Origin of the sequence: Streptomyces sp. NBC_00210 (assembly GCF_045160975.1) — a bacterium.
Lineage (GTDB): Bacteria > Actinomycetota > Actinomycetes > Streptomycetales > Streptomycetaceae > Streptomyces.
This window is the reverse complement of sequence record NZ_CP108120.1, coordinates 6,200,842-6,258,101: the sequence shown is the minus strand read 5'-3', so window position 1 is coordinate 6,258,101 and position 57,260 is coordinate 6,200,842. Positions and strand designations below refer to the sequence as shown.

The following is a 57,260-nucleotide window of genomic DNA, read 5'->3' as shown; positions in this document are numbered from 1 at the left end:
CCGACTCGGCCGTGCGGTTCGGCAGATCGGCGAGCACCGGCCCCTGCCACAGACCCAGCGCATCGTCGAGCAGCGCCGCCGCCTTCACCGCGTCGCCCTCCTCCAGCGCCCGCGCCCCCTCCCCCGCAAGGCGCTCGAAACGGTGCAGGTCCACATCCTCGCCCTCGGCGCACAGCCGGTAGCCACCGTCCGCCGACGCCACCGCCGCATGTCCCAGCGCCCGCCGCAGCCGCCCGACCAGCGCCTGCACCGCGCCCACCGCGTCCGCGGGCGGATCGCCGTCCCACACCTCGTCGACGAGGACGCCGACCGGGACCGTACGCCCGGGCCGAAGCGCGAGTACGGCCAGCAGCGCGCGCAGCCGCGCACCGCCGAGCGCGACGGGCGTGCCGTCGTCGTTCAGAGCCTGAGTGGTGCCGAGTACCCGATAGCGCACCCGCCCATTGTCACCGCTGCCGCCCCGGCCTCGTGCAGCAGGAACCTCCGCGCCCCCGCGGGACGTTCCCTTCACGTCACCGGTACGGTCGGTCCCGCACGTCCCTCCCCCTAACGCCCTGGCGGGCGTGGGGGGACCCCCAAGCCTCAGGAGCCGCACCCATGACCACCGCCACCAAGCGCCACGGCGACCGGCGCATCAGTCCGGTGTTCCTCGGGATCGTCGCCGTCATGGCGGTGACCGGCTGGGCGGTGTGGACGGACTTCTCGGCCAGCCCCGGCATCGCCGTGTTCCTCTTCGTCACATCCGCCTGGATCGTCTCGCTCTGTCTGCATGAGTACGCACACGCCCGCACCGCACTCCACAGTGGCGACATCTCCATCGGCACAAAAGGGTACTTGACCCTCAATCCGCTCGTTTATACCCATGCGCTGCTGAGCATCGTGCTGCCCGTACTGTTCGTGATCATGGGCGGCATCGGTCTGCCCGGCGGCGCGGTCTTCATCGAGCGGGGCCGCATCCGCGGCCGCTGGAAGCACAGCCTGATCTCGGCGGCAGGGCCGCTGACGAACGCGCTGTTCGCCCTCGTATGCACCGCGCCGTTCTGGCTGAACGCGCTGGACGGGGTCCCGCTGGTCTTCCGCTTCGCGCTCGCGTTCCTCGCGCTGCTCCAGATCACCGCCGCGATCCTGAACTCCCTGCCGGTGCCCGGCCTTGACGGCTATGGCGTGATCGAGCCGTGGCTCTCGTACAAGGTCCGCCGCCAGGTCGAGCCGTACGCGCCCTTCGGGCTGCTCGCCGTCTTCGGCATCCTGTTCATCCCCGAGGTGAACCACGCCTTCTTCGACGCGATCGACGCCATCCTGCGGGGGCTCGGCATCAGCGAGGCCGAGACGTACTGCGGCCAGGACTTCTACCGCTTCTGGCAGACGAGCGACGCCTGCCAGGCGTTCGTCAACCGGTAGCCCCACGGGCCTGGCGCTCCGCCTTCGCCCGGCGCAGGTAGTACCACGCCATGTTGGAGGAGAGCCCGGCCAGCAGCACCCACACGATCCCCAGCCAGCTGCCCTGTACGAAGGACACCACCGCCGCCCCGACGGCGAGGAGGCAGAGGGCGAGGGAGGAGAGAGCGAGGCGGGGCATGGGGTACGGCTCCTGTCCGGGTACTGATGACGTACGCCGTCCAGTGTCCCCCATGGCCCCGGCTGCCCTGTCGTCGACTACACGTCGGTGACGCGCAGACCCGCGTGCGCCTTGTAGCGGCGGTTCACCGAGATCAGATTCGCCACCAGCGACTCGACCTGGTGGGCATTGCGCAGCCGGCCCGCGAAGACTCCGCGCATGCCAGGGATGCGGCCAGCCAGCGCCTGCACCAGGTCGGTGTCCGCGCGTACCTCACCCAGCACCATCACATCGGTGTCGATCTCCTCGATCGACTCGTCCTGGAGCAGCACGGCGGACAGATGGTGGAAGGCGGCGGTCACCCGGGAGTCGGGCAGCAGGGCGGCGGCCTGCTCGGCGGCGCTGCCCTCCTCCGGCTTCAGCGCGTACGCGCCCTTCTTGTCGAAGCCGAGCGGGTTGACGCAGTCGACGACGAGCTTGCCCACGAGCTCCTTCTGCAGCGTCTCAAGGGTCTTGGCGTGCCCGTCCCACGGCACGGCCACGATCACCACGTCGCTGCGCCGGGCGCACTCGGCGTTGTCAGCACCCTCGATGCCGAGGCCCAGCTCGGCGGCCGCGGTCTCGGCGCGCTCCGCGGCCCGGGAACCGATGATCACCTTCTGCCCGGCCCTGGCCAGCCGGTACGCGAGCCCGCGGCCCTGGTCGCCGGTGCCGCCGAGGACGCCGACGACCAGGCCGGACACGTCGGGGAGGTCCCAGGGGTCCTTGGCGGGAGCCTTCGGCGCGGTGCCTGCACTGTCAGTAGAAGTCATGGGCTCGACCTTACTTCGTGGTATTGGGCACCCGATCGGGTGAGCGGGCGGCAACCGGCCCCGCCCGGTCCGGCCGTGGTGCAGTATGCGGGGCCATGGATGCCGTACGCGTCGCGCTGCTGCGCGAAGTCCTGGCAGGTACCCAGTGGCCGGCGGCGACCCGGCGGTTCGCGGGGGTGCTGCGGTCGTCCGTGGTGCCGCAGGGCGGCGGGCTGCTGCTGGTGGGGACCGAGGAGTACGAGCCGTGGCATCTGGCCGCGCATCTCGTGGACGAGGCGGCCTGGTCCGGGCAGCCGGAGCTGACGCCGACGCTCGTACGGCACCGGGTGCGGCCGGCCGATCCCGCGCAGCTGGCGGTCGGGCTCGGCAGGCTGGAGGCGGCGCGGCGCGGCGAGACCCTGCTGGTGGTGGCGCCGACGCGGCCGGACGCTGGGCTGCTCGAGCGGGTGCACGACGCCCGGCGGGCCGGGGCGACGGTGCTGGCGCTGGACGGCGGCGACCCGGAGGTGCACGGCCTGGCGCACGAGGCGCTGACGGTGGCCGGGCAGGTGGACGACGTCGACATCGACACGGTGCAGCATCTGGTGAGCGCGGCGGCCGGGGAGAACAGCGTGCCGGTGGCGCGGGGGCGGCGGCGGCTCAGGGACCGGCTGTCGCGGCTGGCGGACCAGCTGACGTCACCGCCGCCCGCGCGCTGGTAGTTCGGGGGCGACCGGAAGGACGGCTCCAGAGCCCACGGGACCCTCGGTTACGCCACGTCGTCGCCGTCCGGCCTGGGCGCGTCATGCCACTTCGGGTCCGTCTCCCACTGAAGGTTCCGTTCCCGCGCAATCTCCATCGCGTGCTCCGCCTCCTCGCGCGAGGAGTACGGACCGAAGCGGTCCTTCGCCGGGCACTCCGGGCCCTCTTCGACCTTCTTGTGCTGCAGGCAGTAGTACCACTCGCCCGGCTTTCCGACCGTGCGCTTCTTGAACAGGGCCATCGTCGGCTCCTTCCTCTCCCGCCATGCTGCCCCATCGCCCCTGGTTAGACTCGCTGGCATGTCTGGCCAGTCGCTGCTCGTACCAGGGGAGCTCTCTCCCATCCGCTCCGTTCCCGGAAACATCCGGCGCCCCGAGTACGTCGGGAAGCCCGCGCCGACGCCGTACACCGGGCCGGAGGTCCAGGACTCCGAGACCATCGAACGGATGCGCATCGCGGGTCGTATCGCCGCGCAGGCGATGCAGGAGGCCGCCAAGCACATCTCGCCCGGCGTGACCACGGACGAACTGGACCGGGTCGCGCACGAGTTCATGTGCGACCACGGCGCCTATCCCTCCACGCTCGGCTACCGCGGCTTCCCCAAGTCCCTGTGCTCCTCGGTCAACGAGGTCATCTGTCACGGGATCCCGGACTCCACCGTGCTGCGCGACGGTGACATCGTGAACCTCGACGTCACCGCGTACATCAACGGCGTGCACGGCGACAACAACGCGACCTATCTCTGCGGCGACGTCGACGAGGAGTCGCGGCTGCTGGTGGAGCGGACCCGCGAGTCACTCAACCGTGCCATCAAGGCCGTCAAGCCGGGCCGCCAGGTCAATGTGATCGGCCGGGTCATCGAGTCGTACGCGAAGCGCTTCGGATACGGCGTGGTGCGCGACTTCACGGGGCACGGGATCAACTCGTCGTTCCACTCGGGGCTGATCATCCCGCACTACGACGCGGCGCATGCCACGACAGTCATCCAGCCCGGCATGACGTTCACGATCGAGCCGATGCTCACGCTCGGCACGCACGAGTACGACATGTGGGAAGACGGCTGGACCGTGGTGACCAAGGACCGGAAGCGGACGGCGCAGTTCGAGCACACGCTCGTGGTGACGGAGACGGGCACGGAGATCCTCACCCTGCCGTGATCGCTCTGCCGTGATCGTCTTGCGGCGATCGCCGAGAGGCGTAGGGTTTTACCGACAGGACGTCGGGAACATATTGACTTAGGTAAGCCTAAGTCGGAAGAGTGGCGCCGGCAACAGCCAGTGCCGCCACCGCTTCCTTTCCCGTCCCCACCGGTCCCCTGGAGGCCCGCCTTGGACGCCACCGCCACGACCACCGGTACGCCCTTCTCGACGGTCATCCGTGTCGCCTCGCACGCGCAGCACACCGAGGCGGAGACCTCGTCCTTCATGAGCGACCTGCTCGGCGACCGGCTGGGGGTGGAGGCGTATGCGCGCTACACCGAGCAGCTCTGGTTCGTGTACCGGGCGCTGGAGGAGCCGGCGCAGGCGCTGAGGGGCGACGCGGTGGCGGGGCCGTTCATCCGGCCGGAGCTGATGCGTACGGCGGAACTGGAGCGCGATCTGGCGCATCTGCGGGGAGTGGACTGGCGCAAGGGGCTCACGCCGCTGCCCGCGACCGCCGCGTACGCCGCGCGGATCGCACAGTGCGCGAGCGACTGGCCCGCGGGCTATGTCGCGCACCACTACACCCGATACCTCGGCGACCTGTCCGGCGGCCAGATCATCCGCGACAGGGCGGAGAGGATCTGGGGCTTCGGGCGCAAGGGCGACGGGGTACGGTTCTACGTCTTCGAGCAGATCCCGAACCCGGCGGCGTTCAAGCGGGACTACCGCGAACTGCTGGACGCGGTGAACGCGGACGACCTGGAGAAGCAGCGGATCGTGGACGAGTGCAAGCGGGCGTTCCACTGCAACGGAGCGATGTTCCGGGAGCTGGGCACGGCCACCGCGGCACACCGAAGGGGCCCGCTCAGCGCATAAGCGGCAGGTGGGCGCGGTGCTCAGCGCGAGACGGGAACGGGGGTCGCGAGGCGTACGCGGCCGCCGATCTCGATCGTGCCGTCGGGGCCGGGGGCGGTCAGGATCTGCGATCCCCGGCCCTGTGTGATGTTCAGGGCCCGCCCGAGCCGGTCGGTGAGCAGCAGCGCCGCTGCACCGGTCGCCTCGTCCTCGTCGATGCCGTCGCCCCGCCCGGGGAAGGCGCGCGCCCGGACGCGGCCCGCGGCCTCGTCCTCCCATCCCCACGCGTACACCCACTCACCGGGAGGCGGCACCTCGAGCGCGTCGACCTCGGCGGCCGAGCCGTACTGCCGCAGTGTGCGCGGCGGCGCCCACTCCGCGCGTGCGGTGATCCAGGTGAACTCCCCGTCCTGCCGGACCCACACCTCGCCGGCGGGCGGATTCACCGCCTCAAGATCGAGCAGCCAGGCGGCGCCGACGAGCGGATGCCCGGCGAAGGGAAGCCGGAGGCCGGGGGTGTAGATGTCGACGACGCCGCGCTCGGGGTCGTCGACGAACACGGTCTCGCTGAATCCGAGCTCGGCGGCGAGTGCCTGCCGGGACGCCCGGTCGGGATACGCGCGGGGGTCGCGTACGACACCGAGGGCGTTGCCGTACCGGCCGTCGCCACCGCAGAAGACGTGGAGCACGTCGAGCACGTCACGTTCATTCACTCCAGCATTCAAGCACCAGGCAGGCCGACTTGGTGTTTTCGGCCAACATGGCGGTCGGCACGGAAGCCGGCACGGTTGCGGCGCATCCCGTGGCAGTCGCACACCGCAGCGCTTCCGGCGCACTCGAAACGGGTCACTTGACCCTGCCTTTACCTGGACATGGGATTTCCACAGGCGTTCCGCGATTCGCCCGTGACCCTATGAACGGTATGAGAGCTGAATCACTGGACGGGCGGGTATCGGTCAGGTAAGCCTCGGTTAAGTTAGGTCCGCCTCACTTCCGAACCCTGGAGTCCGCATGCGAGCCGTCCGTCTGTCCGTCGTCACCGCCGCCGCAACCGCAGCGGCCCTGACCGCCGTCACAGGCTGCGCCGAGAAGAGCGATGCCAAGGGCAGCGACGGCGCGATCAAGGTCACCGCGAAGGACGACTCCTGCGAGCTGTCGAAGAAGGAGTTCCCGGCCGGGCACGTCCAGCTCGACATCGAGAACAAGGGCTCCAAGGTCACCGAGGTCTACGTCCTCTTCCCGGACGGCCGCATCGTCACCGAGCGCGAGAACATCGGCCCCGGCACCAAGGCGAACATCACCGCCGAAGTGAAGGCCGGTGACTACGAGGTCACCTGCAAGCCCGGCATGAAGGGCGACGGCATCAGCCAGAAGGTCAGCGCCACCGGCAACGGCAAGGCCGCCAAGCGCAGCCCGCAGATGGACGCCGCCGTCGCCGCGTACCGCAAGTACGTGCAGCAGCAGGCCGACGAGACGCTGCCCAAGGTGAAGGTCTTCACCGACGCCGTGAAGGCGGGCGACATCGAGGCCGCCAAGAAGGCCTACGCCGACTCCCGCATCGGCTGGGAGCGCACCGAGCCGGTCGCCGAGTCCTTCGGCGACATCGACCCGAAGGTCGACCTGCGTGAGGACGGCCTGGAGAAGGGCCAGAAGTGGACCGGCTGGCACACGCTGGAGAAGGCGCTGTGGCAGACCAAGAAGCTCGGCCCCGCGGAGAAGGCCCTCGCCGACACCCTCATCAAGGACCTGACCGACTGGCAGAAGAAGGTCGGCACCGCCGAGATCTCCCCGACCTCCATGGCCAACGGCGCCAAGGAGCTGCTGGACGAGGTCGCCACCGGCAAGGTCACCGGTGAGGAAGAGCGTTACAGCCACACCGACCTGGTGGACTTCAAGGCCAACGTCGAAGGTGCGCAGAAGTCCTTCGAGCTGCTGAAGCCGGTCGCCACCAAGAACGACCCGAAGCTCGTCGCCGAGCTGGACAAGCAGTTCGCGACGCTGAACGCGCTGCTCGACAAGTACCGCAAGGACACCACCTCGTACGAGTTCACCTCTTACGACAAGGTCGGCAAGGACCAGCGCAAGGAGCTCAGCGACGGCGTCAACGCGCTCGCCGAGCCGCTGTCCAAGCTCGGCGCCGCGGTTGCGAAGTAACGGGGGGATCGACATGTCCGAGAAGAACAACGACACCACCGAGACCGTCGAGACCGCGGAGACCACGGAGACCGGCGGCCAGTCCCAGGACCAGGCTCCGTCCCGTCGTTCGGTGCTCGGCTGGGGCGGTGCGGGCCTCGCGCTCGGCGCCGCCGCGGCCGGCGGCGCCGTTGCCCTGAGCCGCGGGGACACAACCGAGCCCGCCGCCTCGGCCGGCGCGGCCGTGCCCTTCCACGGCCCGAACCAGGCAGGTATAGCCACCCCCGTCCAGGACCGGCTGCACTTCGCGGCCTTCGACGTGAAGACGAAGGACCGCGCCGAGCTGGTGCAGCTGCTCAAGGACTGGACGCGCGCCGCGGAGCGGATGACGGCCGGCCAGGCGGTCGGCGAGGGCGCGTACGGCGGTCTCGCCGAGGCCCCGCCGGACGACACCGGCGAGGCTCTCGGCCTCAAGCCGTCCCGGCTCACGCTCACCATCGGCTTCGGCCCGTCCCTGTTCGCCAAGGGCCGCTTCGGCCTTGAGGGCAAGCGCCCGGCGGCCCTGGCGGAGCTGCCGAAGTTCCCCGGCGACAACCTCGACCCCGCGCGCAGCGACGGCGATCTGTGCGTGCAGGCCTGCGCGGACGACCCGCAGGTCGCGGTGCACGCGATCCGCAACCTCGCCCGCATCGGCTTCGGCAAGGTCGCGGTCCGCTGGTCGCAGCTGGGCTTCGGCAAGACCTCGTCGACGACGCCCGAGGCGCAGACCCCGCGCAACATGATGGGCTTCAAGGACGGCACCCGGAACATCGCCGGTACGGACACGGCCGCGCTCGACAAGCATGTCTGGGTCTCCGAGAAGGAGGGCTCGGGCTGGCTGGCCGGCGGCTCGTATCTCGTCGCGCGCCGGATCCGGATGAACATCGAGACCTGGGACCGCACTCCGCTCAGCGAGCAGGAGGACATCTTCGGCCGCGACAAGGGCGAGGGCGCGCCGGTCGGCAAGGCCAAGGAGCGCGACGAGCCGTTCCTGAAGGCGATGCTGCCGACCGCGCATGTACGGCTCGCGCACCCGGACACCAACGGCGGCGCGAGGATCCTGCGCCGCGGCTACTCGTTCACCGACGGCACGGACGGTCTGGGCCGGCTGGACGCGGGGCTGTTCTTCCTCGCGTACCAGCGCGACGTGCACAAGGGCTTCATTCCGGTTCAGCGCTCGCTGGCGGGCAGCGACGACCTCAACGAGTACATCCAGCACGTGGGTTCGGCGCTGTTCGCCGTCCCGCCGGGCGTCCGGGGCAAGGACGACTGGTGGGGCCGGGCGCTGTTCTCCTGACCGAAGGGACCCGACGTGTTCGGTAACTATCTGATCGGCCTGCGCGAGGGCCTCGAGGCCAGCCTGGTCGTCTGCATCCTGATCGCGTATCTGGTCAAGACCGGGCGGCGCGACGCGCTGCGCCCGGTCTGGATCGGCATCGGGGTCGCGGTCGCGCTCTCTCTCGGCTTCGGCTTCGCGCTCGAATTCGGCTCGCAGGAGCTGACGTTCGAGGCGCAGGAGCTGCTCGGCGGCTCGCTGTCGATCGTCGCGGTCGGCCTGGTCACCTGGATGGTCTTCTGGATGCGGCGCACGGCGCGGCATCTGAAGTCCGAACTGCACGGCAAGCTTGACGCCGCGCTACAGATGGGCACGGGCGCGCTGGTCGCCACCGCGTTCCTGGCGGTGGGGCGCGAGGGCCTGGAGACGGCGCTGTTCGTGTGGGCGTCGGTCCGGGCGGCCACCGACGAGGGCGGCACCCAGGGCCCGTTGGCCGGTGTGCTGCTCGGCATCGCCACCGCGGTCGTGCTGGGCTGGCTGTTCTACCGGGGCGCGCTGCGGATCAACCTGGCGAAGTTCTTCAAGTGGACCGGCCTCATGCTGGTGATCGTGGCGGCGGGCGTCCTTGCGTACGGCGTGCACGACCTCCAGGAGGCGCGCTTCCTCGGCGGTCTGGCGAACAAGGCTTTCGACATCAGCGCGACGATCCCGCCGGACAGCTGGTACGGCACGCTGCTGAAGGGCGTCTTCAACTTCCAGCCCAACCCCACCGTTCTTCAGGTCACGGTGTGGGCGCTGTATCTGATCCCGACGCTCGGGCTGTTCCTGGCCCCGGTAGGGTTCGGACGGTCAGTGGGGGTCAAGGAGCAGAAGGCAACCGATGAGAAGGCCGATGCGGGTGGGAAGGCTGCGCCGGGCGGCGACGGGACTCGCGGCGACGACAGTGCTGTCTCTGACAGCGAGCGCGTGCGTGACGGTGCACGGGGAGCTGGAAGTCGTTCCGTCCGCGACGAGGGGTGAGGCCGCGCAGGCTCTCAAGGACTTCACCGACGCGTACAACGAGGCCGACAAGGCGTACGACCCGGCGCTGGACGCGGAGCATGTCACCGGTGCGCTCGGCGCGATCAACCAGGCCGGTCTCAAGGCGCGCAACGTCAACTACCCGGACGGCAACCCGCAGCATGTGCCGCTGGAGCTGACCGACGCGAAGTTCACGATCCCGAAGAAGGCCGGCTGGCCGCGCTTCTTCCTCGCCGACGTGGACTCCAACCGCGATGTGGACAAGGGTGCCGGGGACAACCGCTGGGTGCTCGTCTTCGTACGGGGCGGTGCGGACCAGTTGTGGCAGGCGGCGTATCTCACGATCCTGTCCCCCAGCCGGATCCCGGCCCTGAAGACCGACAAGGACGGCTGGGCCGAGCCGGTCGCCCCGGACAGCACGGCGCTGGCGGTCGCTCCCCGCGATCTGAGCGAGGAGTACGCCTCGTACATGCAGAACGGGAAGCCGGAGCACTTCAAGGACGGACCGCACACCTCGGGCTGGCGCGCCTCCCGCAAGAAGGACGCGAATCTGCCGGGGATGACCACGCAGTACATCGACCAGCCGCTGGACTCGGACGACTTCGCGCCGCTGGGCCTTGTCACCGAGGACGGCAACGCGCTGGTCTTCTTCACCGTGCGCAACTACGAGCGGCAGACCGCGGCGAAGGGTGTACGGCTGAAGGTGCACCCGGACGTCAAGGCGCTGCTGACCGGGCAGGTGACCTCCACGATCACCAAGGAGCGGGTCTCCAGCCAGGCGGTGACGGTGCCGACGGGCGCGGCGGGCAGCGGGCAGGTCGAGGTGCTGGGCCGACTGACGGGTCTGACCTCGGCGAAGGGTTCGTAGCCGCGGCTGGGCCCCGGACCGGGGTCCTCGATCCGGGCAGCGTGCGCTTGGGTCCTGTCCGGCCGATCCTGCCGGACGGGACCTAGTACTCCAGCAGGATTTCGCTGTCTGACCTGCGGGTTTCGCTGGGCGGCTGGAGTGTAGCGGGCTGTGGAGTGGTCAGGGGCGGTCTCACGGAGGCCGCCCCTCGAACGTGCGACAACGCCGCAGGTAATGACAGCGGTTGGGAAAGCTCCCCACGTGATCTTCGAGAGTGCTGCCGAGCAGTGGGACCTTGAACTGGACGACCTCTTCGTGACCATCGGTCATCACTTCGGCCGTGTGGAGCTTCGCCGCCGCATGCGTGACTACGTACGCGGACTGCTCGCCCCGGTGGCCCGAAAGAACAGCTGGCAGCTGGCCGAACAGGCAGGCCATGCCACCCCCGACGGTCTGCAGCACCTGCTCGCCGGCGCAAAGTGGGAGCCCGACGACATCCGCGACGACCTGCAGCAATACGTCGCCGACAAGCTCGGTGAGGACGGCGGGGTCCTCATCATCGACGACACCGGCTTCATCAAGAAGGGCACCACCTCCGCCGGGGTTCAGCGCCAATACTCCGGAACCGCCGGCCGCACCGAGAACTGCCAGATCGGTGTCTTCGCCGCCTACGCCTCCGGCCGCGGGCGCGCCTTGGTGGACCGGGAGTTGTATCTGCCCAAGTCCTGGGCCGAGGACCGTGAACGCTGCCGCGCGGCCAAAGTCCCCGACGACCAGGCGTTTGCCACCAAGGGCGAACTGGCCCGGCGCATGGTGCTGCGGGCCCTCGCCTCACCGCTGCCCATCGCCTGGGTCACTGCGGATTCCGCCTACGGCCAGGAGAGTCGCTTCCGTCGGCTGCTGGAGCAGTCGGGCGTCGGCTATGTGCTGGCCGTGCCCAAGTCCCAGTTCACTGTGGGCTGTCCCCGCATCGAGGGCCTGTTCGCACAGGCCCCGGCCGAGGCGTGGGAGAAGATCTCATGCGGAGACGGCGCGAAGGGACCGCGGGTCTACCACTGGGCGGCGGTGCGGCTGCCGGCCGTCGCCGAGTTCGACTACCAGGGCGAGGTCCCCCATCGGATGCGGTGGGCGCTGGCCCGTCGCAGCATCCGCAAGCCCGACGAAGTCGCCTACTACCTCGCCTACGCCCCTTTGGAGACCACCGCCCGGGAACTGGTGCGGATCGCCGGGTCGCGCTGGGCGATCGAGGAGTGTTTCCAGGCCGCGAAGAACGAGTGCGGCTTGGACCAGTACGAAGTCCGCCGTTACGTGGGCTGGTACCGGCACATCACCCTCGCCATGCTCGCGCACGCCTTCCTGGCAGCCACGGCACACCAGGCCAGGGAAAAGGGGGCGGAACCGGTGAGGCAGCCGGGGCCATCGCGCTCACAGTGGCGGAGGTTCGGCGACTCCTGGCAGCTTGTCGTCCCCGGCCCCCGCACCTGCGCGGACGCCGAGGCCGACGCCACGCGATGAGCTGGTCGAACTGGCGCCGACGACGCCAGGCAGTCGCCCGTCGCTGTCATTACCTGCGGCGTTGTCGCACGTTCGAGGGGCGGCCTCCGTGAGACCGCCCCTGACCACTCCACAGCCCGCTACACTCCAGCCGCCCAGCGAAACCCGCAGGTCAGACAGCGAAATCCTGCTGGAGTACTAGGCGCTGTTTCTCGGATCATGTGCGGAGCCAGATCAGGAGTGCTGCGAGTGTGACGGTGCCGAGGTAGATGTAGGCGCGTTTCTCGTAGCGGGTGGCGACGGCTCGGAAGCCCTTCAACCGGTTGATGGCGCGTTCGACGGTGTTGCGCTTCTTGTAGCGCTCGCTGTCGAAACCGGTGGGCCGGCCGCCTCGGGAACCGCGGTTGCGGCGGTGTTCTTGCTGGTCGAGACGTTCGGGGATGGTGTGCCGGATTCCACGTCGTCGCAGGTAACGACGGTTAATTCGGGACGTGTAGGCCTTGTCCGCCAGGACATGGTCGGGGCGGGTGCGGGGCCGCCCGACTCCGGTGCGAGGCACGGATACCTGCTCCAGCACGCGCTCGAGCTGAGGGCCGTCGCCGTAGTGTCCGGGTGTCAGGACGAGGGCGAGGGGTCGGCATCGTCCCTCCGCGGCGAGGTGGATTTTGGTCGTGAAGCCTCCGCGGGAGCGTCCCAGGCATTCGCCGATCTGACCACCTCCGCCAATCGGGCGGCCAGCTTCCGAAGCACCGGATCGGCCTGGTTCGTCCCCCGGACGGCCCCCTTTGAACAACCGCGGCCGGCCGAGCCTTCCTTGCGCCGGCGGCGTGCTGGTGGGCCCGCACCGCTGTTGAGTCCACCGAGACGTCCCAGTCGATCCGGCCCGCGGCGTCCTCGGCGGCCTGGACCTTCGACAGCAGCATCTCCCACGTTCCATCCGCGGACCAGCGGCGATGCCGCTTATAGACCGTCTCCCACGGCCCGAACCGTTCCGGAAGATCCCGCCACTGAACACCCGTCCGCACCCGGTAGAGGACCCCGTTGATCACCCGACGGTGATCGCTCCACCGGCCCCCACGAGTACCACCACGAGGTAAGCACGAAGCCAGCCGATCCCATTCCGCATTTGTCAGATCCCCACGGCCCATACCCCGAGCCTGACCCCAACCCCCCGCTCACGTCCCGAGATCCGAGAAACAGTGCCTAGTACTCCAGCAGGATTTCGCTGTCTGACCTGCGGGTTTCGCTGGGCGGCTGGAGTGTAGCGGGCTGTGGAGTGGTCAGGGGCGGTCTCACGGAGGCCGCCCCTCGAACGTGCGACAACGCCGCAGGTAATGACAGCGGTTGGGAAAGCTCCCCACGTGATCTTCGAGAGTGCTGCCGAGCAGTGGGACCTTGAACTGGACGACCTCTTCGTGACCATCGGTCATCACTTCGGCCGTGTGGAGCTTCGCCGCCGCATGCGTGACTACGTACGCGGACTGCTCGCCCCGGTGGCCCGAAAGAACAGCTGGCAGCTGGCCGAACAGGCAGGCCATGCCACCCCCGACGGTCTGCAGCACCTGCTCGCCGGCGCAAAGTGGGAGCCCGACGACATCCGCGACGACCTGCAGCAATACGTCGCCGACAAGCTCGGTGAGGACGGCGGGGTCCTCATCATCGACGACACCGGCTTCATCAAGAAGGGCACCACCTCCGCCGGGGTTCAGCGCCAATACTCCGGAACCGCCGGCCGCACCGAGAACTGCCAGATCGGTGTCTTCGCCGCCTACGCCTCCGGCCGCGGGCGCGCCTTGGTGGACCGGGAGTTGTATCTGCCCAAGTCCTGGGCCGAGGACCGTGAACGCTGCCGCGCGGCCAAAGTCCCCGACGACCAGGCGTTTGCCACCAAGGGCGAACTGGCCCGGCGCATGGTGCTGCGGGCCCTCGCCTCACCGCTGCCCATCGCCTGGGTCACTGCGGATTCCGCCTACGGCCAGGAGAGTCGCTTCCGTCGGCTGCTGGAGCAGTCGGGCGTCGGCTATGTGCTGGCCGTGCCCAAGTCCCAGTTCACTGTGGGCTGTCCCCGCATCGAGGGCCTGTTCGCACAGGCCCCGGCCGAGGCGTGGGAGAAGATCTCATGCGGAGACGGCGCGAAGGGACCGCGGGTCTACCACTGGGCGGCGGTGCGGCTGCCGGCCGTCGCCGAGTTCGACTACCAGGGCGAGGTCCCCCATCGGATGCGGTGGGCGCTGGCCCGTCGCAGCATCCGCAAGCCCGACGAAGTCGCCTACTACCTCGCCTACGCCCCTTTGGAGACCACCGCCCGGGAACTGGTGCGGATCGCCGGGTCGCGCTGGGCGATCGAGGAGTGTTTCCAGGCCGCGAAGAACGAGTGCGGCTTGGACCAGTACGAAGTCCGCCGTTACGTGGGCTGGTACCGGCACATCACCCTCGCCATGCTCGCGCACGCCTTCCTGGCAGCCACGGCACACCAGGCCAGGGAAAAGGGGGCGGAACCGGTGAGGCAGCCGGGGCCATCGCGCTCACAGTGGCGGAGGTTCGGCGACTCCTGGCAGCTTGTCGTCCCCGGCCCCCGCACCTGCGCGGACGCCGAGGCCGACGCCACGCGATGAGCTGGTCGAACTGGCGCCGACGACGCCAGGCAGTCGCCCGTCGCTGTCATTACCTGCGGCGTTGTCGCACGTTCGAGGGGCGGCCTCCGTGAGACCGCCCCTGACCACTCCACAGCCCGCTACACTCCAGCCGCCCAGCGAAACCCGCAGGTCAGACAGCGAAATCCTGCTGGAGTACTAGGGCGTGTTTTAGAAGTAGCGCCGTCCGCCCGCAGGGCGGGCCCTGCGGCGTCTGGTGCGTGCAATCGCAAGGCGGAGGATCGCCCTCGTACTGGACGTACTTGGGCGACTCCGACAACATCGCGAGTGTGCGTGCCAGGCGTCGCGGGGCAGGCGGGACTTCTAAAACACGCCCTAGCGACCGAGGGGCCAGGCCACCTCGTGATGGTCCAGCCGCTCGTTCTCGCCCGCATACTTCGCGCACGCGTCCGTCAGCGTCTCGAGCAGCGTCAGCGGATCCGGCAGCGGATGCTCGGGGCCGCGCACCCAGCTCACGTCGAGATCGCCGGGCAGCTTCGCGGGCGGTACGAGGACATAGCTGCCGCGGCAGTGCCAGCGCAGCCCCGGGTGCTCGTCCATCGTCTCGGGGTGGCAGTCCAGCTCACAGGGCCACCACTCGTCCTCGTCCTCGGGGGTGCCGCGCGTGGCGGTGAAGAACAGCAGCCTCCCCTCGTTGCCCGCGCCGCCGGACTCGGCGACCGGGCCCACCTCGATGCCCTGCTCGAGCAGCCGGTCGAGGGCGCTGCGGCCGGCCTCCAGGGGAACGTCGAGGACGTCGTGCACCATGCCGGTCGCGGTGATGAAGTTGGCCTGCGGCTGGCCCTGGGCCCAGCGCTCGATCTGGGCGCTGTCGGTCGTGGACTGTGTCTGCCAGGCGAAGGAGACCGGGTGCCTGCCCGGGGTCGGACAGCCGATGCGTTCACAGGAACAGCGGTACGCGACGGGGTGGGCGGCGGGCGCGAGCGGCAGGCCCGCGGCGGCGCTGGCCAGCAGCAGGGTCTCGCGGCGGGAGTCCTCGGGCTCGGTGTTCTTGGGGCGCCGGCGCAGCCACTGGGGCAGCCGGCTCTCCCGGGAGAGCCTGTTCTCCGTGCCGCGGTAGCGGCCTTTACCGTCGCCCATCTATCCCCTCACACCTCACGCTTGCTCCAGGTGGACCCTGCCATCGTCCCACCATCCTGCTCCTCGGACGGCCACCGCCCCCAACCGGGGGGCTTGTCCGCGCATTCCGGGGGCTCAGCGCCTTGCCCTGGCGCCCTTCGTGGCAAACCACCCGATCGGATCACAGTGCGCGGGCCTCGCAGGCCTCACCATGGGCGGCAGTTGCCCCAGCCGTCCGTAAGGAGCCCTCATTGCCGACTCGGCGCTATCTGATGTGCCCGCCGGCCCACTTCCGGGTCACGTACTCCATCAATCCGTGGATGGACCCCACGAAGCCGGTTGATCTGCCGCTCGCCCTCGCCCAGCGGGAGGACCTGCGCGACCGCTACATCTCGCTCGGCCACACCGTCGAACTGCTCGATCCGCTGGACGGGCTGCCCGACATGGTCTTCGCCGCGAACGGGGCGACCGTCGTGGACGGGCGGGTGCTCGGCGCGCGCTTCGCGCATCCGGAGCGCACCGCCGAGGCCGAGGCGCATCTCGGCTGGTTCCGGGACCATGGCTTCACCGAGGTCCACGAGCCGGTACACATCAACGAGGGCGAGGGCGACTTCGCCGTCACTGCGTCCTATCTGCTGGCGGGGCGCGGCTTCCGCTCCAGCCCGCTCTCGCACGCCGAGGCGCAGGAGTTCTTCGGCCGGCCGGTGATCGGCCTGGATCTGGTGGACCCCCGCTACTACCACCTGGACACGGCGCTGTGCGTGCTGGACGACGCGGCGGACCAGATCATGTACTACCCGGACGCGTTCTCGGCGGGCAGCCGCTCGGTACTGACCCGGCTCTTCCCGGACGCCCTGATCGCCGACGAGCCGGCGGCATCGGCGCTGGGCATGAACGCGGTGAGCGACGGACGCCATGTGCTGCTGCCGCAGGCGGCGGTGGGGCTGTTCGAACCGTTGCGGGAGAGGGGGTTCGAGCCGATGGGCATGGATCTGAGCGAACTGCTCAAGGGCGGCGGCAGCGTCAAGTGCTGCACGCTGGAGCTCCGGCCCTGAATCTCCGCAGCGGCGGGTGTGTGGGTGCAACGGCGGCTCCGGCGGCGGCAGCTTCGCGCCGCACGGCCGGAGAGGTCAGTCCTCCACCGGCTCCGGCGGCCACGCGTCGCCCCACGCCGCGTCACGGGCGTCGCGGTACAGCGCGCCCCGGCGCTTGGTGACCGTGTCGCGGCGCAGGCCCTCGGACTGTGTGCACAGGTCGAGCAGGACCAGGCCCTTGCGGATCTGGGGCTTGCGGGTGACCCGGGACGGGGCCGGGTGGGGCGGGAAGCGGACCGCCGCGACATAGCTGAACTTCTCGTCCTCGTACGGCAGTGAGCCGCCCTTCACCTGGCGGTGCAGCGAGGAGCGGCTGACCCGGGTCGCGAAGTGGCACCAGTCCGTACCGGGCTCGATGGGGCAGGCGGCGCTGTGCGGGCAGGGCGCGGCCACCCGCAGGCCCGCCGCGATCAGGCGGTCGCGGGCCTCGATGACACGGGCGTAGCCGTCGGGGGTGCCGGGCTCGACGATCACGACCGCCTGGGCCGCGCGGGCCGACTCGGTGACGACGGCCGCGCGGTCCTCGGCGGTGAGCTCCTTGAGGACGTACGACACCGTGACGAGATCAGTGCTCTCGATACGGAGCGCCGCGCTGATCCGTGAGCGCTGCCACTGTGCGGCACGCAGGGCGGGCACTCCCGAGGCGGCGGCCAGTTCACGGCCCAGCGCCAGCGCCGGCTCGGCCCAGTCGAGCACGGTCGTGCGCGGGCCCCCGGCTTCCCCGGACCCCGACGCCTCTTCACCGGACCCCGACGCCCCTTCCGCCGACTCCCACGCCTCCGCGACCGCCCAGCTCGCCGCGCCCGTGCCGCCGCCGATGTCGGTGTGCGTGGCCGGGGTCCACCCGGGAGCTGCGGCCCGCAGACCGGCGAGCGCCGCCCGTACCGCCTCGAAGGTCGCGGGCATCCGGTACGCGGCATACGCGGCGACATCGGAACGGTCCCGCAGCACCGGCGCGTCGGTCGGGGTCGCCCCGCGGTAGTTCGCGATCAGCCGTTCGACGGCCCGCGCGGCCTGTGTGGGCGGCAGCCCGTCGAGCAGCCCGGCAAGGGCGCTGCGCAGGGCTTCCGCGGTGGGGAGTGTGGCGTTCACCGACAAATTCTAGCCATGTGCGGCTGCCGCGGGCGCAGGCCGCGGGCGTCGGGATCTTCAGAGCGCCTCGGCGGGCCGCCGCCAGGGGCGGCACAGACCCAGGAAGCAGCCCAACGAGCCCAGGGCGCAGGTCAGTTGGACCACCGCCATCGGGACGGCCGTCGCCTCGCCCGCGATCCCGACGAGCGGTGAGGCGACCGCGCCTATCAGGAACGCGGACGTGCCGATCAGCGCGGACGCGGAGCCCGCGGCGTGCGGGGTGCGCATCAGGGCCAGGGCGTTGGTGTTGGGCATGGCCAGACCCATCGCGGACATCAGCACAAAGAGACCTGCCGCAACGGGGAGCAGCCCCACCCTCCCGAAGACGCCCGCCGTCATCAGCAGCAGCGCGGTAGCGGCCAGCGTGATCACCGCGAGCCCGAAGCCCAGCGCCTTGTCCAGACTGACCCGCCCCACCAGCACCTTGCCGTTGATCTGGCCGACCGTGATCAGCCCGACGGAGTTGACGCCGAAGAGCAGGCTGAAGGTCTGCGGGGACGCGCCGTAGATCTCCTGCACCACGAAGGGCGAGGCGGAGATGTACGCGAAGAGCGCGGCGAAGGCGAGCCCGCCGGTGAGCGTGTAGCCGGTGAAGACCCGGTCGGCGAGCAGCCCGCGCATGGTGCGCAGTGCCTCGCCGACGCCGCCGCTGTGCCGCTTCTCGCGGGGCAGGGTCTCGTGCAGCCACTTCGCCACGACCAGCGTGAGCAGGATGCCGACGCCGGTCAGGACGACGAAGATGCCGCGCCACTGGGTGATCCGCAGCACCTGGCCGCCGATCAGCGGAGCGATGATCGGCGCGACGCCGGAGATCAGCATCAGCGTGGAGAAGAACCGGGCCATCTCCACGCCGTCGTAGAGGTCGCGGACCACGGCCCGCGCGATGACGATGCCGGCCGCGCCCGCGAGTCCCTGGAGCAGCCGGAAGCCGATCAGCAGCTCGGCGGTGGGTGCCAGGGCGCAGGTCGCGGTGGCGGCGACGTACACGATCATGCCGATGAGCAGCGGCCGGCGGCGTCCCCATCTGTCGCTCATCGGGCCGACGACCAGCTGACCGAGGGCCATGCCCGCCAGGCATGCGGTCAGCGTCAGCTGTACGGTCGCGGCCGGTGCGCCGAGCGATCTGGTGACCGCGGGCAGGGCCGGGAGGTACATGTCCATGGAAAGCGGCGGGAGTGCGGTGAGCCCGCCGAGCACGAGCGTGACCAGAAAGCCGACGCGGCGGGCTGCAGCGACGGGTGCGGGTGCGGACGCGGGTGCCTGGGCGGCGGGCGGCGCGGCTTCCGCAAGAGGTACCGCGGCGGCGGCCGGTATGTGTCCTTCTGTGCTTCCCTGGCCGCTGTCCGGCTTCGGCATTGCGTCTCCATGTCCTTGAATCCCGCCCCATGCTCTCAGAAGGCATTCGCGGATCGGTTCGGCGTCGCTGGGGCGGGGCGCACGCGGACGCCGACGCGGTACGGGACCACATCGGCGTCCGCTCCCGGACGAAGCTAGACCGGCTCGAGGCCGGGGTTACCCGCCTCCGTCACGAACGACGCGGCCGTGGTGATCGGCGCGCCCGGCTTGGTGACGGCGCCGACCGTCTTGAAGTCGGCGCGCGCCTGCTGCTCGCCGAGGGTGACGGTCACATAACCGCGCCGGCCGTTGTAGAACTTCAGGTGCGGGTTGGCCTTGGTGAGGTTGTCCCAGTTGGCGGGCTTGTCGGAGCCGTCCTTGCCGCTGCTGATGGAGGTGGCGACGATCTCGGTGCCGATGGTGCGGGACGCCGGGTCGTTGAAGTCCTTCTTCAGGTCGAAGCCGTAGCCGACGTGCACATCGCCGGTGAGGACCATCAGGTTCTCGATGCCGGCCGCCGCGGCGCCCGCGAGGACCCGCTCCCGCGAGGCGGCGTAACCGTCCCAGGCGTCCATGCTCAACTTGAAGGTGCCGGTGGGGACATCGCGCCGCTGGGCGAAGGTGACCTGCTGGGGCACCACGTTCCAGCGGGCGCGGGAGTTCTTCCACCCGTCGAGCAGCCAGCGCTCCTGCCCGGCACCGGTCAGCGTGCGCGCCGGGTCCTCGGACTCCGGGCCCGGGACCTGCCAGCCGTCGCCGTACGCCTGGTCGGAGCGGTACTGGCGGGTGTCGAGGATGTCGAACTGCGCGAGCCGACCGAAGTGCAGCCTGCGGTAGAGCTGCATGTCGGGGCCATCGGGCCGCTGGGGCCTGCGCAGCGGCTGGTTCTCCCAGTACGCGCGGTAGGCGGCGGCCCGGCGTAGCAGGAACTCCTCCGGCGGCACGTCGTTCTCGGGGATGTCACCCGCGTAGTTGTTCTCGGTCTCGTGGTCGTCCCAGGTGAGGACGAAGGGGTGCGCGGCGTGCGCGTCCTTGAGATCGGGGTCCGACTTGTAGAGGCCGTAGCGCAGCCGGTAGTCCTCGAGCGTGACGGTCTCCTGGTTGAAGTGGGCGGGCAGGCGCCGGTCGGTGTAGGCGCGCGCACCGCCGACGGCGTTCACGGCGTATTCGTACAGATAGTCGCCGAGGTGGAAGACGGCGTCGAGCTCTTCCTCGGCGAGGTGCTTGTACGCGGTGAAGTAACCGTCGTGGTACGCCTGGCAGGACACGGCCGCGAGCTTCAGCTCGCTGATGCGGGCCGAGCGGGCGGGAGCGGTGCGGGTGCGGCCGGTGGGACTGATCCACGTCCCCGCGCGGAAGCGGTAGTAGTACGGCCGGTCGTTGTCGAGCCCCGTCACCGTGACGTGCACGCTGTGGTGGAACTCCGGGTGGGCGGTGACGGATCCGCGCCTGGCGATGCGGGAGAAGCCGGAGTCATGGGCGATCTCCCAGCGCAGCGGAATCCTGGCTCGGGGCAGTCCGCTGTCGGGCTCGTACGGACGGGTCGCGAGGCGGGTCCACAGCAGAATGGATCCGGGCTGCGGGTCTCCGGATGCGACGCCGAGGGTGAAGGGGTCCTCGGTGATCTTCTTGGGGTCGAGCTCGGCGGCGTGGGCGGTTCCGGGCAGATTGACGGCGAAGGCGAGCGCGGCGGCGGCGCCGGTGACGGTGAGAAACCTGCGGCGGCCGATGTGCTGGGCGGCGGCGCGCAGCTCGGGTGCGTGCGATGCGGTTCTCATGTGCCCCTCCCCTGACGGGTGTTGTCCCTTCGCATTTGAGTAGGGGCCGACGACTCCGCGTTGTCGAGTACACAACATCCGTATGTCGGTCGGATGAGTTCCGCGTACAGGTACGGGGTTACGCTGCGCGTCCATGAACGCTGTTGCAAAGATTGCGGTGGTGACGGGCGCGGGTTCGGGCATCGGCCGCAGCGTCGCGCTGACGCTGGCGGGTGCGGGCTGGTCGGTGGTTCTGGCGGGGCGGCGCGCCGAGGCACTGGAGGAAACGGCGTCGCTGGCGGGTGGGGACGTGCTGTGCGTCCCCACTGATGTGACGTCACCGACGGATGTCACCACGCTGTTCGCCACCGCGCGTGAGCGCCACGGCCGAATTGGCCTACTGTTCAACAACGCTGGTACGTCCGGCCCCCGGGTTCCCTTCGAGGACATCTCCTACGAGGACTGGCGCGCGGTGGTGGACGTCAATCTGACGGGCGCGTTCCTGTGCGCGCAGGCGGCTTTTCGCACGATGAAGACCCAGTCCCCGCAGGGCGGTCGGATCATCAACAACGGCTCGATCTCGGCCCATGTGCCCCGCCCGCACTCGGCGCCGTACACCTCGACGAAGCACGCGATGACGGGCCTGACGAAGTCCCTGTCGCTGGACGGCAGGGCGTACGGGATCGCCTGCGGCCAGATCGACATCGGCAACGCGGCGACGGAGATGACACAGCGAATGCAGGCGGGGATCCTGCAGGCGAACGGGGAGGTCGTGGTGGAGCCGGTGATGGACGCGGCGGACGTGGCCCGGACGGTGCTCCATATGGCTGAGCTGCCACTGGAGGCGAATGTGCAGTTCGCAACGGTGATGGCAACGTCGATGCCGTACATCGGCCGCGGCTGAGCTGCTGCCCGGTCCACCCGGGGACGCGGACCGGCCCTGCATGGGCTCCGGCCGAGCCGCCCGGCCGGAGCCCGCGGGCCCGACCCCCCGCACTGACCGCCCGTCACCCCTTGGCGTCGGCCACCTGCGCGAACCACCCGGCGGTCTCCCCCGCCCCGAGCACCCGCTCCATGACCAGGTTGCCGGGCATATTGGGGAAGTACCGCCCGGCCGGCCAGCCGCGCTGATACGGCGGAGGGTCGAGCACCAGCAGCCGTACGCCGTCGACGACGGGGATGTCGGAGGGCGTGCCCTCGTTCCAGATCCAGCCTCCGTCGGGTGCGACCAGATTGAACGAGCCCGTGGTGGGGGCCTGCCCCTCGGCGTCCCGGCACACGGCGATCGCCTCCGCGGACGGGCTCTCGCCCGGGATGTGCAGCCCACCGATGAGGGCGCCGGCGAGCAGGGTGTGCAGCTGGAAGTTGTCACCGATGCCGGTCATCCGCAGGGCGTATCCCGTACGGCTCTCCCGGTGCAGGACCACCAGCGGCTCGTCGTCGAGCACGCGCAGCGCGTACGAGAGCCCCTTGTACCCGCCCTCCGTCGCCTCGTCTGCCCGCTCGACCAGCGCCAGCAACTCGCCCTTGCCGCCGAGCTGTTGCCGTACCGCCTTGTTGGTGAGCAGCGCGAGGGCCGCCATCTGGAACTGCTGGAGCGTCCACCAGCTGAGGGCGGTCGCGTAGCCGACCCGGTCGATGATGTCGTCGGTGAGCTCGGTCTGTTCGGGGTCCGGGAGGTCCCCGCCGCCGTTCTGGGCCCAGCGCTCGCAGAACTGGGCGGCGGCCTCGAAGGCGTCCCGTACGACCGCGAACAATCCGGGCGCACAGGGCACGGGATCGGCCCCACGCTCGACACAGGCGCCGACCACGACGGCGGCGACGGCCCGCGGCCCCGGGGGCACTTCGCCGAGGAGCGCGGCGAGCCGCGGCGCCGCCTGTGCCACCTCGTCCGCCCCCGCCTGCCCGAAGGTCTGCCGCATCTGGGTGAACGCCCGCTCCGAACGCTCCCCGTCCCGGGTCTGCACCGATGCCTCGAACTCCGCGACGGCACCGGCGAATGTGTCAGCTCCGAATATCATCCGGGAACCCTACACAGGACAGGCTTCCGTTATGGATCACCCCATGAACGCCAGCATGAACCCCACCCTGGACCGCACGATGGACCCAATGGACACCATGGACCCCATCTGGGACACGGTCGACCGCCTGCACGGATGGCTCGAGGCGGAGAGCGAACTGCCACCCCAACAGGAGGTGCTGCTACGGATGTTGAAGCTGACGGAGGAGGTCGGCGAGGTCGCGCAGGCCATCATCGGAGCGACGGGCCAGAACCCGCGCAAGGGCACGACGCACAGCTGGCAGGACGTCGAGTCGGAGCTGTGCGACGTGATCATCACGGCGATGGTGGCACTGCGCACGCTCACCCCCGACGCCCCACAGGTCTTCGCGTCGCATATGGGGGGCGTGGCGGAGCGCTCCCTGAACGGGACGTCGAACGCCACGTCATGAGGATCCTCGTGAGCTAAGGCCCGTCGGCCGCGGGAGGCTCCCAGGGCAGCGCCTCGACCGTGCCCAGCGGCCAGCGGTGATCCCGTTTTCTCGACGGATCGAACTCTTCCGCCTCACGCGCCTGTTCCTCTCGCCACCGTACTTGCTCATAGTGCAGCGCAGGCCGGGACAGCCTGCCGACCGACGCATGACACGCGCCGAGGACCTGCGCCAGCACAAGAGCGGCTTCCGCGTCGCTGCCGGGCTTTCCAGGGCGGTCGTGGGGTACTCCGTACCACTGGGCGACCGTCTCCAACGCACGGCCGCCTGATCGGAAACGATCAACATGCCGGTCCAGGATGAGCGGATCGCAGATCGGAAACAGCCCTGCGGGGCGACGCTCGGACAGCACTCGCAGCCCATGGCGCAGCAGTTCGGACTCGAGGAAGGTAAGTACGTACGGAGCGTGCCAGACAACCAGCGGGTCCTTCGTCGCCAGATATTCGGCGAGATGCGCGGCAAGCTCCTCCAGTGCCCCGGGCGCCGGAACGCCGTCAGCGCATGCCCGGTCCAGGGTGATGCCGTGGGTCTTCCCCGGATCGACGGCGAGTCCCGGCCCCGGGTCGATCAGCCAGTCACGGTTCTGGCCGTCGGTGGTGCGCACCGCCACGGCGAGAATCCGGTCGATGCCGGTGCGGTTGCCTGTTGTCGCGATGTCCACGGCCATGAGACGGCGGCGGTGCCAGCCCGGGTGTCTGCCGCGGGGCGGCGGAGCGGGTTCGCGCGCATGCTCGGGGTGGTAGACCTCCCAGCCCCCGTGTGTGCCGGGCAGCAGAATCCCCTGACCGGCAGGCACGATCCCGCCGCATACGAGGCAGGAGCCCTCGTACTGGTTGGTCCGGATGGTTGCGTTCACGGGGCGTCCTCGGGTCCGCTGTGACCTACCTCACCCAAGCCTGCCAGTCAGGCGCACGAACTGCCTGATCAGCGCCGCTCTCCAGCCGTCGGCGACCGCCCGTTGGCCGTATTCGTCAGCAAGCTGTCATTGCGGCCAGTTCGCCGTCGAATACAGGCTGTGACCGTGTTAGAGCGACGAGTTGTGGTGGTGGTGTACTCCGGTGCGCAGGCCCTGGACATCACCGGACCCATTGAAGTGTTCGATACCGTCAACCGGCTGCTCCAGGAGTCGGCCTACCGGATCGAGTTCGTCTCCGTCGATGCGCCACTGGTGCGGACCAGCTCGGGGGTGATGATCGAAGCCGCGCCGCTGGAGGCGGGGCAGGGCCCGATCGACACCTTCCTCGTCCCGGGGGGATGGGGCCTGAAGGACGCGCTGGCGGACCCTGCCCTGATCTCGTGGATCGGCCGGGCAGCCGCCCGGTCGCGGAGAGTCGCTTCCGTATGCGGCGGATCCTTTCTGCTGGCCGAGGCGGGCCTGCTCGACGGGCGGCGCGCCACCACGCACTGGGCGTACAGCGAGGAGATGGCCTGCCGCTACCCGGACGTGACGGTGGACCCCGAGCCGATCTTCGTCTGGGACGGCCGGTTCGTCACCTCGGCGGGAGTGTCGACCGGCATCGACATGGCGCTCGCTCTGGTGGAGGCCGACCACGGCGCGGCGCTCGCGCTGGAGGTGGCACGGTTTCTGGTGCTGTTCCTCAAGCGGCACGGCGGACAATCGCAGTTCAGCGCCGTCCTCGACGCGCAGTTGGCCGATCACGCGCCGATCCGGACCGCGCAGGAGTGGATCCTGGACAACCTTCAGGACCCGCTGCCCGTGGCCGAGATCGCCCAGCGGGCCAACATGAGCCTGCGCAATTTCGCCCGAGTGTTCCGGCGCGAGGTGGGCACGACCCCTGGCCAGTATGTCGAGCAGACGCGCATCGCCCGCGCCCGCGAGCTGCTGGAGACCACCGATCTGACGGCCAGCCAGGTAGCGCGCCGCTGTGGATTCGGAGCCCCCGAGACGTTCTTCAGATGCTTCGGACGAGCCCTCGGGCTCACCCCGAACGAGTACCGGCACCGCTTTCAGGTCGTGTCGCCGTCCGGCCTCATCGTCCAGCCCGACCAAGCGGACAGGAGCTCCGCATGACCGCCATTACGGACACAACGCTCGAGATTCCCGAGGAAGGCGCGGTACGCCTTGTCGACTACCTGGCCGCAGAGCTGACCAGGGCCGGCGTCACCCATATGTTCGGCGTCGGCGGTGCGAACATCGAGGACCTGTACGACGCCGTCCACCACGCCGGCACCATCCGCGGCGTCGTCGCCAAACACGAGTTCTCCGCCGTCACCATGGCCGACGGATACGCGCGTGCCACCAGGCGCATCGGCGTTGTCGCGGCCACGTCGGGCGGCGGTGCGATGAATCTTGTGCCGGGCCTGGCGGAGGCGTATGCCTCGCGGGTGCCGGTGCTGGCGCTCGTGGGACAGCCGCCCACCGGCCAGGAGGGCCATGGGGCGTTCCAGGACTCCAGCGGCAAGGCGGGCTCCTTCGACGCCCGGGATGTGTTCACGCCCGTCTCCCGGTTCTGCGCCCGGGTCGACGACGCGGACTCGCTCGCGGAGTTGCTGCCCCGGGCGATCGCGGCGGCACAGGCCGATCCAAAGGGGCCGGCGGTGCTGCTGCTGCCCAAGGACGTACAGCAGGCGCAGGTCGCGTTACCCGTCCGCGGCGGGCCGACGACGCGGACCGCGTCGACGCCGAGCGTGCCGACGCCGAACGTGCCGACGCCGAGCGCGTCGGCGCCAGGGCTCGAGGCCCTGGACGCCGCGTCGGCCGCGCTTCGCGGCGCGAGCCGTGTCCTCGTCATCGCCGGTGAAGGGGTGGCCGCCGCGGATGCCCGCCCGGAACTGGCGGAGCTCGCCCGGCGGCTCGGCGCCTGGGTCGCGGTCACCCCGGACGCCAAGGACGTGTTCGACAACCGGGCCATCCGGTTCGCAGGTGTGGCCGGGGTGATGGGGCATGCCAACGTCGAAGGCTGCCTGCGGCGGGCCGACTTGTGCCTGCTGGTCGGCACCCGCCTGCCGTTACTGGCACGCGGCGGTCTTGACCGGGCTCTGGCCGCCACGCCGGTCGTCTGCATCGATCCCGAACCACCCTTCGTGGCCGGCATCGCGCTGAGCGGGAACCTGCGGGACGCGCTGCGGGCAGTGGCCGACCGGCTCCCGTCGCGCCCCCTTCCCTGCCCGGAGCACGCCGGTCCGCTGCCGACGCCTGCACCGACTCCCGTTCCGCAGGCCGGTGCTGGAACCCTCTCCTACGCCGAGGCGGTCGCCGCGGTCGAGGCGGCACTCCCCCAGGACGCGCACGTCTTCGTGGACGCCGGCAACGCGGGCGCCAGCGCGGTCCATCTGCTTCCCGCACCGCGCCACGGCCGCTTTGTGGTGGCGGTCGGCATGGGCGGCATGGGCTACACCTTCGGAGCCGGCATCGGCGCCGCGCTCGCCACGGGCCGACGCACCTACGTACTCGCGGGCGACGGAGCGTTCTTCATGCACGGGATGGAAGTGCACACCGCCGTCGAGTACGCCGCACCAGTGACCTTCGTGATCTTCAACAACAACGCCCACGCCATGTGCGCCGTCCGCGAAGAGCTCATCCAGGGCGGCGTCCGCAGCGACGACCTGTTCGCCCGGACCGACATCGCCGCCGGGGTGGCCGCCGCCTTCCCGGCCCTCGACGCCACCTGGGCGGGGGACGGTGCGCAGTTGCGCCGGGCGTTGCTGCGCGGCAACGCGGGCAGCGGTCCGGCGTTCGTCGCGCTGGACTGCGACGCGCGGGAGATTCCGCCGTTCCTTCCCTTCCTGTCCTTCACCGCAAGCACCGAGCACACCAACGCAAGCACCACGAACGCCGAGAACGCCGAAAGCACCGAGAGCGAGGAGAGCTTTGATGAGCGCGGACCCGTCCACGTTGGCTGACATCCCCGGCTTGATGCGGATCGAGAACACCGGCAAGGAGGAGCTGGCCGCCCACTGCATGGACCTCACCCACGCGGTCTACCCGCACCACCAGGTCTACGGGCAGTACTGCACCATCCACGAGCACGTCGACTGCCCGCCGGAGCAGGCCTACGACTATTTGCGCCAGGGCCACCACCTGGAGGAGTGGACCTGCAGCCTGCGTGACTTCGCGCCTGCCGGCACCCCGGGGCTGTGGGTCGGCCACGACCGGCTGGAGGACGACACCACGATCTACTGCAAGGTGGTGGCCAACCCCGAGGCCATGACGGTGGATTACCACTGCTCCTGGGACCAGGGCGACAAGCTGTGGATGATCTACCTGATGCGCGTCGTCCCGGCCCGGCTGGTGCTCGACAGGCCGGGGTCGATGATCACCTGGACCAACTGCAAGCACCCGTACTACGACGACAACCCGCACCCCGAGCTGGCGCCCCGCCCGGACCGGCCGTGGGTGGGCGACTACTGGGATCTGTTCTACGCGGGCCACACCGTGGAGATGCAGAACCTCAAGGCGATCCTGGAGCACCGCCATCGTGGCGGCCTGCCCATAGGTGTGCCGCCCGCGACGGCGGTGGTGAGGTGAACACGGTCAGCCTCACCGATGTCGCAAGCTACCTCCCCGGTGAGCCGGTCCCCGCGGAGTTCTACACCGCGTACCCCGGAGCCGAGGACAAGCTCCGCGACCACCCCATGTTCAGGATCCCGCCGTTACGGCACCACGTGGCCGCGGACGAGACCAACGCGGACATGGTCGAGCGCGCCGTACAGCCCCTGATCGAGCGGCACGGCAGGGACGAGATCCGCAACGTGGATGTGCTGTTGGTGCACAGCCAGCTGCCGGACCTGCCGTTCGTGGGCGCGGGCACCGAAGTGGCACGCCGGCTCGGCCTGCGCCCGGAATGGCTGATCGACGTGGCCAACGCGGGCTGCGCGTCATTCGTGTACATGCTCAAACTGGCCCGCCGGCTGCTCACCACCACCGATGCGAAGACCGCCCTGATCTGCAACGCACAGAGCGCGGCCGGCCAGTGGTTCACCCAGTCCGAGGTGCGCAGGCTCGCCCAGGCCGCGATCCCCGGCGACGGCTGCGGCGTGGGATACGTGACGACGTCGGCCGAAACGCCGGTGCTGGACGTGGAGACCCGGCACATCGGCGAGTACGCCGGTGACATGACCGTGGCGGTCGACGACGGCCGCAAGTACTGGGAGCCAGGAGAGTCCCAGCTGCGGATCGGGTTCACCGACGCCAGCGTCGCCAAGGTGCTGGCACGCGGGAACCGTCTGGTGCCGGAGGTGGTCACGGACCTGTGCGGGCGGCTCGGAGTGGCGACCACCGAGATCGACGTACTCATCACCAACCAGCCCAACCGCACGTTCCTGCGGAACTGGCGAGAAGCGCTGCAATTGCCTGCCGAACGGCATCTGCACACATTCGATCAATGCGGGAATCTCTTCGGAGCAGCGATCCCGATCACCTTGGACCGCGCCATCAGTTCGCGGCAGGTCCAGGACGGCGACCTGGTGGTGCTGGGGGGATTCGCCCACGCCGGCGACTTCGCCGGTGCGGTCGCCATCCGCTGGCACGGCGAGCGGGGCTGACCGATGGACATCCCCGTACTGCACCGGCTGGCCCTGAACGAGAGCCCGTACCCGCCGCTGCCGTCGGTACGCAAGGCGATGCGGCGTGCCGTCGCGCAGGCCAACCGGTACCCGCAGTTCCACCCGGACCTGCTCACCGAGCGGATCGCCGACTGGTGCGGGGTGGCCCCTGACCGTGTTGCGGTCGGCAGCGGATCGGTGGGCGTGGCGCTGCAGTTGCTGCAGGCGGTGGTCCGGCGCGGCGACACGGTGGCCTACGCCTGGCGCACCTTCGACGCCTATCCCTTGCTCACTACCATGGTCGGCGCCCAGCCGGTTCCCGTACCGCTGCTGCCGGACGGCCGCCAGGACCTTGCCGCCCTGCTTGCGGTGCTCGACGGCCGCGCCCGCGTCGTGGTGCTGTGCAATCCGCACAACCCCACCGGAAGCCTGATCACCGCGGACGCGCTGTCCGCGTTCCTGCGGCAGGTTCCCGAACATGTCACCGTGCTGCTCGACGAGGCGTACATCGAGTTCGCCCGCGACACCGATCTGCCGGATTCCCCCGCGCTCCTGGGCGCGCAGCCGAACCTGCTGGTCCTGCGCACCTTCTCCAAGGCGTACGGTCTGGCGGCCCTGCGGGTCGGCTACGGGCTCGGCAGCCCCGACCTGGTGGCCCGGATCCGCCGGCAGCAGCTGCCGTTCGGCATCAACGCGGTGGCAACGGCGGCAGTGGAGGCCTCGCTGCGTGCCGACGACGAGTTGCGCCGACGCGTGGACACCGTCGTCGCCGAACGCGAACGACTGCGCTGCGAACTCCTCGGCCTCGGCCTGCACATACGCCCGAGCCACGCCAACTCCCTCTGGCTCACCGCCCCCGACCCGATCGAGGCCTGCGCGGCCGCGCTCACCGCCGACGGCGTGGCGGCCCGGTACTACCCCGGCGAGGGAATCCGGCTCACGGTCGGCAGCCGGGCGGCCAATGACGCCGTGCTCGCCGCGCTGGCGGGGGTGGGCCGTGGCGCCAACCCAGTACGGCGGCTCGCAGCACGCTCGTAGCCCGACTGTGTGACATGCCCAGCCGAATACGGCTGCGTGGCGCGCCGGTCTGTCCCGCCCGCGGCGCAGGGTGCTTGGGTCGGGGCGCCGGGCAGGCGACGGCTCCTGTGTCTGTCCTGGCGGCCGGCCGGCTCCCGGCCCTCCTCATGCGCGTCGCCCGTTCTCGGCGTGCGTGCCGTCCGAAACGCCGAAGGAGAGATCGTGGTGGCAGGAAGTGTCGACGAGAACCGCGGGACGACGTCTGCGCAGCTCCTCAGGGGCCAGAAGGCGCTGGTGACCGGTGCCAACTCGGGTATCGGCATGGCGACCGCCGTTGCCCTGGGCCGGGCCGGAGCGGACGTAGTGGTGAACTACGTCGTCGGTGGGGACGAGGCCGAGAAGGTCGTGGGGCAGATCAAGGACTTCGGGGTCCGCGCCTACGCCCATGAGGCCGACGTGTCCGACGAGGACCAGGTGGTCGCCATGGTGGCGCGGATGGTCGAGGAGTTCGGCACCATCGACATCATGGTGGCCAACGCGGGCCTTCAGCGGGACGCGGCCGTGCTGGACATGACGCTCGCCCAGTGGCAGAAGGTCATCGACGTCAACCTGACCGGCCAGTTCCTCTGCGCGCGCGAGGCCGCCAAGGAGTTCGTGCGGCGCGGTGTGGTGGCTGAGGTGTCCCGGTCGGCCGGGAAGATCATCTGCATGAGCTCGGTCCACCAGATCATCCCGTGGTCGGGGCACGTGAACTACGCCTCCTCCAAGGGTGGTGTGGGCATGCTGATGCAGACCCTCGCCCAGGAACTGGCCCCCCAGCGGATCAGGGTCAACGCGATCGCACCCGGCGCCATCCGCACACCGATCAACCGCGACGCCTGGTCCACCCCCGAGGCCGAGGCCGACCTGCTGCGCCTCATCCCGTACCGCCGCGTGGGCGACCCGGACGACATCGCCAACGCCGTCGTCGCCATCTCGTCCGACCTGCTCGACTACGTCGTCGGCAGCACGCTCTACGTCGACGGCGGAATGACGCTCTTCCCCGGCTTCGCCACCGGAGGCTGATCTCCGATGCAGGATCACGTCCAGCCCCGCCGGGTGGTGATCCTCGGCGGGGGGTTCGCCGGGCTGTTCGCCGCCCGCGCCCTACGCCGGTCTCCGGTCGCCGTGACCATGGTCGACCGCCGTGCCCACCACCTCTTCCAGCCGCTGCTCTACCAGTGCGCCTCCGGCATCCTGTCCGAGGGCCAGATCGCGCAACCGCTCCGCGCGGTCCTGCGACGCCACCACAACGTGAGCTGCCTGCTCGCTGAGGCCACCGACGTGGATGTCGAAGCCCGGCTGGTCCACGCCCGGCGACCCGACGGCGGGGCTGTCGAGCTGCCCTACGACGATCTGATCGTCGGAGTCGGCATGCGCCAGTCCTACTTCGGGCACGACGAGTTCGCCGCGCACGCCCCCGGCATGAAGACCCTGAACGACGCGCTGGACATCCGCCGACGGATCTACCAGGCGTTCGAGATGGCCGAAACGGCCGCAGACGCCCGGGAACGGCAGCAGTGGCTCACCTTCGCGCTCGTCGGCGGCGGGCCGACCGGTGTCGAACTCGCCGGACAGATCAGGGAGATCGCCGGCCACACGCTCGACCGGGAGTTCCAGACGATCGACTCCGCCCAGGCCCGGGTGCTGCTCTTCGAGGGCTCCGACGAGGTGCTGGGCGCGTTCGGCCGCCCACTGGCCCATCGCGCGGCCCGAACCCTGCAAAGCCTCGGCGTGGAGCTCCACCTGGGCACGAAGGTCACCGATGTCGACGCGCGGGGCCTGACGGTACAAGACCAGGACGGTGCGACCACCCGGTTCGAAGCACGCACCGTGCTGTGGACAGCCGGGGTCGAGGCGCCGCCCTTCGCCGCCGCGCTGGCCCGGGCAACCGGCGCCACCCAGGACCGGGCCGGACGCATCGTCGTCGCACCCGACCTCACCGTCCCCGGCCACCCGGAGATCCGCGTCACGGGCGACGTGATGAGCCTGAACAAGCTGCCGGGCCTGGCCGAGGTCGCCATGCAGTCGGGCGCATACGCCGGCCGGGTCGTGCGCCACGCGGTGGAGGGCAGGGCGAAGCAGCCGAAGCCCTTCAAGTACCTGGACCTCGGCAGCGCCGCCTACATCTCCCGCGGCCGGGCCGTCGTCAAGGCCGGCGCGCTGCACCTGTCGGGCGCGATCGGCTGGCTCGCCTGGCTCTTCATCCACCTGGCCTTTCTCACCGGATTCCGCAGCAGGCTGGGAGCGGTGCTCAGCTGGTCCGTCGCCTTCGCCACCAACTCGCGACGCGAGCGCGCCTTCACCTCGTCCGACGCCGAAGCGCCGGCCGGCCGGGCGCCCGGGCAGAAGGCGCCCGTGCCGCCTCCCTGACCACGGCGCCCGGCCAACACCTCCTGGCCGCCATCCCTTCGCACCCTGCCGTTCCTCACCCCCCGCCCCCCGCGGGGCAGACCATCGAGGCGCACATGCTCAGCACAGCGGCCCTTCTGGCGAACACCCCGCCCCAACTCCTGCCGGCTCGCGAGCTGATGGCCTTCACCCTGGCCTCGCACATCCTGCTGGTCCCGTTCGGCGTGGCGCTGCCGTTCATCACCTTGCTGATGCACCACCGGGCGCTGCGCCGCAACGACGCCGTCGCCCTTCAGCTCGCGCGGCGCTGGTCGGCGGTGATGGCTGTCCAGTTCGCCATCGGCGTCGTCACCGGCACCGTGCTGTCCTTCGAGCTCGGCCTGCTGTGGCCCGGCATGATGGGCCGCTGGGGCGACGTCTTCGGCCTCGGGTTCGGCGTCGAGGCCTGGGCGTTCTTCCTGGAGGCCGTCCTGATCGCGATCTACCTCTACGGCTGGCGCCGGCTCAAGCCCTGGACGCACTTCTGGCTGGCCGTACCGCTGCCGCTGGCCGCCCTGATGGGGGCGTTCGGCATCATCGCGGCCAACTCCTGGATGAACACCCCCCAGGGGTTCCGCCTCGACGCCCAGGGCAATCCCGTCGACGTCGACGTGCGGCAGGCGGTCTTCACACCGATCTTCGGCCCGGAGTACTGGCACTTCGTGGTCGCGATGTTCCTGACCGCCGGCTACGTGGTCGCCGGCGTGTACGCGGTCGGCTGGCTGCGCGGGCGCCGCGACCGCTACCACCGGCTCGGCTTCACGCTGCCGTTCACCGTTGCCGCAATCCTCACACCGGTCCAGTTCATGCTCGGCGACTCCGCTGCCCGGGCCGTCTTCCACAAGCAGCCGATCAAGTTCGCCGCCACGGAGATCGTCTGGAAGACCGACACCCACGTACCGGAGTACATGTTCGGGCGTCTGCATCCCGACGGGACGATCTCCGGCGGGCTCAAGATCCCCCAACTGGACTCGATCCTCGCCGGATTCAGCCCCGACACCAAGGTGACGGGCCTGTCGTCGGTCGCCGCGAGCGACCGCCCGACGGCGACTCAGGCCACCATCGCCCACTGGGCCTTCGACATCATGGTCACCATCGGCAGCGTGCTCATCCTGCTCGCGCTCTGGTACGCCTGGTCCTGGCTGCGACATCGGGACCTGCCTCGCAGCCGCTGGTTCTTCCGCTGCGCCGCAATCGCGGGAGTCGCGTGCCTGGTCACCGTGGAGTGCGGCTGGATCACCACGGAGGTCGGCCGCCAGCCCTGGATCGTCTACAACCACATGAGGGTCTCGGAGGCGGTGACCCCCACCCGGGCCGGATCGCTGTGGGCGATGCTCGGCATCGTCATGGTCGTGTACGTGGCCGTCTTCGGCTCGTTCCTCGCGATCGTCCTGAAGATGCGTACTCGCTGGCGCATCGCCGACGAGGGCGCAGCCACCGCGCGCGCCGCACTTCCCCCTGAGACCGACACCCCCTACGGGCCCAGAAGCGAGCCCGAGCCCACAACTGCCGGGGCCGCGCCCGGTGGCGGGTCCGACCGCACCTCTGGCGGTGCGTCATGATGGCCGATCTCATCGCCTGGGTCATGGTGCTCGCGATCGCCGCCTACGCCTGTGCCGGGGGCACCGACTACGGCGCGGGCTTCTGGGACCTCATGGCCGGAGGAGCGGAGCGGGGCCAGCGGCCCCGCTGGCTCATCGACCACGCCATGGCACCGGTCTGGGAGGTCAACAACGTCTGGTTGATCTTCGTGCTGATCATCATGTGGACAGGCTTCCCGACGATGTTCCAGGCCGTCTTCGCCGCGCTGTGGCTGCCGCTCGCCCTGGCGGCCGTGGGACTGGTGCTCCGCGGCGCCGGATTCGCCCTGCGCAAGCCGTCCCGACGGCTGGCCCAACGGCGGGTCTACGGTGCGATGTTTGCCATCTCATCGCTGCTCACCCCGTTCTTCCTCGGGGCGGTGCTCGGCGGCATCGCCTCCGGTCGGGTCAAGGTCGGCACGACCGCCTCCGCGGACGCCTGGGCCAATGGAACCTCCGTCCTCGTGGGTCTGCTGGCCATCGCCGCCACCGCGTTCCTCGGGGCGGTGTTCCTCTGCTCCGACGCCCTGCGGTTCGGCGCCGACGACCTCGTGGACTACTTCCGACGGCGGGCGCTGCTCGCCTTCTGCGCCGTCGTCGTCCTCGCACTCATCGGCCTGCCCGTCACCCACAACGACGCCCGGTACGTCTGGGAGGGCCTCACCGGGGGCTGGGGCCTGCTGCTGATCGTGCTGGCCGCAGTCTGCGGTCTGGCCACGGTGCTGCTTCTGCTGCGCCGGTCCTACGGCTGGTCCCGCTACACCTCGGTGGCGAGCGTCGCCCTGACCGTCGGCGCCTGGGGCTTTGCGCAGCGGCCCTACCTGCTGCCCACCTCGCTGACGGTGGCCGACGCGGCCGGCGCTGCTCACACCCTGCGCTGGCTGGGGATCGTCATGGTCATCTCGATCGTGCTGGTCGGCCCGGCGCTGGTGCTGCTCTACCGGCTCGACACCATGGGTGAGCTGGAGCCGCTCACCGACGCCGACACCCGGGCCGCCAGAACACCCGGGGACCACCTTTAGCGGCGCTCCGCCTGCTCCGTCGCTGCGTGCGACACCCCGTCAGCGCAGCCGGGCGGCGATGTGGTCGCCGACCCGCAAGGCGTTGGCGATGGCGGTCAGCGACGGGTTCACTGCGCCGATGCTCGGGAAGAAGCTTGTGTCCACGACGTAGAGGTTGTCGAGGTCGTGGGCCTTGCAGTTGACGTCCAGGGCGGAGCTGTTCGGGTCGTCGCCGAACCGGACGGTGCCGGCCTGGTGCGCGGTGGCCCCGATCGGCATGCCCTTGTGCAGATAGATGCTGTGTGACAGCAGATGGTGCTCGTGCATGCCCAGGTGGCTCAGCATTCCCTGCAGTTTGTGCTGGAGGCGCTTCAGCCCGGCGATGTTGTTCTTCTCGTCGAGGGCCAGGTGGATGTCGTCGTCCTTGTCGAGGGTGACGCGGTTCTCGGGCAGCGGGAGATCCTCCCCGCACAGCCAGAAGTCGACGGCATGGTGCGCCAGCATCTCGAACGGCATGTCGGGCGAGACCGCGCCGGCCCAGCGTGGCGCCTCGCCGTGGATCTGGTCGGCGTCCGACTTGCCGAGCATCTGGATCCCGCCGAGCGGGAAGTCCCAGTCGTCCGCTCCCAGATACCAGTCGTGCAGCGCAAGGGTCTTCTGGAACCTGGTGGGGTTCGGTTCCTTCGACACCGCCATCAGCGCCAGGTTGTTGTGCCGCATGTAGTGGCGTCCCACCACGTCCGAGCTGTTGGCCAGGCCGCCGGGGTGCTTGTCGTTGGCCGAACGGAGCAGCAGGGCGGCCGAGTTGACCGCGCCGCAGGCGACCACCACGATGTCGGCGCTGAATCCCTCGGTCGTTCCGTTCCCGAGCTCGGCGACGACCCTGGTGACGGTGCGTCCGGTCGGGTCGGTCTCCAGGCGTCGCACGTTGGCGCCCGTCACCATCGTGACATTGCCGTGCTTCAGTGCCGGATCGACACAGATCACCTGCGCGTCGGACTTGGCGCCCATCAGGCAGGGGAAGCCGTCGACCCGGTCGCAGCGGATGCAGACGCTGGAATGGGTGGCCCGGCCGTTCTCGTCCTGGGTGAGGTTCACGCCGATGGGCAGGTGGAAGGGGTGCAGTCCCTGCTTCTCCAGGTCGTCGCTGAGCTGCTGGATGCGCGGCTCGTGCTCCACCGGGGGGTGTGGATACGGGCCGCTGGCCGGACCTTCGGTGGGGTCCTCGCCATGCCGCCCGTGCACCAGGTAGAGCTGCTCGGCCTCCGTGTAGTACGGCTCCAGATCCTCGTAGCGGATCGGCCAGGCGGGTGAGATGCCGTCGTGGTGGCGCAGCTCGCCGAAGTCCTCGGGCCGGAGCCGGAAGAGCGCGGCGCCGTAGAACTTGGTGTTGCCCCCGACGTAGTAGTTCACCTCCGGCGGGAACTCGTTGCCGTGCTTGTCGTACCAGAACTCGGGGGCACGGTACTTGCCCTTGACGAAGACGGCGGTGGATTCCCAGTTGTCCCGCTCCCGCGGCAGGTAGTCGCCGCGCTCCAGGATCAGGACCCGCTTGCCGGTGGGGGCCAGCCGATGGGCGAGCGTACCGCCGCCCGCTCCCGTACCGATGACGATGACGTCGTAGTGGTGATCGTCGGCCATGCGAAGGTCCCGTTCTAGGAGTCGTTGGCTGTCCTGGCCGTAGCGACGGCCCGAAAGGGCCCCTGTACTGCACCGTGCCGGACGCGCATCCGCGCTGCCGGGACGTTCGGTGCCGGTTCCGAAGCTATCGGGCGGTCTCGGGAGCGGCGACCCGACGGGAGCCGAACAGGTGCGCATTCACCGGATCGCCCGCACGGCGTTCGCCGCCTGGTCGACGATGGCCTGCAGGTCGGCTTCCGCGTCGACGGTCAGCCCGGGCTCGTCCGGTCGCAGCGGTTCGAGGGTGGCGTACTGGGAGTCCACCAGCCGGGCCGGCATGAAATGGCCAATGCGTCCGGCGACCCGTCGGTCGGCGGTCGCCCGGTCGAGCGCCAGGTGCAGGAACCACACACGGGCGCCTGCCCTACGGAGCAGGTCTCGGTATTCGTGCTTGAGAGCCGAGCACGCCATCACCCCGCCCTGGCCGGAGTCGGTCACCTCCCGGATCCAGTCGGCGAGGGACAGCAGCCACGGCCGGCGATCCTCGTCGTCGAGTGGACGGCCCGCGGCCATCTTGGCGCGGTTCGCGGCCGGGTGAACGTCGTCCGCCTCCAGAAAGGGCACCATGAGCCGCTGCGCGAGCAGTCCACCCACGGTGGACTTCCCCGAACCGGATACACCCATGACCACAACGACCGTGGGCACCGGGGAAGTTGTTCGCACGACGTTCCTCCGAGGGGCGCCTGTACGACGCCGGCCGACAGCACGGGACCCTACGAGCCCCGGCAGGCTCCAGACCCGCTGTGTGACGGCAGGCCTGAACACCCTCTCGGCCGTACCTTAGGTGATGTCCGACGACGAGATCGAGGGAACCTGCTGGTCGGCCGGACAGGGCCTGGATTCGGCCCATGAGCCCCATGGACCGTCCCGCCGATCCGAGCGCCGCCCGGTTTCTGCTCCCGTACCCGGCTTCGCGGGTCGGCGGCCTGCCCGAGGGTCTGCCCGTCGCGGTGTGGGACGGTACCGGCGCTCCGCCCGGCCCCGCGCCGACATCGTGCTGCTCACCGTTCCGCTCACCCAGGACACCCGTCGACTGGTCGACGCGCGGTTCCTCGCCCGCTGATCAGCCCTCCTGCCGGAGGCAACAGCTCGGCCTTTCTGCCCCGGGCGCTGCGGCTGATCCGCACCCAGCTGCTGCGCTATCTGGCCGGGGAGCCGCTGGAGAACATCGTGCTGCCCCGCAAGCCCTGACCTGGATCCGGGCCGGAGACCTCAGAGGACGGCGATCGGGTTGACCGGTGAGCCGGTGGCGTCCGGGAGCCGCAGCGGGGCGATCACGCAGAGGAACGACCAGCGCCCCTCCGCCTCGCAGACCGGTACCAGATCCTCGAACTGCAGGTAGTCCAGCAGATGAAGGCCCATGGCGTGGACCGCCAGCACATGCACGGGGAAGTCGACACCCTCGGTGGAACTCGGGGCGGTGTCGTTGTTGCCGTCGCCGCCGAGCACAGCGACCCGCCGCTCCGCCAGGAACTCCAGCGCTGACGGATGGAGCCCCGCGCGCGCGTCCGCCGCGTGCCACGCGCCCAGCTCGCCACGGCGTCGGCGGTGGCCGACCCGGACGAACAGGAGGTCGCCCTCGGTCACGCGGACGTGCTGGGCGCTCTCCGCCGCCGTGAGGTCGTCGGCGGTCACGTGATCACCCGGTTCGAGCCACGGCACGCCGCGCAGCCGCGGGATGTCCAGCAGCACGCCGCGTCCGACGATCCCGTCGCGAGCCGTCTCGATGGAGAGCGCCGTGGCGCCGTCCGCCTTGACGCTGCTCGCGGCCACGCCGCCGTGCAGCGTGCCGTCGTAGATCACGTGGCACAGGGCGTCGATGTGGCTGTCGGCGTCACCGTGCACGTTCATTGCGAAGCTGTCCATCGCGAAGTGGAGCCCGCTCGAGGTGTCTTCCTCGGGCTGCCCGCTCATCCGATGCCTCGCGGGCTCCGGATTGTCCGGACCGGGCAGCGTCTCCACCGGCGCGGCCAGCGTGACCGTCCGCCCGGTCCGCACCTCGCGGGTGGCGGCCAGCACACGGGCGGGAGTGAGTGCGGCCAGAGCACCCCGGTCGCCCCTGGCCCAGGCGGCGCGCGAGACCAGGCGCCGGTACAGCACGTCGAACTCGGCCGCGGTCAGCCGCGGCGGTCCTGCCGGACGGGCGTGCGCGACCATGGGTCAGCGCCCGTTCTCCGCGTCGAGCGCCTCGTCGAGGGTGATGGCGGCCATGATCAGGGACAGGTGGGTGAACGCCTGGGGGAAGTTGCCCAGTTGCTCCCCGCTCGGACCGACCTCCTCGGCGAACAGCCCGACGTGGTTGGCGTAGGTCTGCATCTTCTCGAAGGTGTAACGGGCCTGGGACAGCCGCCCCGCCCGAGCCAGCGCGTCGACGTAGAGGAAGGTGCACAGACTGAAGGTGCCCTCCGAGCCGCGCAGCCCGTCCGGCGATGCCGCCGGGTCGTAGCGGTAGACGAGGCTGTCGGAGACGAGCTTGCGATCCATCGCGTCAAGCGTGGAGAGCCAGGCCGTGGCCCGTGGAGCGATGAACTCGACCCTGGGCATCAGCAGCAGCGAGGCGTCCAGGACGTCGCCGTCGTAGTGCTGGATGAAGGCACCCTCCTTCTCGCTCCAACCGCGTTCCATGACTTGCTCGAATACGGCGTCCCTCGCATTGCGCCACCGCTCCAGGTCTGCGGGCCTGCGGAAGTGCTCGGCCAGGCGCAGGCCGTGGTCGAAGGCAACCCACGACATCACCCGGCTGTAGGTGAAGTCCTGGCGGCCGCCGCGGGTCTCCCAGATGCCCTCGTCCGGCCGGTCCCAGTTGTCGGCGAACCAGTCCAGCGTCCTGGTAAGCGACTGCCATCCCTCGAAACTGGCCTGCTGCGCGATCCCGGCCCCCTGGGACACCGCGTAGAGGGCCTCACCGTAGATGTCCAGCTGGAGCTGGTCGGCGGCGCCGTTGCCGATGCGGACGGGGAAGGAGCCACGGTAGCCCTCGAAGTGATCGAGCGTCTCCTCCGGCAGGTCGGGATTGCCGTCGATCCGGTACATCGTCTGGAGCGGCTCTTCCTCCTTGCCCTCGCGGTCACGCAACCTGTCCACCAGCCAGTGGACGAAGGCGGTGGCTTCCTCGACGAAGCCGAGGTCCAGCATGACCCGCACGGACAGCGAGCCGTCGCGTACCCAGGTGAACCGGTAGTCCCAGTTCCGCTCTCCGCCGACCTGCTCGGGCAGGCCCATGGTGGCCGCCGCGATCAGGGCGCCGGTGGGGGCGTAGGTGAGGAGCTTGAGGGTGATGGCCGAGCGGTGCACCAGCTCGGGCCACCGTCCCCGGTAGCGGGACTGGCGCAGCCAGTTCTGCCAGAAGAGGCCGGTGTCCTCGACCTGTGCGGTGACCCCGTCGACCGTGAGGGGTGCGGGCGCCTCGCCGCCGGACGCGCAGACGGTGAACACGACGCCGCCGGACTCGCCGGCGCTCAGCGTCACCGTTCCGCGTACGTCCTGGCCGTCCCGCTCCAGCGGGAAGGTGGACTGCAGGTGCCCGTCCATCCCCGGGGCCCGGAACAGGGCGCCGTTCTCGCCGAGCTCGAGCTCGTGCTCGGCCCGGCCGTAGTCGAAGCGCGGCCGGCACTCGAGTGTGAAGTCGACCGTCCCCCGCACGGCACGGACCACGCGGACCAGGGTGTGCCGGTCAGTGGCAGTTCGGGTCCGGTCCGGGGGCATGAAGTCGACCACCTCGCCCACCCCGTCCGGTGACATGAACCGGGTTACCAGGATGGCGGTGTCGGGGTAGTAGAGCTGCTTGCAGGTCCCAGCGGGGTGCTCGGGGGCCAGCCGCATGTATCCGCCGCGGTCGTGGTCGAGCAGGGCGGCGAAGATGCTGGGCGAATCGAACCTGGGAGCGGCGAACCAGTCAACGACACCCTGCGACGAGACGAGCGCGGCGGTCTGCAGGTCGCCCACCAGGCCGTGCTCGGCGATGGGGGGGTAGCGGTCCATGGCTGCTCCGAAGTCTCGCGAAGAGGCCCCCTGCGTCCACTATCCGGCTACCCAGTCGGCCTTGCCACGTGGAAGCGGTCGACGACCGCACGCCGAGGGCCGCCGGCGACGACGGTCCGCGGGCCGGCACCCGGACGGCTCAACGGCGACCGGCCGCAGGCCCGCCGCAGCCGGGGCCTGGCCGTGCGGACGGAGCGACCGCGGCCGCAGGGCCGAGGTACCTCACTCGGTTTGCCGACGGCCCTCCCGGCGGGCGTTACTGGCTGGTGTCGGCCGGGTACAGGCAGGCCCCGACCTGGTGCACAGGCACCGCAGCGCCTCGGTGCGGCCGCCGGCCGAGCGACGGAGGTTGTGCATGGAGATGATCCACGTCCGTCTGGTGAGCCCCCCTGATCTCACTCCTCGGGCCGTCGCCCTGCTGGCCGGCGACCGCTATGTCTTCAACCTGATGGTCCTGCCCGAACTGGCGCGCAACCCCGACGGCGACGCGGTCGAGTGCGACATCCTGGCGGGTGCGGCCAACGCCGTGCTGCGCGGACTGCGCGAACTGGAACTCGACCGCCGCGGATCCATCATCATCGAGCCGGTCGAGATGGCCTTCTCCGGCACCGCGGCCGAGGCGGAGCAACAGCAGCTCGGGGCGCTCGCGCACGCGCCCGTCTGGGAGGAGGTCGAAGCACGCATTCGCGCCGAGGGCACCTATCTGCCGAGCTTCTACGTCTACCTGGTCATCGCAGGCGTTATCGGGGCGGTAGGAATCATCACCAACTCCCAGATCCTCATCGTCGCGGCGATGGTCGTCGGACCGGAGTACGGCGCCATCACCAGCGTCGCGCTGGGCATCGACCGTGGCAACCGCATCAGGATCCGGCAGGGCCTCTTCGCCCTGACAGCGGGATTCTCGCTGGCCGTCCTGGTGACGTTCTTGTTCTCGTGGGCGATCCGGGGCCTCGACCTTCAGCCCAAGGCGTTCGACCTCGGCATCAGGCCGGTCTCCACGCTGATCGACGCCCCCAACGTCTTCTCGGTCGTCGTCGCGGTCCTGGCCGGCATCGTCGGCATCGTGTCGCTGACCCAGGCCCGGACGAGTGCGCTGCTCGGCGTCTTCATCTCGGTCACCACCATCCCCGCCGCCGCCGACATCGGCGTCTCCTGCGCGTTCTCCAGCTGGAGCGATGCGCGCGGATCCCTGGGCCAACTCCTGCTCAACATCGTGCTGCTGATCGTGGTGGGCGTGCTGATGCTCAGATTCCAACGGGCTGTCTGGCGGTACATCAGCCGGCGCAGCGGGCGCTCCGCCGTCAGATGAAGCCGCCGTCCCGTCCGGGAGCGGCACATCACTCAAACAAGGAAGTCCCGCAGTCCACAGGCGGATGGCAGCGGAAGCCAGCCGCACCAGGGTAAGTTCGAGTACCACCGAAGCCGGGCTGGTGCAGATACCCGCGTCGGCCCTGACAGCCGGCGGTCGTGCATGATCGAGGATCTACTGCCCGCGCCGATCGTGACCATCGAGGTCTTCCAAGACCCGGTCGATCCGCCCGCGTTGTTTCCCGAGGAAGAGGCGCTCATAGCCGAATCGGTGGACGCAAGGCGCCGGGAATTCGGCACCGTACGAGCCTGCGCCCGCACCGCGCTGCAACGGATCGGCATCCCTCCCGCCCCGATACTCCCGGGACTGGGGGGCGCGCCGCAGTGGCCCGACGGGATCGTCGGCAGCATGACGCACTGTTCGGGCTATCGCGCGGCTGCCGTGGCGCACGCCGCCGACCTCGTGACGATCGGGCTGGACGCCGAGCCCAACCAGCCGTTGCCCAACGACGGAGTGGAGGAGTCGGTGACCCTGGCCGAGGAGCGGGGCCGGTTGCGCGCGCTGGCGGCCTACCGGCCCGAAGTGTGCTGGGACCGGCTCCTGTTCAGTGCCAAGGAAAGCGTCTACAAGGCGTGGTTTCCGCTCACCGGCCGCTGGCTGGACTTCGACGAAGCCGCGATCAGCATCGATCCGGTCGGCGGCGGCTTCACCGCGCGGCTGCTGGTCCCCGGCCCCGTGGTGAACGGCACGCGGCTGTCGGGGTTCAGCGGCAACTGGCTGGTCCGCAACGGGCTGATCGTGACGGCAATCGCCGTACCCGCGAAGGGGTGAGTCTCAGGCGCCGGCGGGCGAATTTCTCGCCAAGGCCCGCCTGAACCCGAACAAGCCAGAAACCGACGAGAGTCCTGCCCATCGAACTCACCGCACGGCCTCGAAACCGGATCACCGAGTGGCCGTCAATGCACCACTCCGGCGGACGTGGCCTCACGTTCGTCTCGGTGCTGCCCCATCCCTCTACGGCCCCGATCTTGGCGCGAACAACGTGGCCACCTGCGCCGCGCGGCAAGGGGTGGACGCGGCCGCCTTCACCAAGTGGACGGGGCCGGCACTCACCCCCGAGCAGGTCGGCAAGACGATCGTGAATCTGGGCGCCGACCCGGGCCACGACCATCCCGCCTACTCGTGTGTGAACCATCTGGCGGGGTGGAACGTAGGGCTCTGTGCGGCGGCGTGAAAGCTCGTCGCGTTCCTGGGCGGCCCGGCCGCGGAGCAAGAAGGAGCTAATGCAGGCGAGTCGGCATGGCTGAATCCTTGCCTTCCGGTCCGGGCGCACGGGCGTCGGCGCTTGCCACCGCAGGACGCAATAGCCTAGCCCTCGGCATTGTGATTTAGATCACGAGGACCCGAAGATCCGGGCCGCGCCGCCGTAAAATCTAGCCAAAAGGCGCGGGTCACGCTCCTTGCACGGCCGTGATGTGCGCCGATCATGCGCCGCCGCCGAAGATCCTCGGCGTTGACGTCACACGGCGACCGATACTTTAATTCTAAAGCACCCTGAAAGCGGTTGAAGCAACAACGTCGACGGACCCATAAGTCCTTCATTCGCGGCATTGTTTTAGGGGGAATTGCAATGACGGTGCAGGTGACAGTTGCGTGCCCACCCACGTTTGCGGCCTCGGCACGCGCGACGCTCCAAGAACGGAGCGCCCAGCTGGCAGCCCTCCAAGCCCTGTTCGACGACTGGCCGGCCGGAGAAGGCAGGATCGCGTTGATCAGCGGACCACTCGGCAGCGGCAAAACCGAGTTATTAAGAGCTTTCGTCGCACAGGCCATAGCTGCGGGAGCCAGGCACCTCGGTGCCACCGGGTCCCCTTCCGGACGGCATCTGCCCTTCGGCGTGCTTGATCAGCTCATGCGCAGCGGCATCCGTTCCGGACTGAGCGCCGACCGGCTGGACGATCTCCTCGACGGCGAGCGCCTGCTCCCCGGCGAGGCGCGGAAACGGAACCCGGCCCAGCTGCTGCACCGCATGTGCCTGTCCCTTCTCGATCTGGTCGAGGACTCCGCGAACCCCTTGATCGTCTCGGTGGACGACGTCGAGTTCGCGGACGCCGACACGGTCCGCTGCCTGTCCCTGCTGGCGCGTCGCCTGCGCACCGGCCGACTGCTGATCCTCCTTTCCGCGTCCTCCGAATCGCAGTACGCCGAAGCGCTCCTCAACGGGGACATGCCCGGCGTGCCACTGCTGCGCCGTATCCAGCTGCCGCTGCTGACGCCGGCGGGCGCGGAGTCCGTACTCGCACGACGCCTCGGACCGGACGCAGCACAGCGCCTCGCCCACGCCTGCCATGCACTCAGCGGCGGAAGCCCTCTCCTGCTGAGCGGCATCGCGGAGGACAACTGCGCCCCGGACGGATTGGTTCCGGCCGAGCCGGTCGTCGGCAAGGCCTACCAACAGGCAGTACTCAGCTGTGTCTACCGCGGCGGGCGGGCCGCCCTCGCGGTCGCCCGGGAGATCGCCGTCCTGGGCAGCGGCACGGCGGCCATGCAGCCCGGCGTGCTGTCCGGTCTGGGCACGCATGCCGCGCAGCGGGCCGTCGCCCTGCTCAACGCCTCCGGGGTGCTCAAGGACGGCCGGTTCCGGCATCCGCAGGCACGCGCCGCGGTACTGACCGGACTCAGCGGCGCGGAACGCGCCGAGCTGCACGGCCAGGCGGCCGATCTCCTGTTCCGCACGGGTGCCCCGATCCCGGCGGTGGCCCACCACCTGCTCGCCGCCGAGCGTCCCGCGCCGCGGTACGGCGTGCCCGTGCTGCAGCAGGCCGCCGAGATCGCCCTGGCCGAGCACAACGTCCAACTCGCCCTGGACTGCCTGCGGTTGGCGCTGCGCACCGAGTCCGACCCGAACCAGGAGGCGGTGACGACCGCCATGCTCGCCCGGGCCGAGTGGCGCATCGATCCGGCCGTGGCACTGCGCCGCGAACCGGTCCTGCGCTCCGCGATACCCACCGGTGCCCTCACCCACCAGAACGCCTACGCGCAGGTCAGGTCGCTGCTCTGGTTCGGCAACGCCCCGGCGGCCGTCGACACGCTGAACGCGCTGCAGGCCTTCGGCATACCGCGCGACCCCAATGGAGCAGCCCGGTTTGCCGCTGCCCGGATGTTCCTGTCCATCTGCTACCCGGAGACCCCGAGTTCACTTGCCGAGCAGCCGGACGGCGAGCCCGCGCCCGGCGCCGCATCCGCCGGCCTGGGCAACGACTCGGCCGCGTACGCCACTTCGGCGAGCTGCCATCTGCGCGCGCCGACGCTCCTGACGAACCTGCTGCGGGCCGGGCCCAGCCCGCGCTTGGCCGAACTGGCCGCCAGCCTGCTGCGCAGGTATCAGCTCTCGGAGGGCAACTTCAGCATCCTGACCGCTTCGCTGATGACCCTCGTACTGTGCGACCGGCTCTCCGACGCCGAGCAGTGGTCGGCGTCCCTGCTCGCCGAGGTCGAGTCGGCCAACTCGCCCACCTGGCTGGCGCAGTTGACGGCGGTGCGCGCGGAGATCTCGCTGCGCCGGCACAGTCTGCTCGCCGCGATGCAGCAGGCCCGTCAGGCGCTGACCATCATCCCGTACGACAGTTGGGGCGTGGCCGTCGGACTGCCACTGAGCACGCTCATCCAGGCGCACGCGGCACTCGGTACCCCTCAGGACGCGGTCGTCGCCGAATGCCTCAAGGGTCCGTGGCCGGACACCATTTGCCAGACGCCGGCCGGGCTGCTGGTCCTGCATGCGCGTGGCCGGATGCATCTCGCGCACGGACAGGCGCGCGCCGCGCTCGACGACTTCGAGATCGTGGGCGAGCTGGCCGTGCAGGGAAATATCGACATCCCCGCGCTGCTGCCGTGGCGCACCGATGCCGCCCGGGCCCATCTGCTCATGAACCGCACGGAGACCGCCCGTGAACTGGCCGCCGCGCAGTTCGCCCGCTGCTCCCCCGACCAGCCCCGCGCCCGGGCGCTGACCCTCCGTGTTCTCGCGGCGGCCTCGGCGCCCGCGGAGCGGCCACGCCTTCTCGAGCAGGCGCTCGAAGCGCTGCAGGGCTGCGAGGACCCCCGGCAGCTCCCCCACCCGCTGTACGACATGGGCCGCTCCCTGCAAGTACTGCACCGGCCGACGGATCCGCGGGACACGACGCAGGACCGAGGGGCGGGGCAGCGCGGCCGGTCGGCGGAGGCCCGGGCGGCAATGGAGTGGACCGCCGCCCCGCCGGGAGCAGTCGAGCGGGTCGACGCGGACCGGGCGCGGGTGCTCAGCGAGGCGGAGCAGCGTGTGGCCTCGCTGGCCGCACGCGGGTACAGCAACCGGCAGATCGCCGGGCGGCTCTTCGTCACGATCAGCACGGTGGAACAGCATCTGACCCGGGTCTACCGCAAGCTCAATGTCAAGCGCCGTTCAGAACTCGCGCTGGCCCTCCCGGCCGACGTCGCGCTGCAGCCGCGCAGGCGGCAGACGCCCGGCTCCTCGCTGTAGCGCCCGGAGGGGCACCCGCTGGCCGGCCCGAGCAGCGGGTGCCCCTCCCCCGGCTGGTGCGCAGCCATCGGCCCGCGACGCCGCCCGGACTTCCCCGGGGCCGCCCAGGTCCCCGCACGAACCCCTGGAACCCCAGAACGGACCCCTATCTTCGGGCGCTGCGGGCCAGTTGTTCTTGATCTCCCCGGACCGGCCGACTTAGGTGGAGGGCGCCTCACGACGCGTCCTCTACTGGAGGTCTTCCCGTGCCCCATGGCGTGTGTCCGCCCGCCCAGGAGCAGTTGACGGAGTCGGCTGCGGAACTGCATGTACGGAAGTCGGGCTTCCCTCCCGGTCCGCCCCGCCGGACGGGTGTGGAGCTCGAGTGGCTGCTCATCGACCCGAACGACCCCGCCCACCCACTCTCCCCGCCGCGGCTCGCCGCCGCCGCGGACGCCGTCCGCCTGCTGCCGCTGCGGTCCGCGCTCACCGTGGAACCGGGCGGTCAACTCGAACTGAGCTCACCGCCTGCGGCTTCGCTCATGCGCTGCGTGGACGCCGTCGACGCCGATCTGCGCCTGGTGCGCGGCCGGCTGCGCCCGCTCGGCCTCGCCCTGGCCGGATACGGCCTCAATCCCTGGCAGTCTCCGCGAAGGTGGTGCATTCACCGCGCTATGCGGCGATGGAGGCGCACTTCGACCGAGGCGGGTCGGCCGGGCGCTTCATGATGGCCGGCACCGCCTCGACGCAGATCTGCCTGGACAGCGGCGAGCGCGAACCCGGGCCACTGGGCCAGGGCAGGCGCTGGCAGCTGGCGCACCTGCTCGGTGCGGTGCTGACCGCGACGTTTGCCAACTCCCCACTGCAGATGGGCAGTCCCACCGGTCTGCGCTCCACGCGTCAGGCGGTGTGGGCCGCTCTCGACGCGGGCCTGGCCCCGGCGGGAGCCTTCGCCGATCCGGCCGCGGCCTGGGCCGCGCACGCGCTGGACGCTCCTGTGATGTTCATCCGTACCGAGCAGGCGCCGTGGATCACGCCGCGGGGGCTGACCTTCCGTGAGTGGCTGCGCGGCACGGTGCCAGGTCTGCATCCGGGCCTCGACGATCTGGACTGCCACCTCAGCACCCTGTTTCCCCCGGTGCGGCCACGGGGCTATCTGGAGCTGCGCATGATCGACGCCCAGCCGGGCGCCGACGGCTGGGTCGTGCCGCTCGCCGTCACGGCCACCCTGTTCGACGATCCGGCCGCGGCGGAAACGGCGTACCGGGCGGTGAAGCAGCTCGCCGAACGCGCGGGCACCGGCCCTGCCCCGCGCAACCCCCTGTGGCGTGCCGCCGTCCGGCACGGACTGGCCGACCCGGAACTGCGCGAGGTGGCCGAGGTCTGTTTCCGGGCCGCCCTGGAAGCCCTGCCGAGGCGCGGGGCGAGCCCGGCGGTCCGCGAAGCCGTTGCCCGGTTCGCCGACCGGTATGTGGCGCGGGGCCGCTGTCCCGCCGACGACCTGCTCGACACCTGGAAGGAGCAGCACCCGTGACGACCATGCCGGCCCGTCCGTTCGCCCTCAGCCGCATCCTGCCCGACGCGCCCGCCGACGACCTCGCCGCCGACGTGATCCGGGGTTTCTCGCTTGTCCCCAAGCAGCTCCCGCCGAGGTGGTTGTACGACACGCGCGGCAGCGAGCTTTACGAACGGATCACCCGGCTTCCCGAGTACTACCCGCCGCGCGCGGAGCTGGAGATCCTCCAGGATCGTGCACGGGAGATCGCCGCCGTCACCGCAGCCCGCACCCTGATCGAGCTCGGCTCCGGTTCCTCGGAGCGGACCCGGCTGCTCCTCGACGCGCTGGGCGGACCGCTGACATACGTACCGGTCGACGTCAGCGAGTCGGCGCTGGTGGGCGCCGCCGAGGCGCTGGTGCGCGAGCGGCCGGGGCTGACCGTGCACGCGCTGGTCGCCGACTTTCAGCGCGGGCTCGTACTGCCCACCGTGCCCTGGCCCCGGCTGATCGTCTTCCTCGGCAGCACCATCGGGAATCTGCTGCCCGCCGAGCGAATGGCGTTCCTGCTCGTGGTGCGGGCCGCGATGCTCCCCGGGGACGCCCTGCTGCTCGGCACGGACCTGGTCAAGGACGAGGCGACGCTGGTCGCCGCGTACGACGACGCACAGGGCGACACCGCCGCGTTCAACAAGAACGTCCTGTCAGTCCTCAACCGGGAACTCGGCGCGGACTTCGACCCCGACTCCTTCGAGCACATCGCGCTCTGGGACGCCGAGCACGAGTGGATCGAAATGCGGCTGCGCGCCCGTACGGCCCTCACCGTGCGCATCCCCGGGGCCGGACTCTCGGTGGAACTCGCGGCCGGTGAGGACATCCGCACCGAGGTGTCCGCGAAGTTCCGGCTGCCGCAGCTGCACACCGAACTCGGTGCCGCCTGGCTGGAACCCAGCCGTTCGTGGACCGACCGGGCCGGGCGCTACGCGCTCACCCTCGCGGTTCCCGTCCCGGTGTGACGAGAACCGTGCCACCGACGTCCGCCTCGCGGGCGCCTGCCCGGGAAGAAGTACGCCCCGCATTCCCCGCACACCTCGTATTCCGCCCGAGAAGCAGTGGAGAGCCATGGAGCCCAGGAAAACACAGACCGCGGATCAACTCCCGGAAATCCTCGGGGGTTTCGATCTGACCGACCAGCAAGCCTTCGCCCAGGGAATTCCGTACGACCTCTTCGCCCGGCTGCGCCGCGAGGCCCCGCTGTTCCGGCACCCGCCCGGGCAGACGGTGGACGGCGAGTCCTTCTGGGTGCTGACCCGGCACGCCGACATCACAGCCGCCGCGGCCGACAGCGCGTACTCCGCGCAGGGCGGCGGAGGCCGTTCGGGCGGTGGCACCCATCTCGACGACCTTCCGGCCGGGGCGCTGCCGGGGGTGCTCTTCGGCATGATGGACGATCCCCGGCACGCACTCGTCAAGGCCCTCCTCGCCCCCTGGGTGACCGGGCGGGCGGCCGCGGCGCTGGAGGGTGGGCTGCGGGCCCTGGCCGCCGAGCTGCTGGAGGCCGCGGTGGCCAAGGGCCAGGCCGACTTCGTCACCGAGGTGTCGGAGGAGTTCGCCGTCAAGTCGATGGCGCTGCTGCTGGGCGCCCCCCGGGAGGACTGGGACCGGCTCCTCGACTGGGGCCGCTCGTGCCTGGGCTTCCTCAACCGCCGTACCGGGCTGCCCGACGAGCAGTCGGCCGCCACGTTCGGCGCCATGCAGGAGTACTTCAAGGAACTGCTGCTCCGCAAGCGCGCTCAGCCGGGCGAGGACGTCGCGACCGTACTTGCCGTCGGGGAACTGTCCGAGGACCGGGGCGACGAGCCGCCGCTGTCACCGCAGGAACGCGCCGTGAATCTTACGGTCCTGATGGTGACCGGGCTCGAACAGCCGAGGAACACGATCGCCGGCGGGGTGCTGGCGTTCGCCGAGCACCCCGGCCAATGGCAGGCCCTGCGCGAGGACCGCTCCCTGATGCCCGGCGCCATCGAGGAGGTGCTGCGCTGGAACCCGCCGAACCCGTACAACCGCCGCACCGCCACCCGGGACATGGAACTGCACGGCCGGACCATCAACGCCGGGGACAAGGTCACCTTCTGGTGGCCGTCGGCCAACCGCGACGAGACGGTCTACACCGATCCGGACCGCTTCGACATCCGCCGCGACCCCAATCCCCATCTGTCCTTCGGGTACGGCGCCCACTTCTGCCTGGGTGACGAGACGGCACGGCTCCAGATCCGGCTGGTGCTGGAGGAACTGCTCGACCGGGCCGAGGAGATCAGGCCTGCCGGGAAGGTCGTGTGGGGCGCCAACAACAAGCACACGGTGCTGCTCGACGTCCCCCTTGAGTTCAGCGCCGCCCGCTGAGTGGACGACCAGCGGCCCAGCGCCTGACGCCCCCCGGCGCATTCAGCGCCGGGGGGCGGATGCCGTTCCGACTCGACATGCAGATGCCCGGGTACGGAGGACAGTTGCGTCATGCAGCGGTTCGGCGAGAGGTCAGGAAGCCAGGCGCACGCGCACCGGCAGCTCGCCCAGGGTGCGTAGGGTCATGCCCGGCCAGTGCTCGGGGTGCTCGGTGACCAACTCCAGGTCGTGCTTGACGAGTTCGACCAGGGCGACCTGCGCGGCCATCCGGGCGATGGGGGCTGCCACGCAGAAGTGGATGCCGTGTCCGAAGCCGAGGTTCCGGTTTGCCGGGCGCGTCAGGTCGAGGGTGTCGGGATTCTCGTACACCTCCGGGTCCCGGTTGGCCGCGCCGAGCAGCAGGACGGCGTGGTCGCCCTCCGCGAACGTGAATCCGCCCACCTCGGTGTCCGCCAGCGCGGTGCGGATCAGGAGCTGCAACGGCGGGTCCATGCGCAGCAGTTCCTCCACCACGGGCGCCGCCTGGTCGGAGTGGTCACGGAACCAGGCCAGCTGTCCGGGCTCGCGCAGCAGGCCGATGGTGCAGTTGCCCGTCAGGGCGGCGATCCCGCTGAACCCGGCGGCCAGCAGGTTCATGATGGTCACGGACAGTTCCAGATCCGTGAGCCGCTCACCGCCCTCCGCCATCACGGCGACGAGTTCGCTCACCAGGTCGTCGCCCGGCTTGATACGGCGCTCGGCCACCATTTCGGCGCCCGCGGCGATGAACCCGCCGCGTGCCGCGTCGCGCGCCGCGCGTTGTTCGGGGGTGAGTGTGAACGCGGGGTCGAGCCCCCGGCCGCTTTCCTTGGAGAAGGCGAAGAAGTCCTGGTGATAGCGCTGCGGCACATTCAGCAGATCACCGATGACCAGCCCGGACAGCGGGCGCAGCACGGAGTTCATCAGATCGACGGTGCCGTCCGTGCTCTCCTCGACCGAGGTGACCAGGAGTTCTCGTACGTACTGTTCGGCCTTGCCGCGCAGCCGCTCGACGGTCCGCGGGGTGAACGCCTTGTTGACCAGGGGCCGGATCCGTGTGTGGTCCGGCGGGTCCATGAACATCAGCGGCCGGACGGGCGCCCCGTCAGGGTTGGGGTAGAACTGGTCGGAGATCATGGGTCCGTCGCCGAAGCCGAAATGCGGGCTCTTGAATATGGCGGACGACAGCTCATGGCTCAGGACGATGGTCGTCCCCGCGGGCATCCGGAATATCTGGCCCGACTCTTCCCTGATACGCCGGTAGACCGGGTACGGGTCGAGCTGGAATGCCGGATCGAACGGATCGATGGGCAGGAGTTGCCTGACGATGTCGGCGTCGAAGGCCGGTATCTCTGTGGTCATGGCGGGGTGTTCCCCTCTCTCGTCATCTCTCTTGCCTCTTGGTGTGTGGGTCGCGCGGCTTGGGGGATTCAAGGCCCTGTGAGCTCCATGAGTGCCGCACCGGCCAGCCAACGGCCGCTCAGCGCGGCGAAGTCGGGAGCGGACCGGCCCTCCTGCGACACAGCGACGTAACGGCGCCACAGGCCGGCGATGCGGTGGTCGGCATCCGCGCAGTACAACTCGGCGAGCGTCTGGGCGGTGTCCGTGGACGTGCCGTCGGCCGCCGCGCTTCCGCTGCGCGCGAGCACCGTGAGAACGGCGAACAGTTCGCCGGCCAGTCGGCCCAGGAGCACCACCACCCGTTGCCGGGCGAACAGTTCGGCACGGTCGGGATGGGTGTGCACCAGCTCGCGGCAGGTTTCGTTGAACCGCTTCAGATGCCGTTCGGCGGCCCGCAGATGTGCTGCGTTGGCCGGGGAGAGGGCGGCGGTCCAGGCGGCCGGGTACCCGGCCGCTCGCAGGGGCTCGGCGGGCGGCCGGTCGGCGTCGTAGAGCCAGGACAGCAGTTGGCACATTCCGGTGAAGTCGAGCTGGAAGTCGACGTTGCCGGCGACGCGCAGCCCGCGCGCGTCGCGGAAAGCCCGCTCGACGGGGAGCGGGGCGGCTCCTCTGAGGGTCTTGCTGCGGACGGTCTCGATGCCCTCTCCGCCGAGCAGCGAGACGGTCCTGTCGACGACGCGCCACGCCGTGCGGACCGATATGTTCTTGATCAGGGTCCGCTCCAGCCAGCGGTCGGCGAGCTTCGAACCGATCAGGCTCCAGCGCACGACGCTCTCCAGGGCGTACACCTCGGAAAGGGACTGTGCGACCAGGCGCTGGATCTGCTCGTACGATCCGAGGGGCCGGCCGTTGACGGCGCGCCGCGCCACGAACTGCCGGGTCCACTCCACGCAGTTCTTGGCGAGTGCGACGGCGGGGCCGGAGTTGAAGTAGAGCTGGCCGAGCAGCGCGGTCGGCCCCATCAGCGGTGTCGCGGCGGGAAACCGGGGGTCGCCCTCCTCTCCGACCAGTACGAGCTCCGCCGGGACCCGCACCCCGTCCAGGCTGAGGGCGCCGTTGGGCAGTCCCTTGCTGCCGGTGAACTCGGAGCTCGCGGTGACCGCGTAGCCCTCGGAGTCCGCCGCCACGAAGCACACGCAGAACCTGCGCCGGGCGCCCTCGCCCAACGCGGCGGATACGGCGACGAGTTCGGCGACGGGGCCGCCACCGGTGAAGAGCTTCTGTCCGTGCAGCACGTAGTGGGTCCCGTCCGCCGACAGCGACGCCGTCGTCCCGGGCCAGACGTTGTTGCGTCCGGTGGGCTCGGTCACGGCGAACGCCGACGTCACCCCTTCGGCCACCCGTCGGCGCACATGGTCGCGCAGCGGCCCCGGAGGCAGCGTGGGCAGGAGGGCCGCGACCCCCACGCCCGCCTGTACGGAGAGGAACTGCCCGACCGGCACGGAGGTGCGGCAGGCCTGTTCGACGAGCCGGAAGGTGTTGTATACGGACAGCTCGAGGCCGCCGACGTCGCCTTCGTTCTGCAACCGCAGGAATCCGCGCGCTCGCAGCTCTTCCAGGAAGCCCTCGGGGAATACGCCCCGCCGGTCCACCTCTTCGGCGTCCAGCCGCTCGGTGAGCAGCCGCTCGAGTTCCTCGATCCGGGCACTACCCGCTTTCCGGTCGGACTCGTCCTGTTCCGGAAAGCGTTGGAACACACCGGGGTCGAGGACTCCGGTCGCAAAGGCAGTCAGAAGGCTCGGAACCACTGCTTCCTGAATTTCTGTGGAAGGCAGGGAAGCCACGGATTTCCACTCCTTAAGTCACGGGAATCTCTGGGAATTCCAGCGACCACGCTAAAGCGGTGGGACCCCTAAAAGGCAACCCCTGTCCCCGCCGTCCCACCCCTACGTCGGCTACGGGGGGGGCGGGAGGGGCGGCACGACAGGGGTTGCGGGCACAGGAGCGGGTCCGCGGAAGCGGAAAGCGCGACGCCCCTCGGTCCTCCGGCACGGCCTGGAGCCGCCGGGACCGGGGGGCGCCGGTCGGTCAGGAGGCGATGACGCTGCGTCCGCGGTCGTAAGCCGCGCGCGCCGCCGCGATGTTGTCCAGATTGCGGCGGGCCCATTCGGCCAGCCCTTCGAGCGGCTCGTGCAGTTCGCGCGACAGTTCGGTCGCCGTGTACTCGACCCGAGGCGGCACCGTGGCGTACACAGTGCGCACGATGAGGCCGTCACGCTCCAGATTCCGCAGAGTGAGCGTCAGCATCCGGCGGCTGATGCCGTCGATGCGGCGTTCGAGTTCGGTGAAGCGCACGGGGCCCCTGGCCACGGCCAGGATGATCTGCACGCTCCACTTGCCGCCGACGCGGTCTATCACCTCCCTGACCGGGCAGGCGACGGCGTGAATCTCAGGATCGGTCACACCGGTGTTCCCCTGGGACATAAAAGTGCCTCCTTCCGCGAACTCTCATCTTCACAGAGCATGTTGTCGGTAACAAGTCGTTCCCCAAGGGCACTGGTTTGACCTACAGGGTGGGCACTGCCCCCCTGCCGCTCTCCGGGGAACGTTGCCCCCGCCCCCCACGCATTTTCGCAATCCCACAACTTCCCCGCTGAGAAGGACGCAGGCAGTGGTTTCCTCTGATTCCGGTGTCAAGGCCAAGTCCGGGCTCGTGCTCGCGCTCCTGGCATTCGCCCAATTCATCATCACGATCGACTACAACATCGTCTACGTCGCGCTGCCCGACATCGGCAAGGAGTTGGACTTCTCCACCCAGTCCCTGCAGTGGGTCGTCAGCGCCTATCTCCTGGGCTTCGGCGGCTTCCTGCTGCTCGGCGGCCGGGCCGTCGACCGCTTCGGCCAACGCCGCATGTTCATCGCGGGGCTGAGCCTGTACGGGATCTCCTCGTTGGTCGGCGGACTCGCCACGGAGCCGTGGATGCTGGTGGCGTCCAGGGCCGTCCAGGGGCTGGGTGGCGCGCTGCTCACCCCCGCGATCCTCGCCCTGATCATGACGAGCTTCGCCGAGGGCACCGAGCGCAACAAGGCGCTGGCCGTCTGGGGCGCGGCCGGCAGCTCCGGTCTCGCGGCGGGCGCGCTGCTCGGCGGCGTGCTCACCGAATACCTGGGCTGGGAGGCGGTGTTCTTTGTCAACGTCCCGCTCGCGCTGATCGCCGTCCTCAGTGCGCCACGGCTACTTGCCCCCGACCGCACGGCCCCCGGTGAGGGCGCCTTCGACCTGCCCGGCGGACTCCTCGCCACCGCGGGCTCATCACTGCTGGTCTTCGGCCTGGTCAGCGGCCCCGAGAAGGGATGGGGTTCGCTGAGCGGCGCCGGGTCGATCGTCGGCGGTGTGGTTCTGCTCGGCGTGTTCCTACTGGTCGAGTCCCGTACCCGCGCCCCGCTGGTCCCGCTGCGGCTGCTGCGCCACCGCAGCCTGGCCACGGCCATGGCCGTGATGTTCATTTTCATGGGCTCGCTCAGCGGCTCCTATTACCTGTTCACCACGTATCTGCAGAACGTGCTCGGCTATGACGCCCTCCAGGCCGGTCTCGCCTTCCTGCCGCTGACCGTGATCTCCATGGTGGGCGCGGGCAAGCTCGCACCGATGGCACTCGCCAAGTGGGGGCTGCGCACCACCTTGGCCAGCGGCATGTTCTTCATCGGCGTCGGCCAGATGGTGCTCGCCCTGGGCTACACGTCCGACGGCTCGTTCTGGGCCCTGATGCCCGGCACGGTCATCTGGGGCCTCGCGGGCTACGGCTTCCCCGCGATGTACGCCGCCGCCGGCGCCGGTATCGCTCCGGAGGAGCAGGGAGTCGCGTCCGGCCTCGCCACCACGGCCCAGCAGGTCGGCGGCGCCGTGGGTCTCGCCGCGGTCGTCGCCATCGCCAACTCCGGGCTCGACCTGGTGGACGGCCTGCCGACGGCGGATTCGCTGACCGACGGACTGCGGATCGCGGGCGTGGCGGGCGGTGCCGCTCTGGTCGTGGCCGCCCTGATCGCCCTGGCCCTCAAGAAGCCCGACGCCGCTCCCGAGGCGCAGGCCGCGCCGACTGCCGGGCAGCGGGACACCGAAGTCACGGAGGTGTGACAAGTCGTGCTGATCTTCGACGAGTTGAAGTGGGAACCCAGCGAACGCTGGGTGCGGGCCACCCGGGGCGGGACCACCGTGGTGGACAGCAAGCACCCGGTCCTGGTCCGTGAACCGGGCCTGCCCTACCCGACGTACGCCTTTCGCGAGGGCGAGGTCCGCACGGACTTACTGCGACCGGCGCAGAGCCCGCCCGCCGACGGTCCGCACGCCGGCTCGACGGTCTTCTACGACCTGCACCTGGACGGCGCGGTGGTGTCCAACGCGGCGTGGCGCTACCCGGCGCAGGACCTTGCCGGGTACATCGCCTTCGAGTGGTTCCGGCATCCGGAGACGGTCCTCGAGCACTGGTACGAGGAGCAGGAGGAGATCTTCGTGCTGCCGCGCGATCCGTACCACCGCGTCGACGCGTTGCGCAGTTCCCGGCACGTACGGGTGGAGATCGACGGCAGGACGGTGGCGGAATCCTACCGCCCGGTCGCCGTGTTCGAGACGGGGCTGCCCGTGCGCTACTACCTGCCGCCGGAGGACGTCGACCTGTTGTCCTTCGAGGCCACCGAGACGCGCACGCACTGCCCGTACAAGGGCGAGGCGTCGCACTGGTCCTACCGTGGTGAGGACGGTCCGGCCAGGCCGGACGTCGTCTGGTCCTACCAGGACCCGCTGCCGGCCGTCCCCCAGATCGAGGGGTATCTCGCGTTCTACGAGCAATACGCCGCCGTCGTCGTCGACGGCGTGAAGGCGGGCGGGTAGCAATCCGCCGGACGCCCCTCACACCCAGTGGCCCCGCACAGTGCACGGTGCGGGGCCACTGGCGTACGCGGCTACGCGGGGCGGTTGCCGTGCTTGCGCACCGGGAGGTCGGCGTGCTTGCCACGGAGCATGTCCAGCGCGCGGACGAGCACGGCGCGCGTATCACCGGGCTCGATGACGTCGTCCACCAGGCCGCGTTCCGCGGCGTAGTAAGGGTGCATCAGCTCGGTGCGGTACTCCTCGATCTTCCGGGCACGGACCGCCTCCGGGTCGGCGGAGGCCGCTATCTCCCGCCGGAAGACGACGCTCGCGGCTCCCTCCGCGCCCATCACCGCGATCTCGTTGATGGGCCAGGCGTACGACAGGTCGGCGCCGATCGCCGAGGAGTCCATGACGATGTACGCGCCGCCGTACGCCTTGCGCAGGATCAGCTGCACACGCGGCACCGTCGCGTCGCAGTAGGCGTACAGCAGTTTGGCGCCGTGCCGGATGATGCCGCCGTGTTCCTGGTCGACGCCCGGCAGGAAGCCCGGTACGTCGACAAGAGTGATCAGCGGGATGTTGAAGGCATCGCAGAACTGCACGAAACGCGCCGCTTTCTCGCTCGCCGGAATGTCCAGCGCTCCGGCGAAGGCGGCCGGCTGGTTGGCGACGATGCCGACCGTGTGCCCGTCGAG

Annotated in this window: 49 protein-coding genes and 2 pseudogenes (2 of these 51 only partly in view); 31 read left to right on the top strand and 20 right to left on the bottom strand. The window is 70.1% G+C overall.

Features of this window, described 5'->3' with window-relative positions; all coding sequences use genetic code 11:
• Positions 1-436: the 5' portion of an AfsR/SARP family transcriptional regulator gene (locus OG729_RS28250; RefSeq protein ID WP_405808645.1), read on the bottom strand. The gene continues 3,203 nt to the left of window position 1, outside the view; 436 of the gene's 3,639 nt are visible here — the first part of the coding sequence; it begins with the start codon at positions 434-436; the stop codon falls past the left edge of the window.
• 161 nt (positions 437-597) lie between these two features.
• On the opposite strand from OG729_RS28250, the gene OG729_RS28245 reads away from it, so the two are divergent.
• The gene (locus OG729_RS28245) at positions 598-1,401 is read left to right on the top strand and encodes a site-2 protease family protein (protein WP_360877055.1); all 804 of its coding nucleotides are present in this window, start codon (positions 598-600) and stop codon (positions 1,399-1,401) included.
• Here OG729_RS28245 and OG729_RS28240 read toward each other — a convergent pair.
• Together OG729_RS28240 and npdG are read right to left on the bottom strand one after the other, a co-directional pair.
• Complete coding sequence (locus OG729_RS28240; RefSeq protein ID WP_360877052.1) at positions 1,391-1,633, bottom strand: hypothetical protein; 243 nt, start codon at positions 1,631-1,633, stop codon at positions 1,391-1,393. The two genes, OG729_RS28245 and OG729_RS28240, sit on opposite strands and share 11 nt — an antisense overlap.
• A 23-nt stretch (positions 1,634-1,656) precedes the next feature.
• Positions 1,657-2,370 (bottom strand): NADPH-dependent F420 reductase, encoded by a 714-nt coding sequence (npdG, locus tag OG729_RS28235; RefSeq protein WP_360877049.1) that lies wholly within the window; start codon positions 2,368-2,370, stop codon positions 1,657-1,659.
• A 95-nt stretch (positions 2,371-2,465) separates the two neighbouring features.
• Between npdG and OG729_RS28230 the strand changes: the two genes are divergently transcribed.
• Positions 2,466-3,071, top strand: coding sequence for a hypothetical protein (locus OG729_RS28230; protein ID WP_405808644.1), 606 nt, complete (start codon positions 2,466-2,468; stop codon positions 3,069-3,071).
• A 47-nt stretch (positions 3,072-3,118) separates the two neighbouring features.
• Here the strand turns inward: OG729_RS28230 and OG729_RS28225 are convergent, their stop codons facing one another.
• A complete protein-coding gene (locus OG729_RS28225) occupies positions 3,119-3,352 on the bottom strand; it encodes a hypothetical protein (RefSeq protein ID WP_360877043.1) in 234 nt (77 codons plus the stop codon).
• Between the two features lie 58 nt (positions 3,353-3,410).
• On the opposite strand from OG729_RS28225, the gene map reads away from it, so the two are divergent.
• Both map and OG729_RS28215 read left to right on the top strand, forming a co-directional pair.
• Positions 3,411-4,268 (top strand): type I methionyl aminopeptidase, encoded by an 858-nt coding sequence (gene map / locus OG729_RS28220; RefSeq protein ID WP_360877040.1) that lies wholly within the window; start codon positions 3,411-3,413, stop codon positions 4,266-4,268.
• Positions 4,269-4,439: 171 nt separating this feature from the next.
• Positions 4,440-5,129 (top strand): biliverdin-producing heme oxygenase, encoded by a 690-nt coding sequence (locus tag OG729_RS28215; RefSeq protein WP_360877037.1) that lies wholly within the window; start codon positions 4,440-4,442, stop codon positions 5,127-5,129.
• Between the two features lie 20 nt (positions 5,130-5,149).
• Here the strand turns inward: OG729_RS28215 and OG729_RS28210 are convergent, their stop codons facing one another.
• A complete protein-coding gene (locus tag OG729_RS28210) occupies positions 5,150-5,821 on the bottom strand; it encodes a PhzF family phenazine biosynthesis protein (protein WP_360877034.1) in 672 nt (223 codons plus the stop codon).
• A gap of 298 nt (positions 5,822-6,119) precedes the next feature.
• Here OG729_RS28210 and efeO point away from each other — a divergent pair, with 298 nt between their 5' ends.
• The 5 genes from efeO to OG729_RS28185 all read left to right on the top strand — a co-directional run bounded on the left by efeO (position 6,120) and on the right by OG729_RS28185 (position 11,938).
• Positions 6,120-7,262, top strand: coding sequence for an iron uptake system protein EfeO (gene efeO / locus OG729_RS28205; RefSeq protein WP_405808642.1), 1,143 nt, complete (start codon positions 6,120-6,122; stop codon positions 7,260-7,262).
• 13 nt (positions 7,263-7,275) lie between these two features.
• Positions 7,276-8,577, top strand: a complete 1,302-nt coding sequence (gene efeB, locus OG729_RS28200) for an iron uptake transporter deferrochelatase/peroxidase subunit (protein ID WP_405808641.1) — start codon at positions 7,276-7,278, stop codon at positions 8,575-8,577.
• Positions 8,578-8,592: 15 nt separating this feature from the next.
• The gene (gene efeU / locus OG729_RS28195) at positions 8,593-9,576 is read left to right on the top strand and encodes an iron uptake transporter permease EfeU (protein ID WP_360877024.1); all 984 of its coding nucleotides are present in this window, start codon (positions 8,593-8,595) and stop codon (positions 9,574-9,576) included.
• Positions 9,527-10,444, top strand: a complete 918-nt coding sequence (locus OG729_RS28190; RefSeq protein ID WP_360877021.1) for a hypothetical protein — start codon at positions 9,527-9,529, stop codon at positions 10,442-10,444. The genes efeU and OG729_RS28190 overlap by 50 nt, the downstream gene beginning before the upstream one ends.
• Positions 10,445-10,657: 213 nt before the next feature.
• The gene (locus tag OG729_RS28185; RefSeq protein WP_405803484.1) at positions 10,658-11,938 is read left to right on the top strand and encodes an IS701 family transposase; all 1,281 of its coding nucleotides are present in this window, start codon (positions 10,658-10,660) and stop codon (positions 11,936-11,938) included.
• Between the two features lie 196 nt (positions 11,939-12,134).
• On the opposite strand, the pseudogene OG729_RS28180 reads toward OG729_RS28185, so the two are convergent.
• Positions 12,135-13,065, bottom strand: a pseudogene (locus OG729_RS28180) (IS5 family transposase).
• Positions 13,066-13,251: 186 nt separating this feature from the next.
• On the opposite strand from OG729_RS28180, the gene OG729_RS28175 reads away from it, so the two are divergent.
• On the top strand, positions 13,252-14,532 hold the full coding sequence (locus tag OG729_RS28175; RefSeq protein ID WP_405803484.1) for an IS701 family transposase: 1,281 nt from the start codon (positions 13,252-13,254) through the stop codon (positions 14,530-14,532).
• A 354-nt stretch (positions 14,533-14,886) separates the two neighbouring features.
• Here OG729_RS28175 and OG729_RS28170 read toward each other — a convergent pair whose 3' ends face one another.
• Positions 14,887-15,651, bottom strand: coding sequence for a bifunctional DNA primase/polymerase (locus OG729_RS28170; protein ID WP_405808638.1), 765 nt, complete (start codon positions 15,649-15,651; stop codon positions 14,887-14,889).
• 122 nt (positions 15,652-15,773) lie between these two features.
• On the opposite strand from OG729_RS28170, the gene ddaH reads away from it, so the two are divergent.
• Positions 15,774-16,685, top strand: coding sequence for a dimethylargininase (ddaH, locus tag OG729_RS28165; protein ID WP_405808637.1), 912 nt, complete (start codon positions 15,774-15,776; stop codon positions 16,683-16,685).
• 75 nt (positions 16,686-16,760) lie between these two features.
• Here the strand turns inward: ddaH and OG729_RS28160 are convergent, their stop codons facing one another.
• From OG729_RS28160 to OG729_RS28150, 3 genes are all read right to left on the bottom strand, one after another.
• A complete protein-coding gene (locus OG729_RS28160; RefSeq protein WP_405808635.1) occupies positions 16,761-17,816 on the bottom strand; it encodes a small ribosomal subunit Rsm22 family protein in 1,056 nt (351 codons plus the stop codon).
• A 57-nt stretch (positions 17,817-17,873) separates the two neighbouring features.
• Positions 17,874-19,211, bottom strand: a complete 1,338-nt coding sequence (locus OG729_RS28155) for a multidrug effflux MFS transporter (protein ID WP_405808633.1) — start codon at positions 19,209-19,211, stop codon at positions 17,874-17,876.
• Between the two features lie 134 nt (positions 19,212-19,345).
• Complete coding sequence (locus OG729_RS28150; protein ID WP_405808631.1) at positions 19,346-20,968, bottom strand: alkaline phosphatase D family protein; 1,623 nt, start codon at positions 20,966-20,968, stop codon at positions 19,346-19,348.
• A gap of 133 nt (positions 20,969-21,101) precedes the next feature.
• Between OG729_RS28150 and OG729_RS28145 the strand changes: the two genes are divergently transcribed.
• The gene (locus OG729_RS28145) at positions 21,102-21,851 is read left to right on the top strand and encodes an SDR family oxidoreductase (protein ID WP_360877002.1); all 750 of its coding nucleotides are present in this window, start codon (positions 21,102-21,104) and stop codon (positions 21,849-21,851) included.
• Between the two features lie 103 nt (positions 21,852-21,954).
• On the opposite strand, the gene OG729_RS28140 is transcribed toward OG729_RS28145, so the two are convergent.
• On the bottom strand, positions 21,955-22,968 hold the full coding sequence (locus OG729_RS28140) for a hypothetical protein (protein WP_360876999.1): 1,014 nt from the start codon (positions 22,966-22,968) through the stop codon (positions 21,955-21,957).
• A 43-nt stretch (positions 22,969-23,011) separates the two neighbouring features.
• On the opposite strand from OG729_RS28140, the gene OG729_RS28135 reads away from it, so the two are divergent.
• On the top strand, positions 23,012-23,398 hold the full coding sequence (locus OG729_RS28135) for a MazG-like family protein (RefSeq protein WP_405808629.1): 387 nt from the start codon (positions 23,012-23,014) through the stop codon (positions 23,396-23,398).
• Positions 23,399-23,411: 13 nt separating this feature from the next.
• Here the strand turns inward: OG729_RS28135 and OG729_RS28130 are convergent, their stop codons facing one another.
• On the bottom strand, positions 23,412-24,293 hold the full coding sequence (locus OG729_RS28130; RefSeq protein WP_405808627.1) for a 3'-5' exonuclease: 882 nt from the start codon (positions 24,291-24,293) through the stop codon (positions 23,412-23,414).
• 165 nt (positions 24,294-24,458) lie between these two features.
• Between OG729_RS28130 and OG729_RS28125 the strand changes: the two genes are divergently transcribed.
• The 9 genes from OG729_RS28125 to OG729_RS28085 all read left to right on the top strand — a co-directional run bounded on the left by OG729_RS28125 (position 24,459) and on the right by OG729_RS28085 (position 34,991).
• Positions 24,459-25,469, top strand: coding sequence for a GlxA family transcriptional regulator (locus tag OG729_RS28125; RefSeq protein WP_360876993.1), 1,011 nt, complete (start codon positions 24,459-24,461; stop codon positions 25,467-25,469).
• A complete protein-coding gene (locus tag OG729_RS28120; protein WP_405808625.1) occupies positions 25,466-27,301 on the top strand; it encodes a thiamine pyrophosphate-binding protein in 1,836 nt (611 codons plus the stop codon). The genes OG729_RS28125 and OG729_RS28120 overlap by 4 nt, the downstream gene beginning before the upstream one ends.
• Positions 27,273-27,926 (top strand): SRPBCC family protein, encoded by a 654-nt coding sequence (locus OG729_RS28115; RefSeq protein ID WP_360876987.1) that lies wholly within the window; start codon positions 27,273-27,275, stop codon positions 27,924-27,926. The genes OG729_RS28120 and OG729_RS28115 overlap by 29 nt, the downstream gene beginning before the upstream one ends.
• A complete protein-coding gene (locus OG729_RS28110; RefSeq protein WP_405808623.1) occupies positions 27,923-28,942 on the top strand; it encodes a 3-oxoacyl-ACP synthase III family protein in 1,020 nt (339 codons plus the stop codon). Before OG729_RS28115 ends, OG729_RS28110 begins: the two co-directional genes overlap by 4 nt.
• Positions 28,943-28,945: 3 nt before the next feature.
• A complete protein-coding gene (locus tag OG729_RS28105) occupies positions 28,946-29,980 on the top strand; it encodes a histidinol-phosphate transaminase (protein WP_405808621.1) in 1,035 nt (344 codons plus the stop codon).
• 204 nt (positions 29,981-30,184) lie between these two features.
• Complete coding sequence (locus OG729_RS28100) at positions 30,185-31,024, top strand: SDR family oxidoreductase (RefSeq protein ID WP_405811324.1); 840 nt, start codon at positions 30,185-30,187, stop codon at positions 31,022-31,024.
• Between the two features lie 6 nt (positions 31,025-31,030).
• Complete coding sequence (locus tag OG729_RS28095; RefSeq protein ID WP_405808619.1) at positions 31,031-32,371, top strand: NAD(P)/FAD-dependent oxidoreductase; 1,341 nt, start codon at positions 31,031-31,033, stop codon at positions 32,369-32,371.
• A gap of 95 nt (positions 32,372-32,466) precedes the next feature.
• Complete coding sequence (locus tag OG729_RS28090; RefSeq protein WP_405808617.1) at positions 32,467-33,951, top strand: cytochrome ubiquinol oxidase subunit I; 1,485 nt, start codon at positions 32,467-32,469, stop codon at positions 33,949-33,951.
• On the top strand, positions 33,948-34,991 hold the full coding sequence (locus tag OG729_RS28085; RefSeq protein ID WP_405808616.1) for a cytochrome d ubiquinol oxidase subunit II: 1,044 nt from the start codon (positions 33,948-33,950) through the stop codon (positions 34,989-34,991). The genes OG729_RS28090 and OG729_RS28085 overlap by 4 nt, the downstream gene beginning before the upstream one ends.
• Positions 34,992-35,030: 39 nt before the next feature.
• Here the strand turns inward: OG729_RS28085 and OG729_RS28080 are convergent, their stop codons facing one another.
• The 4 genes from OG729_RS28080 to OG729_RS28065 all read right to left on the bottom strand — a co-directional run bounded on the left by OG729_RS28080 (position 35,031) and on the right by OG729_RS28065 (position 40,631).
• Positions 35,031-36,611 (bottom strand): GMC oxidoreductase, encoded by a 1,581-nt coding sequence (locus OG729_RS28080; protein ID WP_405808614.1) that lies wholly within the window; start codon positions 36,609-36,611, stop codon positions 35,031-35,033.
• A 177-nt stretch (positions 36,612-36,788) separates the two neighbouring features.
• Complete coding sequence (locus OG729_RS28075; protein WP_360877201.1) at positions 36,789-37,274, bottom strand: gluconokinase; 486 nt, start codon at positions 37,272-37,274, stop codon at positions 36,789-36,791.
• A 588-nt stretch (positions 37,275-37,862) separates the two neighbouring features.
• Positions 37,863-38,807: a cyclase family protein gene (locus OG729_RS28070; RefSeq protein ID WP_360876963.1), complete on the bottom strand. Its 945-nt coding sequence runs from the start codon at positions 38,805-38,807 to the stop codon at positions 37,863-37,865.
• 3 nt (positions 38,808-38,810) lie between these two features.
• Positions 38,811-40,631 carry a glycoside hydrolase family 15 protein gene (locus OG729_RS28065; protein WP_405808613.1) on the bottom strand — a complete coding sequence of 607 codons (1,821 nt, stop codon included), beginning with the start codon at positions 40,629-40,631 and terminating at the stop codon, positions 38,811-38,813.
• A 355-nt stretch (positions 40,632-40,986) separates the two neighbouring features.
• Here OG729_RS28065 and OG729_RS28060 point away from each other — a divergent pair, with 355 nt between their 5' ends.
• From OG729_RS28060 to OG729_RS28030, 7 genes and pseudogenes are all read left to right on the top strand, one after another.
• The gene (locus OG729_RS28060) at positions 40,987-41,940 is read left to right on the top strand and encodes a DUF389 domain-containing protein (protein WP_405808612.1); all 954 of its coding nucleotides are present in this window, start codon (positions 40,987-40,989) and stop codon (positions 41,938-41,940) included.
• 162 nt (positions 41,941-42,102) lie between these two features.
• Positions 42,103-42,771 (top strand): 4'-phosphopantetheinyl transferase, encoded by a 669-nt coding sequence (locus tag OG729_RS28055; protein WP_405808610.1) that lies wholly within the window; start codon positions 42,103-42,105, stop codon positions 42,769-42,771.
• Between the two features lie 211 nt (positions 42,772-42,982).
• On the top strand, positions 42,983-43,174 hold the full coding sequence (locus OG729_RS28050; RefSeq protein WP_405808609.1) for a hypothetical protein: 192 nt from the start codon (positions 42,983-42,985) through the stop codon (positions 43,172-43,174).
• A gap of 396 nt (positions 43,175-43,570) precedes the next feature.
• Entirely contained in the window at positions 43,571-46,459 is a 2,889-nt protein-coding gene (locus tag OG729_RS28045; RefSeq protein ID WP_405808607.1) for an AAA family ATPase, read from the top strand.
• A 281-nt stretch (positions 46,460-46,740) separates the two neighbouring features.
• A pseudogene (gene egtA / locus OG729_RS28040) lies at positions 46,741-47,972 on the top strand (ergothioneine biosynthesis glutamate--cysteine ligase EgtA).
• A gap of 5 nt (positions 47,973-47,977) precedes the next feature.
• A complete protein-coding gene (gene egtD / locus OG729_RS28035) occupies positions 47,978-48,949 on the top strand; it encodes an L-histidine N(alpha)-methyltransferase (protein ID WP_360877194.1) in 972 nt (323 codons plus the stop codon).
• Between the two features lie 106 nt (positions 48,950-49,055).
• On the top strand, positions 49,056-50,336 hold the full coding sequence (locus OG729_RS28030; RefSeq protein ID WP_405808605.1) for a cytochrome P450: 1,281 nt from the start codon (positions 49,056-49,058) through the stop codon (positions 50,334-50,336).
• 132 nt (positions 50,337-50,468) lie between these two features.
• Here the strand turns inward: OG729_RS28030 and OG729_RS28025 are convergent, their stop codons facing one another.
• The 3 genes from OG729_RS28025 to OG729_RS28015 form a co-directional block, all read right to left on the bottom strand.
• Positions 50,469-51,716 (bottom strand): cytochrome P450, encoded by a 1,248-nt coding sequence (locus OG729_RS28025; protein ID WP_405808604.1) that lies wholly within the window; start codon positions 51,714-51,716, stop codon positions 50,469-50,471.
• 68 nt (positions 51,717-51,784) lie between these two features.
• Positions 51,785-53,539, bottom strand: a complete 1,755-nt coding sequence (locus tag OG729_RS28020) for an acyl-CoA dehydrogenase family protein (protein WP_405808603.1) — start codon at positions 53,537-53,539, stop codon at positions 51,785-51,787.
• 244 nt (positions 53,540-53,783) lie between these two features.
• Complete coding sequence (locus OG729_RS28015; RefSeq protein WP_360876939.1) at positions 53,784-54,179, bottom strand: helix-turn-helix domain-containing protein; 396 nt, start codon at positions 54,177-54,179, stop codon at positions 53,784-53,786.
• A gap of 187 nt (positions 54,180-54,366) precedes the next feature.
• Here OG729_RS28015 and OG729_RS28010 point away from each other — a divergent pair, with 187 nt between their 5' ends.
• The gene (locus tag OG729_RS28010) at positions 54,367-55,830 is read left to right on the top strand and encodes an MFS transporter (RefSeq protein ID WP_405808601.1); all 1,464 of its coding nucleotides are present in this window, start codon (positions 54,367-54,369) and stop codon (positions 55,828-55,830) included.
• A gap of 6 nt (positions 55,831-55,836) precedes the next feature.
• On the top strand, positions 55,837-56,583 hold the full coding sequence (locus tag OG729_RS28005; RefSeq protein WP_360876934.1) for a DUF427 domain-containing protein: 747 nt from the start codon (positions 55,837-55,839) through the stop codon (positions 56,581-56,583).
• A 71-nt stretch (positions 56,584-56,654) separates the two neighbouring features.
• On the opposite strand, the gene OG729_RS28000 is transcribed toward OG729_RS28005, so the two are convergent.
• Positions 56,655-57,260, bottom strand: partial view of an acyl-CoA carboxylase subunit beta gene (locus tag OG729_RS28000; protein ID WP_405808599.1) — the 3' end only. The gene runs 942 nt beyond the window's last position; 606 of the gene's 1,548 nt are visible here — the last part of the coding sequence; its start codon lies off the right edge, out of view; it ends in the stop codon at positions 56,655-56,657.

What these genes read in the sequence shown, in the direction of transcription:
- OG729_RS28025 (WP_405808604.1), bottom strand. Translation starts at nt 51,716, where the DNA reads ATGACCACAGAGATACCGGCCTTCGACGCCGACATCGTCAGGCAACTC.
- npdG (WP_360877049.1), bottom strand. Translation starts at nt 2,370, where the DNA reads ATGACTTCTACTGACAGTGCAGGCACCGCGCCGAAGGCTCCCGCCAAG.
- egtD (WP_360877194.1), top strand. Translation starts at nt 47,978, where the DNA reads ATGCCGGCCCGTCCGTTCGCCCTCAGCCGCATCCTGCCCGACGCGCCC.
- OG729_RS28065 (WP_405808613.1), bottom strand. Translation starts at nt 40,631, where the DNA reads ATGGACCGCTACCCCCCCATCGCCGAGCACGGCCTGGTGGGCGACCTG.
- OG729_RS28240 (WP_360877052.1), bottom strand. Translation starts at nt 1,633, where the DNA reads ATGGGGGACACTGGACGGCGTACGTCATCAGTACCCGGACAGGAGCCG.
- OG729_RS28015 (WP_360876939.1), bottom strand. Translation starts at nt 54,179, where the DNA reads ATGTCCCAGGGGAACACCGGTGTGACCGATCCTGAGATTCACGCCGTC.
- OG729_RS28120 (WP_405808625.1), top strand. Translation starts at nt 25,466, where the DNA reads ATGACCGCCATTACGGACACAACGCTCGAGATTCCCGAGGAAGGCGCG.
- efeO (WP_405808642.1), top strand. Translation starts at nt 6,120, where the DNA reads ATGCGAGCCGTCCGTCTGTCCGTCGTCACCGCCGCCGCAACCGCAGCG.
- OG729_RS28045 (WP_405808607.1), top strand. Translation starts at nt 43,571, where the DNA reads ATGACGGTGCAGGTGACAGTTGCGTGCCCACCCACGTTTGCGGCCTCG.
- OG729_RS28140 (WP_360876999.1), bottom strand. Translation starts at nt 22,968, where the DNA reads ATGATATTCGGAGCTGACACATTCGCCGGTGCCGTCGCGGAGTTCGAG.
- OG729_RS28030 (WP_405808605.1), top strand. Translation starts at nt 49,056, where the DNA reads ATGGAGCCCAGGAAAACACAGACCGCGGATCAACTCCCGGAAATCCTC.
- OG729_RS28185 (WP_405803484.1), top strand. Translation starts at nt 10,658, where the DNA reads ATGACAGCGGTTGGGAAAGCTCCCCACGTGATCTTCGAGAGTGCTGCC.
- efeB (WP_405808641.1), top strand. Translation starts at nt 7,276, where the DNA reads ATGTCCGAGAAGAACAACGACACCACCGAGACCGTCGAGACCGCGGAG.
- OG729_RS28170 (WP_405808638.1), bottom strand. Translation starts at nt 15,651, where the DNA reads ATGGGCGACGGTAAAGGCCGCTACCGCGGCACGGAGAACAGGCTCTCC.
- OG729_RS28095 (WP_405808619.1), top strand. Translation starts at nt 31,031, where the DNA reads ATGCAGGATCACGTCCAGCCCCGCCGGGTGGTGATCCTCGGCGGGGGG.
- OG729_RS28090 (WP_405808617.1), top strand. Translation starts at nt 32,467, where the DNA reads ATGCTCAGCACAGCGGCCCTTCTGGCGAACACCCCGCCCCAACTCCTG.
- OG729_RS28135 (WP_405808629.1), top strand. Translation starts at nt 23,012, where the DNA reads ATGAACGCCAGCATGAACCCCACCCTGGACCGCACGATGGACCCAATG.
- OG729_RS28055 (WP_405808610.1), top strand. Translation starts at nt 42,103, where the DNA reads ATGATCGAGGATCTACTGCCCGCGCCGATCGTGACCATCGAGGTCTTC.
- OG729_RS28230 (WP_405808644.1), top strand. Translation starts at nt 2,466, where the DNA reads ATGGATGCCGTACGCGTCGCGCTGCTGCGCGAAGTCCTGGCAGGTACC.
- OG729_RS28155 (WP_405808633.1), bottom strand. Translation starts at nt 19,211, where the DNA reads ATGCCGAAGCCGGACAGCGGCCAGGGAAGCACAGAAGGACACATACCG.
- OG729_RS28115 (WP_360876987.1), top strand. Translation starts at nt 27,273, where the DNA reads ATGAGCGCGGACCCGTCCACGTTGGCTGACATCCCCGGCTTGATGCGG.
- OG729_RS28145 (WP_360877002.1), top strand. Translation starts at nt 21,102, where the DNA reads ATGAACGCTGTTGCAAAGATTGCGGTGGTGACGGGCGCGGGTTCGGGC.
- OG729_RS28175 (WP_405803484.1), top strand. Translation starts at nt 13,252, where the DNA reads ATGACAGCGGTTGGGAAAGCTCCCCACGTGATCTTCGAGAGTGCTGCC.
- OG729_RS28080 (WP_405808614.1), bottom strand. Translation starts at nt 36,611, where the DNA reads ATGGCCGACGATCACCACTACGACGTCATCGTCATCGGTACGGGAGCG.
- OG729_RS28085 (WP_405808616.1), top strand. Translation starts at nt 33,948, where the DNA reads ATGATGGCCGATCTCATCGCCTGGGTCATGGTGCTCGCGATCGCCGCC.
- OG729_RS28070 (WP_360876963.1), bottom strand. Translation starts at nt 38,807, where the DNA reads ATGGTCGCGCACGCCCGTCCGGCAGGACCGCCGCGGCTGACCGCGGCC.
- OG729_RS28075 (WP_360877201.1), bottom strand. Translation starts at nt 37,274, where the DNA reads ATGGGTGTATCCGGTTCGGGGAAGTCCACCGTGGGTGGACTGCTCGCG.
- map (WP_360877040.1), top strand. Translation starts at nt 3,411, where the DNA reads ATGTCTGGCCAGTCGCTGCTCGTACCAGGGGAGCTCTCTCCCATCCGC.
- OG729_RS28245 (WP_360877055.1), top strand. Translation starts at nt 598, where the DNA reads ATGACCACCGCCACCAAGCGCCACGGCGACCGGCGCATCAGTCCGGTG.
- OG729_RS28060 (WP_405808612.1), top strand. Translation starts at nt 40,987, where the DNA reads ATGGAGATGATCCACGTCCGTCTGGTGAGCCCCCCTGATCTCACTCCT.
- OG729_RS28225 (WP_360877043.1), bottom strand. Translation starts at nt 3,352, where the DNA reads ATGGCCCTGTTCAAGAAGCGCACGGTCGGAAAGCCGGGCGAGTGGTAC.
- OG729_RS28150 (WP_405808631.1), bottom strand. Translation starts at nt 20,968, where the DNA reads ATGAGAACCGCATCGCACGCACCCGAGCTGCGCGCCGCCGCCCAGCAC.
- OG729_RS28105 (WP_405808621.1), top strand. Translation starts at nt 28,946, where the DNA reads ATGGACATCCCCGTACTGCACCGGCTGGCCCTGAACGAGAGCCCGTAC.